The organism is Trichocoleus sp. FACHB-6 (genome assembly GCF_014695815.1).
GTDB lineage: Bacteria > Cyanobacteriota > Cyanobacteriia > Cyanobacteriales > FACHB-T130 > Funiculus > Funiculus sociatus.
In genome coordinates, this window is sequence record NZ_JACJOY010000023.1 from 1 (window position 1) to 43973 (window position 43973).

Genomic DNA, 43973 nt, shown 5'->3' on the forward strand with positions numbered 1-43973 from the left:
AGCTGTATGCCTTTTGCGTCGCCATCAGAAAGTTAATGTATTCAATAGCCGTATATTTGGGTGGATTCATTGCTTCCTTTTACCCCATCTTCAGCCCAACTGCGTAACTCCTGTTCTTATAGAGGCACAGTCCTTAATAGAGTCGGCATCAGGAAATGCCAATTGCTGCTTTTTTCACTAACTATGGAGTGGTTGATGGAGGTGACTTTAAAAGTTCTCGGCTTTCCAGCAGCGCTGTGGTCGTATTTATCACAATCTGGGCGGCTCCTTGGAAAAACGAGCGATCGAGATTTTCTGGGGTATCGCTGGGCTGGTGGTAGTGGGGTGTACGCAGATTTGCCGTATCAGTGACGAGTACCGCGCCTACTCCCTGATACCAGAATGGCGCATGATCGCTGCGTAAAACGTCAGGTGTCAGCATTCCTTTCAGGGGAATTGGCAACGTCACAACGGTTGGCAAACCAGGCTTACCCGGTTTTTGAAAGACATCTAACAATGGCAAGTGTTCTATGTCGCCAACTACCGCCAGAAAGTCCCCTTTGTCGGTCGGAGGGGTGACAGGTAATCCAGGGGGGTATTTTTGACAACCTGCGGTGTAGCAAGCGTAACCTACCATGTCCATGACGATGACACCGTGCAGGTTTTGCAAATTTGCTTTATTTGTGGTAAAGGCAATACTTCCCCGGAGTCCTGCCTCCTCCTGGTCAAAGAAGACTAGCTGCAAGGTGCGGGGCGTGGGACGGGAGGCGAAAAGACGCGCCAGTTCCAGAACTACGGCAACTCCGCTGGCATTGTCATCGGCACCAGGAGAGGCGGGAACGCTGTCGTAGTGGGCGGCTACGATAATTGTTCCGGCTTGTTTATCGGTGCCTTGGCGAGTTGCAAGGATGTTGACGCCGCCCTCGAATTGTTGTAGATTTGGCGACCATCCCAGTTTTTGCAGGGATTGGGTGAGGTAATTTTTGGCGCGATCGCGTTCTTGTTGTGTATACCGCTGATAGTTCAACGCCTGAACGTGCGCCATTAGTCGCTTTGAGTCTACATCAGGAGCGTTGACTGGTTCTTCAGATGCTACCACCACGTTGAAACGAGTCGGCGGTTCGCTAATGTTCTCCACGGAGCTTTTAGTTACTGGCTCCGGACGCGGCTGGAAAAATTTGCTGCTACTTAAGACTGCTGCGATCGCTAACAGCGCCAAAACCACCGAAAATATCCATTTCCTCATTTTTTGTACCTTAAATTCCCATTCCTTTATCACCGTCCCCGTTCCAGTCCTACAATAACGACTGAGGGAGACTGACTGCTGAGAATTGGGAATTCACTGGTGTCCCGCCCGTTCGGACTAAGGACTAATAATTTAAAAATGCTGGATTTGTTGCTAATCATGGCTTTGGGATTCCTTGGGAGTTTTGGTCACTGCGCGGGAATGTGTGGCCCTCTTACCGTGGCGTTTTCCCTTGGACATCAGCAACAGACTCCTGCAAACTGGCGACAACAATTTTATTTTCACATCTTGCTGAACTTGGGACGAATTGCAAGTTATGCCTTGACAGGTGCGTTGCTAGGCGGTATGGGTTCGATGCTAATTGCTGGGGGACAGCTGGCGGGAATTGGGAGTGACTTGCGAAGAGCGATCGCTATTTTCACCGGAATCATGCTGATTTGGTTTGGCTTAGTGCAAATAAAACCAGATTTCCTGCCACGTCTGCCAGTGTTACACCCGCTCAAAGAAGGCGGCTTGCACAATCGACTCAGTGGGGCGATGATGAAGCTGTCGCTGAAATCTAACTCTTTGACACCAGCTTTATTAGGACTGGTCTGGGGTTTAATTCCCTGCGGTTTCCTGTATGCTGCCCAAATCAAGGCAGCTGAAACCGGAAATCTTGTTCAAGGTGCGACAACTATGTTGGCGTTTGGACTGGGAACGCTACCAATAATGCTCGGTGTCGGCGTTTTTGCCAACCGAGTCAGTGCTGATAAACGCAGTCAGTTGTTTCGGTTGGGCGGTTGGGTGACACTTACCATTGGAGCGATCGCGTTGCTGCGGACTGGCGACACAATGGTAGATTACACTGGACACGCGGCATTGCTGTGTTTAATCTTAGCGCTGATTGCCCGTCCCATCAGCCGCTTCTTTAGCGCCCCATTACGTTATCGTCGTGCCTTGGGAGTAGGCGCATACGTGCTGGCTTTGGCTCATACGGCACATATGCTAGAGCATACGCTGAACTGGAATTTTCAGGCAATACCTTTTATGTTGCCGACGCATCAACTGGCAATGAGTGCAGGAGCAGTAGCTTTAGTATTGATGACTCCGGCTGCACTCACCAGTTTTGACCGGATGCAGCAGCTTTTGGGGAAACGCTGGCGACAAATTCATCTGTTAAGCCTTCCAGCTTTTCTTCTGTGTGCAGTTCATGCAGTGCTAATTGGTTCTCATTACCTTGGCGGAATGGAACAAATTTGGAGCAACAAACTACTGACAGTGCTACTGGGAGTTGTGACGCTCTTGGTTTTGCTGGTGCGCTACCGTGGGATTTGGTCAGTTTTATCTCTAGAAAAATTATATGTCCCCCCTAGCCAATCCCGATAAAAGTCTCGCTTCCTCGTTCCCAGTCTCTGACTGGGAACGAGGAAGCAAGGCACCTAAAATAGCTAACACCCAGGAATTGAGGCACCTGACAGTAGGCATTCCCAGCCGGAATCAAAGGTTCTTGCCAACAATTGCGGAAACACTACTAATACTCCTAACCTTGCTGACCGCACCCGCATCTGCCCATAAAGTACAGATAGCAGAGGATGTGGGCGGTACTCTCCACATCGAACCCAACGACAACCCCAAAGCTGGCGAACCATCTCTAGCTTGGGTGGCGCTTACCCGCAAAGGCGGTCAAGTCATCCCTTTGCAAGAATGTAATTGCAAATTGTCCGTATACTCGCAACCCCGCACCCAACAGACAACGCCGTTACTTTCACCACCACTAAAAGCCATTTCAACAGAAGGTTATCAAGGGATTCCTGGTGCTTCTGTTGTCTTCCCATCTCCTGGGGCTTATCAGTTGCAACTGAGTGGAACACCAACATCTGGGGCAGATTTTAAACCGTTTGAGCTAAAATTTACCGTCACCGTGGCAGCTGGGACAGGGGTGCCAAAAGTTAGTCAACAGACAACGCAGCAAGTTGCCCAGAATAGCTTGGCAGATAAAGAAGGCGGGAGTAGTGCTGACCTGCATACACCAATAGCGATCGCTTTGTTGACGCTTGTCGTAGCGATCGCGATTGGTGTGTGGCGGCGGTTAAAGTGAAAGTTATATTTGCATATCGTACTGTTCCAAGAGCGATCGCAGCTTCTGCTTCACTTGTTCGCGCACGGACTCCGGCGACACCACCACACAGTCTGGCGCATACTGCATGACTTCTCGGATAAACCAGAAGCTACTAGATACTTTCCTAACTACTCGCCGCACTCGCTGTCTATCGGCTAACCAGTCATTAGCAATATCTTCAGGTTTAGCTTTATAGGCAAAAGCCAAGCCACCCGATAAGTGCATTTCCACATCTACCCGATCCAAATCAAGCCGCCACTTACCCGCGACAGGCATCACCGCAGCTTCTTGGATGCGGTCTAAACGTAGACTCCAGTTGTGAGCCAGTTTTGGTATATCTAGGTTTCCCTCCGTCTCCTCACACCAGCAATCAAGATATTGTCGTTTTTCGTGAGGGGTAACTTTAGCATAGCGGACAGTAAAGTTCCATAAGCGTCCAGCTGCATCTTCATAGGACATTTGAAACGGCGAGTTCCGGCGGATATAGCGGTCAATCTCCAACCGCCAAGGTGGAGGCAGATTCTCTAAGAAACGTTCTATGTCTCGTCGCAAAGGCAATGATAGTTCGCTACGTTCGAGAAGCAAGTTAGCAATAATTTGGGCTTGTTCAATCTGTCCCATGTCGGTCAAAGCACTGACCGCTTGTTCTAGCGCTCTGATGCGCGTTTCTGACCAATCATTGTTATGACCGATGAGGAGTTGGCGACGGGCGATCGCTTCTACCAGCTTAGAAATGTTTGGGCGATCGCCCCACATCATGCCGAGTTCGAGAGCGATCGCTTCTAACTCGGCTTTGTCGCGATCAGAGATTGACAGGGTTATAGACTGACCTTTTCGACTCATTATATACGGACACTTTTATACGGATATGTCTTGTCAACCTCTATTTTGAATGCCAATATAAGAACTAACAACAAGTTACGGACACAAAATCAGTATATGTCCGATTATAGAATTACTCTCAAGCCTGTTTACTCTTGTCCTGCGTTAGAGATACCAAAAGACGTAAAGCTACCGGAGGGTTGGTCGCTTTCTTGGCATCAAGTCGCAACTTTGGAGGCACTACGCAACCCAAATGTTGACGTTATTTTTAACACGGCAATGACGGGTGATGGCAAAAGTTTGGCAGCTTATTTAGAGACATTACTGACATATTTTTGTGCAATTGGTCTGTATCCAACTAATGAACTTGCTCGTGACCAGGAAACGCAAATTCAGGAGTATGTTGAAAAATTTAAGCCTGATATTAAGCCGCGTGTGGTTCGACTCAGTGGGCAAGAGTTAGAGATTTATGCTGAAAAACAGGGATTAAAGAAAGCCGCAGCGATTGAGTCTCGCGCTGGCAATTCAGAAATTCTCTTAAGCAATCCTGATATTTTCCATTACTTACATCAAGGTAAATATTTAACTCGTGATGATAGTCCTGATAAGCTGTGGAACCGGATAGATAAGGATTTTAATTTATTCATCTTCGATGAATTTCATGTTTTCCAGGCTCCGCAAATTGCTAGTGTGATTAATACCATGCTGTTAATCAAGAATACCAATCGCGACAAGAAATTTCTTTTCCTGTCAGCAACGCCAAATAAACAACTGATAGAGCGATTGCAATTAGCTGGTTTTCGGTGTAATGAGATTAACCCAATTGAGGAGAATAAATATCAGTTTCCAAATACAGAGGCTCAGTGTCACCAGTTACAAGAAGAAGGATGGCGACAAGTATCACGAGAAATTTCTCTTCAGTTTATCTCTTTGGAATCTAGCAATAAGGCTTCTGAAACTTGGTTGAAAGATAACAGTAATCTCATTCTGGCTCACTTTCAGCAGCATCCAGGTAGCAAAGGGGCAAAAGGGGCAATCATTCTCAACTCGATTGCTGCGGTGAAGCGTCTTACATCGTTCTTTCGGGAACTGTTGCAGCCTTATGGTTTGGTGGTTGGAGAGAATACGGGTTTATCTGGGAAGGAGGAAAAAGAGCGATCGCTTTTAGCTGACTTAGTTCTCGGTACTAGCACAATTGATGTTGGGGTTGACTTCAAGATTAACTTTCTAATCTTTGAATCAGCAGATGCAGGTAGCTTTGTTCAACGGTTAGGGCGCTTGGGACGACATGATGGCTATGAACGGAATGGAGAAAATATTAAGTTTGAAACTTTTACAGCTTACGGATTGATACCCAACTTTTTAGTAGAACGTTTGTTTCAAGGCGACTCTCCACCTTTAGAAGAAACTGGTATCTATGATCGTTCTTTCTTCCACAACCAAATTCGGGATAATTATCGCAGACTTAATGATTTTGAAGGTTATTACTCTCGCTGGGGTAATGTACAATCGTTGAGGATTTGCCAACAACTAGGGCATAAGACTATCAAGCAACAGTATGAAGGTAGCCAGAAGGCATTTCAGGCAGCTTGCGAAGAAGTGTTTAATACTAGCCTGAAAAAGGTTTTTGGTCGTAGCGAGGCATGGAAAAGAGAATGGCAGCAACTTTCAGGTAAGGATAAGGGAAATCCGATTGCTGAAGATGCTGCTACTTTTCGAGGCTTTAGTCCTCTTCAGTGTGGCATCTATGATTTAACTGAATCGAATGAAGCAGATAGGTTTAAAACTTACGATTTACCAGGGATTTTGAGCAATCTAGAAATTGAGGTGATGACAGAAGCAGATTTTACGCGACTCTTAAAAGAAACGGCTGAACGCATGGGACAACCTATTGCTAAGGGACGTTTCAAGGACTGTCTCGCATTCCTGAAGTTACGGACATATCGAGAGGAACGGCTGAACTGGCGATTTACCTATTCTGGTGATTTGCAAGAGAAAGCTGATGCTTGGAAAGTTCAGGTGTTGACGGGTATCGAGATTTGGCAACCTGAGAATTATTGGATTGGTGAAATTAATAAGCGGTTGAGGAAGGAAGCGTTAGTTTGTTATGTGCTACGGCGTCCGGTTGCAGAAGTGCGATCGCGTTTGCGCCTTCCCATGCACTTTGCGATTTACCCAATCAGCGATCGGTACAGTTTTCACGATACAACTGCACCCTATTCTATTGCTTTCAGCCAGTCAGCTTTACTGCTGGATACCCTTGCCTATTCGTTCAAAAGTAAAGGAGATGAAATATGGATTGCTTAGGGTTTGAATCCCTGATAGGGATTCAGCTATCTTGCACAAGATGCAAGCAGGAGGGCATCAGATCGCTATTGAGTAGCTCGTGTTTCAATCCCTGATAGGGATTTATACTCAGTTGAATAATGGCAAGGGGTCTTGCCCTCCTGACAAGAGTATAGCAGAGGGGGAGGCGAACAGTTATGATGACACTAATATGGTTACGAGATACTCAATAATAAAAATACATTATATCGAGTATATCGTGACTAGGTGATTATGATTCATAAGGAAAACTGTTAATGTTCAGCCAAAACCCTGACCTGTACCTGATTCGACGTGTGCTAAGCCAGCTGAGCCATTTAGTTGATGCACTTGAAGCAGAGCGACAACAGAATGCGCTCCAAAATGAACGACTATCTAACCACCATAGTCGGCTCAGTGAGTTGGAGAAGAACCAGGAAGAAATTATGCAAATGCTTCACAATCAGCAAATTCAGAGTCAGAGTCAGCAGATTCAACTTGAGGAGTGTCAGGAGTCAGCCGACTTTGCGGTGAGGGAAGTTCGTCACCTTACACACCTGGTTGGTGAAAAAGAGGCTCTAGAGGAGCGAGTAGCTTTTTATTGTCCACCAGATTAAGAATCCATGTGCAATTCATAAACCAATTAAAGGCTTTACGTTCACTACAACCTTAACTAAGATTTAGACTGCAATGAAGATACCCACAATTGAAGAACTCAGGTTACTTTCTCCACAATTCGCTGAGAAAAGACCTTATTTGAAAATGTTAGTTTTATTTGGTTCCAGAGCCACAGGTAAAATTCATGCAGAGAGTGACTGGGATTTTGCTGCTCTCTACGATGAAGAAGTCCGTAAAGCTTACATAAAAGATAATGCTTGGGCTTGGTTTGAAGTGCCTCAACTGCTTAGTGATTTTTTTGAAATTAACAGCGACAAAATTGATGTCGTAGAACTAAATAACTGTTCCTGGTTAATTGCTCACTTCGTTGCTCGTGATGGAGTCCTTCTTTATGAGAAAGACCCTGGAGGGTTTGAGTATTTTCGGCTAACTGCACTAAGGAGTGAATCAGAGCTTAAAAAGTTTCGTCAAGACCAACGCCAGCTAATCGATATGGAATTGAAAGAGTGGGGCGTATGACTGACATAGACTCTGAACTGGTTCTAGTCAGGCTTAGATTGCTAGTCAACTATCGCAACACCTTAGAAGAGTTTAGGTCTGTTAGCCTCGATGAATACTTAAGTGATTTTCGCCAGCAACTTATTGTGGAAAGACTCTTGCAGCTAATGGCTGAAGCAGCGACAGATATTAATAAAAATCTTTTAGTACAGTTACATAACATTAGTCCAGCAACATCGATTAATCCATTTCTTGAAGCTGGACGACAGGGCATTATCACACCAGAATTAGCGGCAGAATTAGCGCAAGCTGCTGGAATGCGAAACATTTTAGTCCATCAGTACAAAGAAATAGACAGCCGAATCGTATTTACAGCTATTCAAAAAGCTTTAGCTCAATATCCACTTTATATACAGCAAATTACAGTCTATCTAGATTTATTAGAGGAAAAAGATGCCTAAGAAACGTAAAGGCTCTGAGCAGGAAGAAAAACAGTTATCGCTATTTGATCATCAAGATGAATCAGACCTAACCCCCCCAGCCCCCCTTCCCTACAAGGGAATGGGGGAGCCGGACTCCCCTCTCCTTGCAGGAGAGGGGTTGGGGGAGAGGTTAACCGAAGAGTATGACGATGATGATTGGTTACACGATGAGGATTCAGAAGTTGACTTTGAACCTAGCGATCGCAATATCGAACCCCAAGCGCGGGAACTACTAACTCTCAAGCTACTGAGAGAGGCAATTCAGTCTCAGAATCCTGGCGATCGCGTAATGAGCGACTTTGCAGAGTATGTATTACCCAATCTGCTGCGAGTTGCGATTGGCGTTACAGCAAAAGGTGGTAAGTTTTTTGATGAACTTGATCGCAAGAATGAAGCGGAAGGAAAAGATAGAGTTCGACGGGATAATGCAGGCGATCAATCACTCAATACCCATTTACTCAATGGACTATTTCCAGCTAATTTAATTGAGCAACGGTTAGAAAAACTTAATACCACTGTGCAGCGAGTCGTGCGAGAACAAGAACGGCGGATGGTAATTGCTGGATTTATTTTGCATGACTTTGAGAAATTCCCGGATGCTCCTGCTGATTGTCGCAAGTTACCGCTAGAACAGCATCGTCAGATTATTGATGATAAAGTTCGTCAGCTAGGTTTAGATCGCTTTATCAATCCTGATGATCCGGAAGCTTATCGAGAGTACCTAGATGATTTGCTCTGTGTTGCTTATAACGCGCAACGGCGTTGGGATACTAACTGGAATTTCTCGGAGTTCGGGCTAAATCCAAAATTACACGATCGCACCCTTCGTGTTCTCTCAGATTTAACCTGTTTAGCTGATTCCCTAGCTTCCATCATTAAACATCCTCAAGATGGGGAAAACACAAGGCTCAATGAGTTAATTCATAGCCTGAGTGATGGACAACTAAAATTTACTTACCACAGCATATCTGAGAACCGAGGTGTACTCACCAATGTAGTGAATAACGCTTTGATGGAAGCTCATGTTAGCCTTAATACTGAGGATTTCACCTATTATGAACCACTGCTATATCTCCCAACAGGTGTCATTTACTTAGCACGACGAGATGCACCTTCTGTGCAAGTTGAAGATTTACCCGAACGGGTTGTTAACAAGATTAAACAACTTTGTGCAAGTCAGTTGCACCTGCGACAAACAGGTTTTAGCAGAGATGGCAAGGGAATGAAATATGCAGACTATTACAACTTGTTTTTTGATGATACAGGTTTAATGCAAGTCGCCCTTAGTGCCACATTGAGGATTCTAAATCCCACTAAAAGCTCTGTTGCTAAAAGCCGCAGTGATAATCTCATCAAATTTCAGCAGCAGAATGTTTTGTCGGCTAATTATAGTTTCAAGTTTGATGACGACATTCGGATTGACCAAATTGCTGAATTTGGAGATTTAATCAGTCGCAAAATTTGGAATGAACGGGTTAATCTAATTGAATTTGAGCGCAAGAAAAACAAAAAACTTGCAGAATTACCTCATCTAGATATCGTCGAGGAAATTGCTAAGTTTTGGAACCTCTCGCAGTACCTACCTCCAATCCGCGAAATTCAGCGAATTAATGAAGGCTTGAAGGAACACAAACTAAAGGGCAACACAGGTGGCGTTCCCTATGAATGGTACTACTTAGCAGCAAAGTATCTAGAGTCTCACCCTGGTTTAAGTCCAGAGGATGTTCGTCAGATTTGTGAAGAAGCGATCGCTCACATTTCTCAACTCATTCAACCCATCGTTGCACAGTACCAGTTACCGGATGGTTGGGATGATTTACGGTTGTGGGTGAAACGAGTTGTCATGCTACCCGGAAAAGCGACATCTGTCACAACATCGGCTGAAGTATTCTTACAGGAGTTATCAGGTTATCAGTTAGCTAAAAAACCGGGAAGAGGACGACAGCTAATCTGCTCTATTTCTCATTCTCCTTATACGGTAACTGAGCAGATGGAGTCAGCAGTTTTATTCACTCCCCAGGTTTACACCAATAAACAAATGTTGGGAGGTTCTAATGCTAAACGTAATATTTCCAGTATTGCTGGCATTGAAATGATGCTAAGGCAAATATTGATGAATCAAACTCAAGCTGTGGGTAAGAAGTTCGAGGATGGCAAGTATCGCTATCTCTATTTTTATCCGACTTATTACTTCACGCCAGAGACAAACAAGTTTTTGCAAAAGGCATACAGTGGCATTGCTCAAACTCGCTTTGATACCAGCATCCGCAATCACTTCATTAGTAAGGATTTTCAAGCGAATTTAGAACGCGATCGCTATCAAAGTGTTGACTCTTTTCTGATTAACGAAAATATCGAACCGGGGAAAGACCGTACCTTCAAACTGTCCTATCCAGAAGACCAGCCTTTGACATTTTACTTCATGGCGCTACCTCCTGGTCGAGATGGCACTGATACGGAATCTTGGGTAATGCCTACCTGGTTAGCTTTTGCTTTCCCGATGATTCTGGATGTCAAGACGGTAGTTTCAGAGTCACCCATTCCCCCATTTAATGATGGTGCAGAGTTTGAAGAAAGCGTCTTTCTTGATAGTGCGCCACAAGCATTCCGGGTACTGATAAAACGCGATCGCTTCCGTCTTGATTACATTCTTGAAGGTTGGACGGAAGACGGTAAGGAATATTCCGCACCCCTTAATGTGCTAACAGCCGCCTATGCTATTCACCTTGATGTTAATGCTAGACAAGGAAAATCTGGTTATGACTCCAACTGGGGACGTTTTACAGAACTGGCAAAAGATTTTGAAACCAGTCCACTCTATGTATTTAGCTACTTAAATCGTTGGGTTCGCAATCAGGGCGTTGAAACAGCACGAATCGAGAAAGTTAAGCTTTATGCCTATCACTTTTATCCCTGCTTTGACCCTTACGCCAAATATAATCCTAATTTGGAGGAATTGACTGTGGGAGAAGAATCAAGTTTAAATCATCCCAAAAAGTTGACGGAATTATATCGCAAATTTTACAGAGCCAATAAGCGATATAATCCCAAGGCAAATGCGGTATTAAAACCTATTGACATTGCTGCAAAAACTATTCTTGAAGCTGATTTAAGTTTTCAAGGTGGAGTGATGGTTGATATGGTGGCGGCTGAAGTTTCTAAATTGATGGATCGTGTTCATGCTTCTACAGCAGAGGGGCGCTGGATATTTAAAAAGCGGGAAGAAGAACGAGAAGCAATTTTGGATTTTGCTCGATACTTTGTTGAGGAGGTCTTTGAGAAATCTTTTGCAGGCGATCGCGCTCGTCTTGCAGGTAGACAAATTAACTTGATTCGAGATACCTGCGAATTTCTCTATCGCCTAGAAGATGATAAAGAAATTCGTGCTAGAGGTGAACAAGTAACAGAGGATGAAAACACAGAAGATATCCGTGAATAGCGTTTACCGCCAGGGAATTAATTCCCTGGCTCATAGAGAAAGTCCATTGAAATGGACTGGATGGACTAAACCCTTAATTTAGTCCTCTTTAGAGGACTTCAGCTATTAGCCAGGAAATTTATTTCCTGGCGGATGAGCAATCAAAGCCAAGATGTAATTGAATTTCTCAACCTATCTGGAGAAAAAATATGCGTTTTCTGAAAACCGTTGACCCAAAATTCTTCCATACTGAAATTCCCTACAAACCGATGGGGAAATACGCCCATTTTCTCACAGTTCGTGTTACGGAATCTTACCCTCTATTTCAAACAGATGGAGAGTTAAACAAGGCACGGGTGAGAGCAGGAATTAAAGCAGAAAACCAAGCACCCATCAGTCGCCTCACAATGTTTAAGCGCAAGCAATCTACCCCAGAACGTTTAGTGGGACGAGAGTTATTGCGAAACTATGGATTGATGACGGCTGAGGATTGCGAATATAACGTTAAGTTTGCGATGGATAATCCTGATTGTATTATTTACGGATTTGCAATCGGTGACTCTGGTTCTGAAAAGTCAAAAGTAGTAGTTGATACAGCATTTTCAATAACCGCTTTTGATGAATCTCACGAAACTTTTACCCTAAATGCTCCTTTTGAGAACGGTACGATGGCTTCTAAGGGCGAAGCTGGTTCTAAACCCGGTGAAGTGACTAGCCGAATTAATCAACAAGACCACATTAAACCTCAGGTTTTCTTTCCTAGCATTGTGACTCTAAAAGATCCAACTGAAGCTGGTTTCTTGTATGTTCTCAACAACATTCTCAGAACCCGACACTATGGCGCTCAAACTACCCGGACAGGTAGAGTTCGCAATCAATTAATCGGTGTGGTATTTGCGGATGGCGAAATAATCAGTAACTTGCTGTGGACTCAAGCAATTTACGATAAACTGCAAGCCGATAATAAAATTAACTCCCGCGATCCATTGAATGAAGATGATGTGATTGCTGCTGCTACAAGTGCAATTGAAACCTTAATGTCTGAGGAATTTATTGTGCATACTGATTTCATTGGGACTGAGTTTACTGCTCTTTTAAATGAGGTGAAAACATTCACTGGGGATGAAGCAGGCATTAAGGAGGTTTTGCAGAAAGCTGATGCGGAGGCTAAGGCCTATGCCAAAAAGCATATTAAACAGAAGCCTGAAGGTGATAAAGCAAAAGTAGGTAAATCTGGTAAAGCGGGGTAATAGTAATGGCGATTATTTACCGCTGTCAATTAGAGTTGCACGATAGTATGTATTATGCGACTCGTGAGATAGGAAGACTCTATGAAACAGAGCCTGTAATTCATAATTATGCGCTTTGTTATGCGCTGGGGTTGGTGGATAGTGAAGCCTACTCCACCACCGTTTCTGAAGAACATTCCTATCGTTACTTTTGTTCGGAACAAGTTCCGAAATATGAGGAGCATTTAACACCGCTGAATCTACAGGGAATTTATGTAACGCCAGCGCGATCGCTATCTCACTCCTCTACTCTCAATACATGGAAGTATGCTAACAACAACTACCATGTAGAGATGGAAAAAACTCAGAAGAATATCCCTAGTTTTGGGAGAGCAAAAGAAATTGCGCCGGAAAGTCAATTTGAGTTTTTCATTATCTCTAGTAGTTCTCTCAAGCGTCAGGACGGAAAATGGAAAATACCTAAGTGGATTCGCTTGGGTAAGTGGATGAGTAAGGCTGAGGTAAGTGTTCAGGAATTTACAGATATTAAATTGAAAACTGGGGAATTCACTGTTGCTTACCCTCTCAATCCTTTGGACGTGATGTTTACCCATCAAGTAATTAGCTATGACGTGGTAAATATGCCTCCAGTTAGCTTAATTCAAAATGTACAAATACAAGGAGAATACTACCAATTTGGTGACATCAAAATTCCAGCGCGGATGGAATATCGATTTAGTAGTTAATTACTTCCCAAAACCTTGAATCCGCTTTTTCTTTCCTGTAAATTTAGCCGCTAATAATTCGGCGGCTATACCTTTCTTTTCCTGAATCATTAGCATTTGGTTGCGCCTGCGCTGATAGGCTTCTACTTCGTCTTTTAGAGGATGATTGGGGTCAATTTTGAGATGAGTAATCGAGACTACATAGCGTTCCTTTTTCTCAGCTTCGTCTGCTAACGCGCACATAATCCCTCCCATATCGCCGGAATAATTAACCAACTCAACCGTAAATTTCTGATCGGGTGTAACCGTTTCTCCTCGTTCTCTGATTGTTTTTAGTAAAGGTTTCCTGGGGCGAACAATAATCGGTAAGCTTTCCTCTAGCTTCTTGGTTAACGCGATCGCTTCTTCATAATTATCAATCTGCATGACTGAAACTCCTAAGCCACACTTTCCTTAGTTTACCTAAAGTATATGCCCCACAGTTTAGTTCTTAATTTAGTTCCTCTGTCACCGATTTCTCCAAATTACTTAACAGGAAGACACTTACACGCTCTATTTCTCACGCTTGTTAGTTCTGTGGATTACGAACTGGGAGATTATCTCCATCAAGCTAGTGCAGACAAAGCTTTCACTCTCAGTCCCCTGCAAACACCCCACAGACGTCAACGACGGGATAACACTTTGCAATGGGAACACAAAACTGCAATACCTGCTGGTACGCCTTGTTGGTGGCGCGTTTCGCTACTTGATGATACTTTATTTGGCAAACTTACTCAACTTTGGCTAAATCTAAATCCTGATCATCCTTGGCATCTTGGCCCTACTGATTTGCAGATTACAAGTATTCAGGGAACTACTCAATCTACTCAAGTTTGGGCGAATGCTAGTAGCTATGCTCAATTATACGAGAAAGCCAGTGAAAGAGATCGCGTTCTTTCTTTCTCTTTCTCTACGCCTGCTGCTTTTCGTCAAGGACAATATGACACCACGCTCCCTACGAGAGAATGTGTATTTAATAGTCTCTTGTCCCGGTGGAATAAATACAGCGGAATCGAAATTTCCAACCTTTTCCTTGAGTCAGTTTTTCCCAGTTTTGTTGATATTCATACGGAAATTTTAGCTGACTCTCGCAGTAAGTTTATCGGACTTGTGGGAGAAGTTAGCTATCGACTGATGGGAGAAGTTACTCCTTTGGCAATTAAACATTTTAATGTTTTGGCTGATTTTGCCCTTTATTGTGGGGTGGGAAGAAAGACCCCGATGGGTATGGGAATGATGCGACGATTACCTAAATAACTAATAACTGAAGATGAAAGATACTGAATATATCCCCATTGCTTCGCTTAACCAGTATAGCTATTGTCCTCATCGTTGTTGGCGAATGTTTTGTGCGGTGGAGTTTGTTGATAACCAATACACAATCGAAGGTACTAGCTTGCACGACCGCGTTCATAGTTTTTCAGTAGGAAATCGCGAAGATACTTGGCAAGTCCGAGCAATTTGGTTGAAGTCTGAGGAATACAAGTTGATTGGTAAATCTGACTTGGTTGAATTAGATTCAGGAGAATTGTATCCGGTTGAATACAAGCGGGGAAAAAAAGGTGAGTGGGACAACGATGAATTGCAAGTTGTAGCCCAAGCTTTGTGTCTGGAAGAGATGACGGGGAAAAAAGTGAGTTGTGGCTATGTTTATTATGCCCAATCTCATCAACGTCAGCTAGTAGAAATTACGCCAGAGTTAAAACAAAGCGCGATCGCTACCATCGAATCTGTACAAACCTTGCTACAAACTGGAATAATGCCAAAACCTTTGTACAGCAAACGTTGCAAAGGATGCAGTCTTTATTCGCAATGTTTACCGAAAGCGGCTGACAAAGTGGGGCGCTATCAAGAAGCTAGTTAATTTTGGAGAAAATAATGGGGACAGTTTACGTTACGCAGGATGATTCTTTTATCGGTAAAATCGATGAACGTCTGAAAGTTAAAGTTGAGAAAAATACTATTTTAGACGTGCCATTGATTAAAGTTGATGGCTTGGTGGTCATGGGACGAGCAACTGTCTCTCCTGATGCGATCGCGCAACTTATCGAACGCAAAATCCCTCTAACTTTTTTAACTATCAATGGTAAATATCTTGCCAGATTGGAGTCAGAAATGAGTAAAAATATCTTCGTTCGTTCTGCACAGTGGAAATCTGATGGAGAATCGCCAAAAGCAATTCACGTAGCTCAAGGTTTTGTCAGAGGTAAACTTAAAAATTACCGCACTGCTTTATTAGAAGCACAGCGGCGATATTCGGAACTAGATTTGGGTGCTAATATCGCTCAATTAAGGAATGCGATCGCATCCGTTGATAAAGCTACTTCAATTGATTCTATCAGAGGTCATGAAGGTGCTGGTAGTGCTGCTTATTTTGGGTGTTTTGATGGATTGATTCGCATTGACGATTTTAGCTTTGAAACCCGTAATCGTCGTCCCCCCACAGATCCGGTAAATTCGCTTTTGAGTTTGGGTTACTCTTTGTTACGTCACGATATCCAAGGCGCTTTAAATATTGTTGGCTTTGACCCTTATTTGGGATACTTGCATACAGAGCGTTATGGACGGCCATCTTTAGCTCTGGATTTAATGGAAGAGTTTCGACCTTTGATTGTAGATTCTGTGGTTTTGGGTGCAATCAATCTCCGGATACTAAAAATTTCAGATTTTGTGACGGAACCTGTTAGTAACGCCGTTTCTTTAACTAAGGAGGGATTACACACTTTTCTGCGTTTGTATCAAGAAAAGAAGCAAAAGAAGTTTACGCATCCGGTAATGCAAAAGCAATGTACCTATCAAGAATCAATGGAAATTCAAGCTCGTCTATTAGCAAAGTATCTCATGGGAGAGGTTGACAAATATACCCCGTTGATTTTGAAGTAAAAACGTCTAACGAGTAAACTCGCGGCTATGCAAACGAAGCCTTCTTTTGCATAGCCACAAGCTTCAGGTTGTGGGCGTATATTGGCAATGTAGAGGATGCTCCTAATGAGTCCGCGAATATAATTCCTGTGGTGTATTTGCGTACAAGATGCGAGAAATCGTGTCTCTACAAAAGTAAATTCAAAGTTGAAAATTACAAAATCAATATGTTTGTTGTAATTTCTTACGATATATCTGAGGACAGTCGGCGCACTAAGATTCATAAGATTCTCAAGTCTTATGGACAGTGGATGCAGTATTCTGTGTTTGAGTGCGACTTGACTACTACGCAGTATGCTAAATTGCGATCGCGTCTGGCGAAGATGATTAAGCCAGAGCAAGACAGCATTCGCTTTTATTTCCTCTGTGGTTGCTGTCAGCCGAAGATTGAGCGCATCGGTGGCGAAATTCCAATGGATACTACTGTGTTTTTTGCTTGATGCTTGCGTCAACCAGTAGGTGTTTTTTTGAGGGGTTCGATTTTTTTGGCTCAAACGTTTATCTCGTCTAGATTTGAATGCGATCGCTCCCTATCAGAGGTTGACGCAAGCAAGCCCTGTAACCGTTACTAGAAGCGGTTTTGAGGAAATTTTGAAAATTCAGCGTTTGACAAGCCGATCTCTGAAATGGTACATTGACTCTAGATTTACGCAAACCAACCTTGAAAACTACATATATCAAGGCTTTCATACCCCGGCGGTCGGAAAACTCTATAATCCCTATCAGGGATTGAAACGATGAAATCCCCTTCTAAAGATGACCGCTTACTCGTCGGAAAACTCTATAATCCCTATCAGGGATTGAAACTACGCCATTTCAAATGAACCAAGTCCACCTACAGGTCGGAAAACTCTATAATCCCTATCAGGGATTGAAACGCAGAGCTTCGCACCCAAGAAGAGATAGATGCAATAGTCGGAAAACTCTATAATCCCTATCAGGGATTGAAACGCCTCCAGTAATTCTGGGTCAATCAAATCAATTGGGTCGGAAAACTCTATAATCCCTATCAGGGATTGAAACGTATGCAAAACGCAAAAATTAATGTTGCCGATAATGTCGGAAAACTCTATAATCCCTATCAGGGATTGAAACTTTGGCCCACTGCCAGGCTTCCGACCCTGTCCACGTCGGAAAACTCTATAATCCCTATCAGGGATTGAAACCAGAAAGTCATATCGATATTTGATGCCAAATTTTGTCGGAAAACTCTATAATCCCTATCAGGGATTGAAACGCCAGTATGGTGTATTGGCAGGCTTAACTCAAGCCGTCGGAAAACTCTATAATCCCTATCAGGGATTGAAACCCAGCAGCAAGCCGCCGATAGCGCCCGCCAGCAGTCGGAAAACTCTATAATCCCTATCAGGGATTGAAACAAAGAACACATCCGCATGGTTGCTATGCTGCAAGTCGGAAAACTCTATAATCCCTATCAGGGATTGAAACACTCCCACCAGCAACGCCGAGGCGATTATTGCCGTCGGAAAACTCTATAATCCCTATCAGGGATTGAAACGCCAGCATATTGCCATCCTTAAACTCTCCAGCGAGTCGGAAAACTCTATAATCCCTATCAGGGATTGAAACGAGTGCGGAAAGTTGAATCGCATTCTGAGTTTCAGTGTCGGAAAACTCTATAATCCCTATCAGGGATTGAAACGATACCTGGCGCATCATTCCAAGATACGGGTCGGAGTCGGAAAACTCTATAATCCCTATCAGGGATTGAAACTATGGAAACTGCTAGAGCAAATAGCTTTGGATGTGTCGGAAAACTCTATAATCCCTATCAGGGATTGAAACAAACTCAATAGATGCTGTCACCTTGCCATCATCGGTCGGAAAACTCTATAATCCCTATCAGGGATTGAAACAAAAAGGTAAGTCCCTCAAGAATAATTCTTCTGTCGGAAAACTCTATAATCCTTATCAGGGATTGAAACATACAAGAAAAAAGATTTAGCTTTTCCCTTGAAAGTCGGAAAACTCTATAATCCCTATCAGGGATTGAAACATTAGCGAAACGCCAGATATTGACAAAGCTCATGACTGTCGGAAAACTCTATAATCCCTATCAGGGATTGAAACACGAGCAACTTAGCGATCGCTAAAATTGTGTAGCCGGAAAACTCTATAATAATTCCGGACTAGCCATTGAAACTTGATTTCAATTCACATCTTGGACTATTCTCAATAAGTTCCAAAGTCCGCCAGAGATTTTAAATAACTATCACCAAGTATTTTAAAAGGTGCGATCGCATTTTCAGCTAATCGCACCTTCCGGATTACTCCACTGTCACCGATTTTGCCAAATTCCTTGGCTGATCCACATCCAAGCCGCGACGCGCTGCAATGTGATAAGCCAATAACTGCAAGGGAATCACCGTCAAAATTGGCGAAAGCAATTCTTCCACAGCCGGAACAGGTAACAAATCGTCAAAAGTTTCCGCCGCCTCCGGGTCATTCATCGGTGTCACACCAATCAAACGGGAATCCCGCGCCTTAGCTTCTTGAGCGTTCGAGAGAACCTTTTCGTACACATTACCCGGCATAGCGATCGCCACCACAGGAACTTTAGCATCCAACAACGCAATCGGCCCGTGCTTCATCTCCCCAGCCGGATAACCTTCCGCGTGGATATAGCTAATTTCCTTCAGTTTCAGCGCCCCCTCCAAAGCAATCGGGAAATTAATCCCCCGTCCCAAAAAGATAAAATCCTTAGTTTCCGCAAAATCATGAGTCAGCTGCTCAATATACCGCTCCTGACTCTCTAAAATCAGCTCAATCTGGGCTGGTAACTGCCGCAAACCAACCAAAATCTCCTCCAACCGAGTTGCCGAAATTGTCTGGCGGCGATAAGCTAAATCCAACGCCAGACAGTAAAACGCCATCAATTGAGACACAAAAGTTTTAGTCGCCGCCACCCCAATTTCCATCCCCGCATGGGTTTCGATAATTTGAGGCACCAAGTGACCTAAAGAACTTTCCGGACGATTGCTAATCCCCAACAATCGCACCTGAAACTGGCTAGGCTTACCCTCGCGACGCTTTTTTTCCATCGCCAAAGCCGCCAACGTATCAGCAGTTTCCCCAGATTGGGTAACACCTATCGTTAGAGTATTGACAGTTAAAGGCGTTGGTGCGTAGCGAAACTCAGAAGCATACTGCACCATAGTTGGAATCCCCGCCAGTTGTTCCAGCAGGTATTTCCCCACCAGCGCCGCGTGCCAACTGGTGCCACAGGCAAGAATTTGAACGTGTTCTAAGTCATCGTACAGCGACGCAGGGATAGCCAAATTAATCGGCGACGTATCCTTATCTGGATGCCAATCAGGGTGCAGATAAGCCTCTAAACAAGCGCGTACCACCCCAGGTTGCTCGTAGATTTCCTTGAGCATGAAGTGCTTGAATCCCTGTTTTTCCACCTGCACGGGATTCCAGTTTAGAGTCCGGGGAGACTTTTTCAAGCGTTCGCCAGCAAAGTTGTAAACCTCAACTCCAAGTGGTGTCAGCCGCGCCAATTCCCCATTTTCTAAAGTTAGCACCGCACGGGTATGGGGAACCAATGCGGGTGTATCCGAAGCACAGAAAAATTCCCCTTGTCCGAAACCAATAGTTAAGGGAGCTTGTTGCCGTGCGACAATCAATTCATCCGGGTAGTCTGCCGATAAAACTGCGATCGCAAACGCTCCCTCCAGTTTATTAACAGCTTCTCTTACCGCCTCTAAGAAAAGAGTAGAGGAGTGGGTAAAGCCTGGTGTAGCGGAATGGGATAAAAACTCAGCGATTAAGTGGGGAATCACCTCAGTATCAGTATCCGAACGAAACTTGTGTCCCCGCGCCTTCAGTTCCTCTCGCAAATCCCGATAATTTTCAATAATCCCGTTCTGCACCACCGCCACGCGCATCGCCGTATCCATATGAGGATGGGCGTTATATTCCTCAGGCTTACCATGAGTAGCCCAGCGAGTGTGTCCAATGCCAATATTCGCCGGGTTTACTTCCCGTTCTAGCTTCTCCCGCAAGTTGTAGAGTTTCCCCTTCGCCCGAACGCAGTGGATCTCACCTTCTGTCACTGTAGCGATTCCGGCAGAATCGTAGCCTCGATACTCCAATTTCTCCAACCCAGAGAGCAAAATTTCGGTAGCTGCTTGAGTGCCAATATAGCCGACGATTCCGCACATATATTACACCACTCCTGTTCTCACCTAATTTACAACGCTACTTGGCTATTCACCCAGCGTCAAGCCGCTTCAGGAGAGTCCTGGAAATGCCTACTGTAAGGCTTCGCCTCACTTAAGCACCCCTACGCCAACATTCAATTATGGCTTCTTTTGCGTTTTCACGCGAAGTAGAGCCTCGCTTATACTCATTCCCCACCAGAGACTGAGAATGGCTATGAATAAAAAAAAGAGAGAGCATAATTGCCCCCTCTGTACCTTGGAATTGGATGATAAAAAGTGTTTTCAAGCCAGCTTTTTAGTACGCTAAGCCCATGCTGCGGGTGGTTTCAGCATTACTCAGGTAAACTCGGATGCTCAGAAAATCTGTAGGACAAGCAGTTTCGCACCGCTTGCAACCTACACAGTCTTCTGTCCGAGGGGAGGAAGCAATCTGTTGAGCTTTGCAGCCATCCCAGGGAACCATTTCTAGGACATCCGTTGGGCAAGCGCGGACGCACTGGGTGCATCCAATGCAGGTGTCGTAGATTTTGACGCTATGAGACATTGAATAACGGCTCCTTTCCTAGTGTTCTCTAATGTCGAGCAGAAATCTTGGCTTAGTTTACCGCAGGCGCAGAGTCCCCTTCTGCAAAAGGCTACAGAACTTCAAACTCTGTAATAGATTGCCCCATGCGGCAACAATGCCCAGAAGCCTGGAAAATCCCCCTACATAAAGGCGGTTCCCCTCCCAGGCAAAGTATTATTGTCTGGAAAATTATAAAGAAGTGTAACTAAAGGCGCGCCTTGAGTCGCGATTTAAAGGTTGAGCTGCAAGACAAATTACATCTTGACGCTGACGCTGTACAAGGTGACAGAAGTTCGCGAAGCACCGCCTTAGTTGTTTTTAGTTGACGCTTAGCGGTTATGTATTGGAGAATGCGATCGCGATCGCCAATACGGAAAAATTCCCAAATTTATTTCGGTTTCCCTCACCGATGCAACCGCCCTGTTTTGGCATCATAAATTTGTGGGAACTAAAAGCTAACCCCATTGAAAAAGTTCTTTCTTATTAGTCACTACAAATTGGAGGAACTATCCTATGGCTGTGATTCGTTGGCAACCATTTTCAGAAATTGAAACCCTGCGTCGTCAAATGGATCAAATGTTTGATGAAATTGCTGGAAGCGATCGCCAGTCTGGTAAAACCTGGCAACCTGCGATTGAACTGCAAGACACGGAAGACAATCTGATTTTGCGGGCAGAAATTCCAGGCGTAGAAGGCAAGGATTTGGATGTTCGCGTCACGCGGGAAGCGATCGCTATTCAAGGCGAACATCGCTTCGAGAAAAAGACCGACGAAAAAGGCTTTTTCCGCTCCGAATTCCGCTATGGTAGTTTCCAGCGCGTGATTCCTCTGCCAGTGCCAATTCAGAACGATCAAGTCAAAGCCGACTTCAACAATGGCATCTTGACACTGACACTGCCCAAGGTGGCGGAAGCAAAGCGTACAGTCGTTAAACTCAACCTGGGTAATAACACCACCACTGCAACTCCAGAATTAACCAGTCAGCCGGAGGCTGAAGGTGCGGCGGCGACCAACTAAGCTGTCCTAGCCCTAAATAACTAATAGCTTAATAAGCGTGAGTTAACCGCTGAGTTGTCTTAACCTAATTCCTAGACCGCTCAGCGGTTATTTTTTTGCTCCTTGACTCTGAAACCGCTATCAAAACCGCCAGTTTATGGCGATACACTTGAACAAGATGTCTCAAGTATAAAAAAACGCAAAATGCCTGACTCCATAATGTATCAAGAAGATGCTTTCGTCGTTCTAGAACCCAACCAACCAGAACAATTTCTCAGCGCCGCCGAACTATTAGAAAAACTCAAGGCAATTTTGGCAACTCGTCAGGATAACCTGCCGCGAGACTTGCAAAAATTTCCCTTAGTACAGGCTCAAGCTCAGTACCTAATGGACACATCTTGCGAATTGGATATGGAGCCAGGACAATTTTTACAGTGGTATGTAGTCCGCCTGGAAAAGTAAGCGACAAGTCTTAAACCTTCCCCTACACCTGCGGCGTAGAAATAAGCGCCACATCAACGCAGTTCTCAGCAGGTTGACTCAACTCAACCTGGATACCAGGGCCAAAAAAGCCCTTTATTTTCTCCCGCTTCTGTTGCCAAACCTCAAAAGGAATTAGCGGCGACTCAAATTCCAGCACCAAAGCATAAGCGCCATCAACCTCCTTTTCCTCTAATCCCTTCAGCACTGGTCTTTCCTCGTCTGTCGGACTCAACCCCAAGCTACTCAAAGAGCTATCCAAATGAGCATCTTGACCGTAGCGATAGCGAGTGACATCTTTGCGAATCTGGTTTTGAGTAACAGTTGCTTGCTGCTGGCGTAGTGCCATTACCTCTTTCGAGGTGGGTTTACTAAACGGCACAGGCTTAAGTTCTGCGGCTTTGAGCGCAAGACCTCCCAGCAGCACCGGAATACCATAGAAGAATCCCGCTAGATTCAATGTGGCGTTGCCCGTGGAATAGGCATAAAATCCCACAATTGTCAAAACAAAACCAACACCTAAACCTAACGTTCCCAAAGAAGTTTGACGTAACATTTTAATTAGGATACCCAATTCACAATCTCTTCAGCTTTATTATCCTTGTCCAGGCGTAATATCTCGCTTGTGTGCGTAAGACTTTTATCAAATAATGGCGGTTTCAAAGAAAACCCGTATTATCAAATCAGGTTGTTGTCTGCTGCCGTCAATTCATAGTTGAGAGCATAGATTGACGCTCCCCTGGATTTACCCTGTGGGGATTCTTAAGAGCTAGGAAATCCTAACTCCTAACAGGTTAGGACAAAACTTGACACACCCCCTGAAAATCCAGCCTGTGCTTACTTTTAACTAAAATGTTAGCTGCACCGTTAAGGCCACCATTAACCAAGTGTCGTGTTTCCTCCCATGCTTAACAGACCTATGAACCAGTTTAAGCCTGTCTCATACTCATAGGTATCTACCCTTCCCGCGAGGTTTTATGATTCAAGAAGATAATGAGCAAGCTACAAAAAAAAGTAGAGCCATCCTCGATCAGCTTAAAACCCTTAAGCAGGAGGACGAAACGCTTTATAACATACTGGCGGTAGATGTTTGGGCTTTAGCCAAAACGATGGATGAGTTTCAGCCTGGATTTTGGTCTGCTTTTATGAAAAATAGGGAAAAGGCGCTGAAGCGGTTTATTGCTGAGGTGATTAAAAATAAACCTGCCGATCCAAAGCGACCTCCCTTCCTTCGCTAGGATTGGGTAATGTTAAGTTAATGTTGAATTGTAATGCAGATAATGGACTCAGAAACTTTAAAGCAATGGATTAGCCTGATTGAACTCAAGCGTGAGTCTCTAGTACGGCTTTTGGAAGAACCAAACCTGGGTACTCTCAGAATAGATGTTAATCAGGCGCTGGAAGAAATTGACGATTTAATTGACGAGTTTAACCGTACCTTTCCTGAAGCAGGATAGGCCAATTAAAATTTGACGCCTTGCGGGGCTAATTCCAGCTGCAAGGTCGCCTACCTTCGCACCCCCTAGTGACTAACTGCCCGCTGCCCTAGCTGCTCGACTAAAGCAATCAGCTCTTGGGTAGCGGTATCCTTTTTGCAGAAAGCATCTATTCTGGCAGTTTGGCTCATTACTTCAATCTGCGGGTCTTCCACTGATGAATAAGCAATGATCTGTGCGTGCGGATCGATGTGTTTTATCTGTGTCGATGCGGATAGACCGTCTAACACGGGCATCTGTAAGTCGAGAATAATCACATCAGGATGGTAACGCTCGACCATTTCCACGGCTTCTTTACCGTTGCTTGCGAGTCCAACTAGCTCAATGTTCGCCTGACTTTGCAATGCTAGCTTGAGGCTAAAACGAGTAAGTTCATGGTCATCAACAACCAGGACACGCAGAAGGGGGTGCTGACAGGACAACATAAGGAACAACAATTGTATCTGACCGTTCTAGTTTAGGGGCAAAAGGTCTAAAAGTCCCTCTACCGTCCGAGCTAACTACTCAAAGAAACGCCCATTTTGTGTAGAAATCAAGAAGCTGAAAAGTCCAAATATGAAATTTTTATAAAGAAAGCAAAGTTTGGTTGTTTTAGGTATATGCAAATTAAGTAGCAAGTCGGTTCAGGTTTGGCAAGTGGAACGCGATCGCTCTTGAACTTCAACCATTAGCTTTAAAGGATACCAAGACCTTTTCGGGCTGTCCTCTCCATCCAGAGGGATAGACTAAAAGAGCGATCGCGCTCTTGATTGAGTAGAGAGTGCGATCGCTTCTTTGAAGTTTCCGAATCTAAGAATTAAGAACTGGCAGAAACTGCAAAACAGTTTAAATGCCCAGAATTCCTGTAAGAGTCGGCAGATAAGTTTTTAGGACTTCAGCTAGTTTACTGGCATCCGTAACAGCACTAGCAACACCCTTAAGGGCATTCACAGCCATCGAACAAAGTTTAATCACACGGTCTTCCGGTGGCTTCTTCGCCTCTTCTGCTATGGTTTCCACAGCTTCCAAAGCATCTTTCTTTTGATTGTCAGAAAGTGCAGAATCACCTTGAATCGATTCTTGCAAAGCTGTCAAAATCTTTACCAAATCGTTCCCACCAGCAGCGTTTACGCCCTGAAGCTGCTGAATAGTATTAGTGACCTGACCACTGAGTTCACCTAAAGAGAGATTTGCACCCGTAAGACTCATGTTATCTCCGCCAATGCTGATGTTTCCGCCTACACTAAAGCCTTCATTCTTCGTTTCCATAATTTCTCCTGCTTGATTAAGCATATATACCCGATGTCCTTCACCCTGAATTAATACTTTTCTACCTGTACCTACAGCTATAGACATTAATTCTCTAATAATTTGATGTTTAGATTCAATAAATTCTCTTAAGCGTTCAAGTTCCCCCTCTTTAGCTTGTAAAACTAATTGATACTTCTCCTCTATTGCTTTCACTGCACTTTCATAGCAACTTGTAAATGCTTCGTGAATAGCCTTCTTGTCAGCACCCGGAAAAGTACCGATTTCTGCAAAAACTATGCCTTCGTCTTTTCTAGAAATAGTATAACGGGATAAATCCAATCCTTCATGGTCAATTGCTGTTTGAGCTAGGGAAAAGATAAAAGCTCTCCAGTTTAAGCCTTCTCTAAAGATTAGATCAATCGTTTCATGGATTTCGCTAATCCATTTTTCAAACTCGCCGGGTTTAAATATACCGCTATCTGGCTTAGGTTCTGATAAGGTAATGATATTACCTTTTCTTGCACACTTCAAGTAAATACGTTCGCAGACAACATTTGTGAAACGAGTATTTTTGTTGATGTTCCATCCCTGGATACAAGCATCTGTTAAAATCGCTCCCGAAAAATCTGCGTCTAACGCATTAACTTCTTTTAAATTTGCTCCTGTCAAGTCTGCACGTCTTAAATTAGCACCGTTAAAGTTAGAGGCTGTATAATCCTCGTTGCAACCTCTTTTATTTATCAGTAGTTTTCTAACTTTAGGCTGTTCTAATATAGTTCCTTGAAGCCTAGCCAGATCCAATCCAGTTGCTTCTTCAAAGCTAGCCCGGGTTAAATTAGCCTTCCTGAAATCTGTATGCGGTAAGTCTGCACCATCGAAGCAAGCATCTGTTAGGTCTACTCCATAAAAAGATGTACCACCTGTTGCTGCCCAAAAGATTGCTTTTTCTGTAATCCAGGCAAATTTCGGGGAGCCTCTTACTGCCTGTCGTGCGATGATAGCGCCTGTAAGGATGACTGAAAGTGCTGCAATTATAGATATGATGCCTTCGCCAGGTTTTGGCTCTTGTGTAGTTATTATGAGTGCAATTGAAACTACAGTTATCAGCCCAGAACCTAAAATAGCTAAGAACTCACCTAAAATTTTACTGCACACATAAGTAAAATTCAGACATAAGGCTGTAAGAGTTGCCCCAAGCCAAGCTAATACTATACTTAGAATTAGAAAAAGAATTACTCCTCCTGGTTTAGCATCTGTTTGAGTAAGGGTTGAAATGACGCTAGTCAAAATTAGCATTATAATTAAACTAACTGCTCTAACTTCAAATCCAAGGGAAATGAGTAACACTAAAGCTAAGAAATAGACAAGTATGCTTACTACTATAAAAATGAATGAATAATTCTTTTCAAGGCCAAACCATACAATTAAATAGGCAAATAACTGTCCTGAAACTACCGGTATTACGCTAGATAAAGAAGTTACAATAATCCCAAAACTTGTTGCAATTAGTTTTTGTGTAGCCTTATGCCCTGCCCAAGCTTTTTGAAAGTTATTTGTCTCTAAAGAAGTAAGGTGTGTATAATTTTTATTACGTATGTTTTTCACCTTTTTACAATTGATAATCATTAAATAGTTGATTATGGCTCTTCTCTTATGCAGCATTTACAAATTGAACACAAGAATCGTCCAAGGGTGTCTCCAAAAAGCTCTTCTTCCCCGATAATTATATTTTCATTGATTCTCATAAGACTTATTCTCGACATCATTCTTTTTGTCATATTGATTCCCGCGACATCTTCTCTCGCTCTCATGTCACCTTCAGTGACAAGGCTAGAAAGGATTATAGGCTGTGTTGCAATAAAATTTATAAATTCTTTAGGTAAATTTGTTATCAAACATAATTCTTCTAAAGTTAAACCTTTTTCTAATGCAAATTCTTCAATATGAAGCCTTGTTTTAGGGAGTTCTGCTACAGCCTTTAATTCATCAATTTCACAACGCAACTCCTCGCAAATTTTAGATAAGTTTTGCGAGTGAGGGTCAGTCTCTAAAATTTGCTTAGATATTGGCTGTGTGCTATACAATGCTAGGAGAGAAAGGTGTACACCGGAGAGATCGCTTAATTTTTCTAGCGTTAAACCCTTCTGTTGAGCCATTTCAAGAATTTTGAGTTTGAAAGCTTCTCTCTTAACTACAGGCTGAACTAACTCCAATACGACTACATCTAGTTTTGCTGCAAGTTTTCTGAGATTGGAAGCAACTTCCTCTGTAAGTGTTTCGATAGGTGTAGTTGCGTAAGCTTGAAGAACCTCTAAAGCAACGCCTGAAACTTGGCTAAGTTCCTCTAAAGTTAAACCTTTTGCGTCTGCAATTTCTTGAATACGAAGAATAATCATTGATGTCATATTTGATACTGAGCTATTATTAGCAATAAAAAGCTAAAATCGGCTAAAAAATTCAGAAAAGTTTATATTTTAGCAATCCAGATTAACCTCTAAGCTGAGAAAATTTGATGCTTGGGTAGCACAAAAAAAGAAAGTAGATTCTCGCTATCAAGCATTATGTTGCAAAATTTAACTTCTATCAGAGGTGAGAAGCGAAAAGCTGGCAAGGGCTGTACCTTAGCGTTGAAGGGCTAGGAAGGAGTTTATGCAGATACAGACGCCAGATTGGGTTAAGCACGCGGTTTTTTACCAGATTTTTCCGGATCGCTTTGCTAAAACTAAGCATCCTCACAAGCGGCTTTTGAAGGATACCCGGTGGGAAGATTGGCACGAAATGCCGACGCTTCAAGGGTATAAGGGCGGCGATTTGTGGGGAGTGATGGAGCAGTTGGATTACTTGCAGGATTTGGGGATTAATGCGGTTTATTTTACGCCCATTTTTCAATCGGCAAGCAATCACCGCTATCACACTCATGACTATTATCAGGTCGATCCGATGTTGGGGGGGAATGGCGCTTTTCGGGAATTGCTGGAAGCTGCCCACGAACGGGATATTAAGGTGGTGCTGGATGGGGTGTTTAACCACTCTAGCCGGGGATTTTTCTTTTTCCACGATGTTCTGGAAAACGGCCCCCATTCGCCTTGGGTGGATTGGTTCAAGATTGAAGGCTGGCCTTTATCGGCATATGACGGCAATTTTCCGGCGAATTATGAGGGTTGGGATGGAAATCGGGCGCTGCCAGTATTCAACCATGAAAATCCTGAAGTGCGGGAATATATTATGGAAATTGCCGAATATTGGATTAAATTCGGCGTTGATGGTTGGCGCTTGGATGTGCCGTTTGAGATTAAGGCTCAAGGATTTTGGCAGGAATTTCGCGATCGCGTAAAAGCCATTAACCCGGAAGCCTACATCGTGGGGGAAGTCTGGGGAGATTCCCGCGAGTGGCTGGATGGGACTCAGTTTGACGGGGTGATGAACTATCTCTTTGCTGCGCCGACTATTGCTTTTGCCGCAGGCGATCGCGTAGACATTGACCAAGTGAAAGATCGTTCTTACCATCCCTACCCGCCCCTCTTTGCCCCAGAGTATGCCGAAAAAATCCAGCAATTGTTGGAATTTTATCCGTGGGATATTCAACTGACTCAGTTGAATTTGTTAGCTAGCCACGATACTGCGCGACTGATTTCTATTGCAGGCGGCGACAAGAAAAGTGTTCAACTAGCAACATTGCTGCTATTGACTTATCCCGGTGCGCCAAGCATCTACTATGGTGATGAAGTGGGATTACCGGGAAAACTCGATCCCGACTCGCGCCGAGGCTTTCCGATGGAAGCTCACTGGGAACGTGATGTTCTAGATTATCACAAGCAACTCATCGCCCTGCGTCACCAATACCCTGCCTTGCGTACAGGTGATTACAAAGTTCTGTTTGCAGAAGGGACAGTTTATGTATTTGCTCGGACTTTGGGAGATCAGGAGATAATTGTTGCTGTTAACGTTGGTACTGCACCCGCAGAAGACGTAAGGGTTGAGGCGGCATTAAAATCCAAACCTAGTAAGTTATTGTATGGCACAGCTGAGGTGTCTTGGAGCGTTGAGGGAGAATCCAAACTACAGTTGAATTTGCCGTCGCGTAGTGGCTGCATACTTGGTTGAGGGGGAAGCGATCGCTTTCTAACCTAACCCCTAACCCCCTCTTTGTGAACGAAGATCAGGGTGGTTTCATACAACCCTTAGAAAATATCGAAAATTGCGATATTTGGTAGGAGCATGGCATTGCCATGCCCCTACAGCCAACCAAAATCAACATTACACTGTCAAGTTTTCGCCTTCGGTTCTGCCTCACCTTCGGTACGACAAGCAACTAGACACAAGTTCGGCAATCCTACTATTTTGGTTATTGCTCGTATTTTGCGCTTCAGCTCAGATATCATCCCTATATGCAGATGTTTAAAAGTCTCAAAACTTCTGACATCTGAAAACAGATTTCTATAAAAGGCGCAATATTGGGAGCAGTTAATTATAAGTATATTTGAGCCAAGCAAAGCTATCGATCAGTTGCTTTGATCGATGGATTGAAAGTTGAATTAGATGAGCTTTAAATAATAAAAGAAAGACAAGCGATCGCGTTCAACTAAATAACTTGGCGCTCAACTCATGCTTAATCCGATTCAAAATTGAAGTTTCATCCAGGGAAGTGAGAATGCGAGTCACAACTGCTTTCGGGCCATCTGGCCCCCAGGAAGCGCCATTGAGGAGGTAAGTTTTAGTAACTTGTCCGATGCCATAACAAGAGACACCAGCGACACCAGCTTGAGTTAACGCCACCGAGAGATAGGGAGCTAAAGATGCGCCTCCGGTCATGGGTGCAGAGATACCCAACAAACTTTTGAGTGAACTGAGTCCGAGGTTGGCCAGCAATTCGCTGGCACTAATCCCGCCCATAGTCAGGGCAATTTTTTGCAGCAATCCCACAGCACCAGTTTGAGTCATGGGAATACCGTAGAGTTTGGATAGAGTGAGAATCATTGCCACATCAATGATGGCACCAGAGAGGAGGTCAACTACCGTTAGTGGGTTGAGAGCGATCGCTACCGCCTTCGCCATCACCGACTTCCAGATAATCTGATTGGCACAATCATCCCGAATTTGCATTTTACGCTGCACCAGCTGCTCATTCACATCATCGGCATACAGCATAGTATTAAGAGCCACCAGCGACTTACCTTCCCGGTGCAAAATTTCGAGGATTTTCAACTTCAAATCCATAACTTGTGGCGTTCCCGGCTGTCGCTGCACGGTTCTAGTTCCGTCAGGACGGCGCACAGCTTGCGCCACCAGAGGCGACGCCGCCACCATGACAATTTCATCCGGTGATAGCAATTCTCGCACTCGCTCATCCCGAATTTTATGGTAAATTGCTATCCGGTCGGCATCCGGATATTGGTCAATTTTGTTAAAAACCAGCAACATCGGTTTACCAACTTCCCGCAGTTGCGACAGCGCCTCAAATTCTACCTTAGTCATGTCGCCGGAAATGATAAATAGCAGCAAATCTGCCTGTCGGGCAACTTGTCGCGCTAAGGTTTCGCGGGTTTCTCCGTCTACTTCGTCAATCCCCGGAGTGTCAATCAGCTGAATCTGGGAATTGCCCAGACTTGGCAGCGTGACTCGCAAAACTTCGGAATTACTTTGTGCTTCAGGCTCATTTTCCAGTTGCCAGCTGGCATCTTGATGAGTGCGGGTGACACCATGAAGAGGCCCGGTTTCAAACACGTTCTTACCCAATAAAGCATTGAGTACGGAAGATTTGCCCCTTCCCACCATGCCAAAGGCGGCAATTTGGACGAGTGACTGATCTAACTTGTCCAGCATCGTTGCCAAGTCCTCAATTTCGGACTCCAGTCCTGCCCGTTCTTGGGAAGTAAGATCCAAATTGCCTACCAGGTCTCGCAGGGCGTTTTGCGCCTTTTTGTAGTTCAGTTCTGCCTGGATATCATCAAAGCTGAAAATGGCGCTGTCTAATTCTTGATCCAAAGCGCTGTAGTTCAATTGTGGTGAAGGTGACTGGTTGGAATTTGGGGTTGCGTCAGATGTTGAACGAGTCAAAATTGCACCTACTGTCTTGCCTGGAGTTACTCTTCTTTCATCCTAGTCACTGCCCGTCGAGTCTGGCACTTTCCATGTCTAGGGGCGTATTTGCTTTTGAGTTTTGGCAAATGCAAGTCAGCTGTGAGAATGATGTTATCTACACGTGCGTAGCCATAAGTTTAGTATTGTTGCTGAAATTTTGGCATTTGAATCAGCTGAGTGATTGTGAGTTCTAAACGTTTACCTCAAACCACTGCCTACGTCCGAATTACCCAATTGTCCTGGCAACAGGGTTTTCTGAAAGGGGAAGTTACAGCGGCGCAGTATGAGTGGCAGTTCCATTGGTGTTTCCGACAGGGGGAGTTGTCGGTCTCACCTTCTTTGGGACGCGCCCTAATTCTGGAACCATTAGGGCGGTTTTTAGAGCAGAAGGATTATCAGTTGGAGCCTGGGGGAGACTATGCCTTTACTATCAGGGCAGAACTTTAGCCAGTGGTCCGTTGATGATTACCAATTCCTGATTCCCAGCCGTAGTGCTTAGTTATTAGTTGTTTGTATTTTTAGGTACCTTTCGATGAGGAGGATGGCGACAATATCATCAATTGGTCGGGGTGGTTCGCGCAATCCTTTGGGGATGAGGCTAGAAAGGCCTTTTGGGGGATACATTTGCCAGTAGCGATCGCGTGCTTCTAGAGTGCTGTAGCGCTCATCTACCATGACTATCGGCAACGATGCAGGTAATTCTGTCTGAAGTTTCTTTTTCCAGGTTTTGGCTGTAGTTTGATCGCCCATTACCAGAGTAGCGATCGCGAATTGTTCGCACAAGTTTTTGATGATTGCGATCGCTTCTGGTGCTGGCACCACCTGATGATAATCCAGTATCAGGTCAAGTCCCATCACGGCTATACCACACTTATCGCGCCCTGGATCGAAACCTAAAATCATTTTAATTGGGAATTAGGAATTGGCAATTGGGAATTGGGAATTGGGAATTGGGGATTACATACTAAAAATTACCTCTCCATTCTGCACGACTACCAAATTCAGTTTCAGCGGCCCTATGAGATATGTATCTTCTGCCACTACCGCCTTGAGATCGATAGGCTGCTTGAACTTTTTTAGCTTCTCAATAAAGCGAATCAGGCTGGTAATTCGACCGTCGCCTACCTGAATTGTATCGTTCAAAATTCCAGCTCGATTGGCTCGGAACTGAGATGCTCCCAAGAGCAGATCGATCTGCTGCCGGATTTGTTGGTCGTTCATAGTTGAAGGGTCGGCAGATGTTGCGGCGATGATATCACCACCACTGAACACAATTTTATTCACTGTCGCGTCTGCAAAGACTTGTACGTCTTTTTCGCCTTGGACGTAGTTGCCAGCCGAGAAAATTCGCACCAGGTAGGGGCGACCATCTTTAATTTGGTTAAGCAGTTGGTCTACCTGGGCTTGGGTAATTTGCACTACGCGCTCATTCACCATCTTGTTGTTATTGTTGTTACCAGGTCGCGTAGCTTTCATTGCTGTGCGATTTGCTTCTCGTAAAAGCTGATCTATAACCTGACGGGCGGCGGCGGGATCGACAATGCGGAAGACACCAAAAGCCAGAACTTGACCGCGCTGGAGCGCGACGTTACCTTGACGCAAGGCTTGATAGGATTGGTAATACTGTTCCAGGTCTGCTACTTCCTGCTCTAGGGCAGCTTGTTGTTTTTCTATTTCCTTGAGGCGAGTTTCGCGCTGGGCAATTACTTGATCTCGTGCGGAAATTTCCTCATCAAGTTGGGCGAGGGCTGTGTCTCGCTTGGCGATTTCTCGATCGCGTTGGTCAATGCTGTTTCTCAGGTTGGAAATTTTTTGATCAAGTTCCGCCAAGGCTTGGTCACGAATGGCAATTTCCCGATCGCGTTCTGTGATGGCTTGGTCAAGCTTGGCAATTTCGCGATCGCGTTGAGTAACTTGGCCCTTGAGTTGGGTAATTTGAGCCTTTACGCGATCGCGCTGCTTGATTAGTTCCTGACGTTCCCCTTGGAGTTGTTGAATTTCCGAACGTAGATTTACCGCTTGTCCAGAAACATTTTCCAGCTGTTGCTGGGTTTTCTCAAAGCTAGCCGCAACGCTTTTAAGTTCGCGCTCTGTCTTACTCAGTTGTGCCTCTGTCTGGGCTTGTCTGCCTAGTGCTGCCGCCAGAGACTTATTAATGGCATCCAGACGCTTCTGGGCGGCTTGCTGCTCGGTGCGGGCTAGTGAGAGTTCGTTTTCAGTTTGTTGTTTCTGGGCTGCAACTTTGGAGAGTTCGCTTTCAGTTTGTTGTTTCTGGGCTACAGTTTCGTCAAGCTCCCGACGAGCGGTTCTGAGTTTTCGCTGAATTTCATCAACTTGAAACACGCCTGTGCGTAACGGCTTGCTGGTGGCAAATAGGATCGTCAGGGTTGAGGCGGAAATCATCAAACCTGTAAGAATTGTAACTAAGACCGCAGTTTTCTTGGGACGCAGATTGAACAGACTCAGCCGCGCTTTTCCCACGCGAGTGCCAATGCGATCGCCCAAGGTGGCGATCGCACCACCCAATACCAAAATCGATAAAATTAAGACCAGCGCACTGGTGGCCATTTTCCAGCTTCAGCTATCACCTCTCAAGCTTAAGCATAAAGGCTTTTTTATGATAGACGCTGGTACTTCAACTATTGATTAACAAAAGCTGACAGTGCAAAAGATGTTTTAGGTGAACTGCTGGCTCAAAGCTACCGGGTTATGAACGGTAATTTTTTTCTTATTGATAGAAATCATTTTCTCGGAGCGTAAATCTCCCAGTAACCGGGTGACTGTAACTCTTGTGGAACCAATTGCTTCTGCGATCGCTTGGTGAGAAAGCTTCAGATCAACTGTAATTCCATTGGGGCCTGGAACGCCAAAATCTCGACAGAGAATCAACAAAAAACTCACCAATCGCGATCCCATATCCCGGTGCGCCAAAGTCTCAATCATCATCTCTGTTTGCAAGATCCGCGATGAAAGCCCCCGCAGCATCAACATCGACAATTCTGGATTATCCTTGAGCGCTTGCTCCACCTGTTCAATTGGTGCTGAAAGCAACTCCACAGGCGTAAATGCTACTGCGTGATAAAATCTGTCTGACCGATTCCCGGTAATCAACGACAGTACGCCAAAGACGCTGTTTTCTCGCAGCAGCGCCACTGTAATTTCTTCCCCAGCTTCGTACACGCGAGACAGCTTCACAGCTCCTTTGAGCAAAAAATATACCCGTTCAGCCGGGTCTCCGGGGAAAAAGATAGTTTTGCCCCGATCAAAGGTTTCCACCACTGGCGGAAACGCCCCACCTCCGATTTGACGGAACACAGCTGCTAACGGTCTATCTTGCGTCACTACCACTTCCTTTATCCTTATTGCTGCCCTAGAAACTCTTCTGGGAATTACAACCGACTGTGAGAAATTTCTGACTTTAGACACTGATAAACTGACTCTTAGGCAGTTTTTTGTGCTGCTTGATACATAATTTTAAAGTTCTTTTATCCTCCAAGTTTTTCCAAGTGCCTCAACCCCACGGCGCAAATCAGACTGTTAAGGAAAATGTCTATATCTTGACAATACCTGTTTGATAAGCTGGGATGCAGTTTGAGTCATGTTGAGTAAGCTTCGATCCGGACGCAAGCTATCTTAATTACCGCCCTAAATCGGATATTCTCTAATATTGCCTTCAAAATTGACATCATGCTAGATTTATCAGGAAAAAATGCCCTAGTTACTGGCATTGCCAACAACCGCTCAATCGCTTGGGGTATTGCCCAGCAGTTACACAAAGCTGGTGCAAATTTGGGAGTTACTTATCTACCAGACGACCGAGGACGCTTTGAGAAGAAAGTCGCCGAATTGGTAGAACCTCTCAACCCCAGTTTGTTTTTACCTTGCGATGTTCAGAATGATGACCAAATTCGTTCTACATTTGATGCCATCCGCGATAAGTGGGGCAGGCTAGATATTTTAATCCATTGTCTTGCTTTTGCCAACAAGGACGATTTATCAGGTGATTTTAGCAACACCACTCGCGCTGGCTTCACCCAAGCTTTGGAAATTAGCACCTACTCGTTAGTTCAACTGGCTGGGGCGGCGAAACCACTGATGACAGAAGGCGGCAGTATTGTCACGCTTACTTATTTGGGCGGCGTTAAGGTGATCCCCAATTACAATGTCATGGGCATTGCTAAGTCTGGCTTGGAAATGAGCGTGCGTTATCTAGCCTCGGAGATGGGGCCTGCTAATATTCGCGTGAATGCAATCTCAGCTGGGCCGATCCGCACTCTAGCATCATCGGCGGTGGGTGGCATTCTGGATATGATCCATCATGTTGAGGAAGTAGCACCACTGCGGCGAACTGTGACTCAGACAGAAGTAGGAAATGCTGCTAGTTTCTTGTGCAGCGACTTGGCAAGTGGGATTACGGGTCAGGTGCTGTATGTAGATGCTGGGTACGAGATTATGGGAATGTGATGTAGGGGCTGGGGATTGGGGACTGGGGAAAGAATCTAACTTACCCCATTCCCTAGCTCGATAGCATAGAATAATAAACTTACTTGTTTCTTGTTAGTGAGCATCTGCTATGCAGACAAGCGATCGCGTTTCCACCACTCCGCACCTTGAACAATTTTTATCACCTCGCACGGCTACGGTTGCACGTAAGACGGGCGAAACTGATGTCTTGGTGACAGTAAACTTAGACGGGAATGGGACTTGCAACGCCAATACGGGCATTCCCTTTTTGGATCATATGCTGCATCAAATTGCCTCTCACGGGCTGATTGATTTGGATGTAGCCGCGAAAGGGGATTTAGAAATTGATGACCACCACACCAACGAAGATGTGGGGATTACGTTGGGAATGGCGTTCGGGAAAGCACTAAGCGATCGCAAGGGAATTGTTCGCTTTGGTAATTTCCTCGCCCCCTTAGATGAGGCTTTGGTGCAGGTGGCGTTAGACTTTTCTGGTCGTCCTCACCTCAGCTATGGCTTACAAATTCCCACCCAGCGAGTCGGGACTTATGACACTCAGCTGGTGCGAGAATTTTTTGTAGCGGTGGTGAATCATAGCCAGATGACGCTGCACATCCGACAGTTGGATGGGATTAATTCGCACCACATTATCGAAGCGACCTTTAAGGCGTTTGCGCGTAGTCTTCGTATGGCTATGGAAATCGATCACCGTCGTGCTGGTACGATTCCCAGTTCCAAAGGGGTTTTGTAGGTTTTCAGGGGATAGTTCAGTTCGGGAGAATTAGCTTAGGTTGCGATCGCGCTTCGCAAGAGTGAACTTTCTCCTGCATCTACTGGGTATTACTTGAGGGGATTGGCAATATAGCCATACTTGTTGCCAATTTTTACTTTCGCCAACCCTTCAGAAAAAGGCAAAGCGCTATCAAATTGCGGCTGGATTACAAACTTTCCAGTTTTATCAACATAGCCCCACTTGCTGCCCCTTTTTACAGATACCAGCCCTTCAGAAAAGTCATAAGTGTTATTAAATTGCGGTGCAATCACAATGTTTCCCGCCTTGTCGATATAACCAATCTGATCTGCGATCGCTATCCCCGCTAGTCCTGTGTAAATGCTACCAGCCCAATGAAATTGGGGCGCAATCACGAAGTCTCCCGTCTTATCGATATAGCCCCATTTGTTGTCAATTGATATCGCCGCTAACCCTTCGGAAAAAGGTTTAGCTTCATCAAATTCTGGTGGAATTACGACCTTCCCTTGCGGATCAATATAGCCCCACTTTGCGCCAATTTTAAAAAGTGCTATTTCTTCGGAAAAAGATTCAGCCGAATCAAATTTCAGGGGGATTACGAACTTGCCACTCTTGTTGATATAGCCGTACTTACTGCCCATTTCTACCGCCGCCAGTCCTTGGGAAAACGGCTTAGCTTCATCAAATTGCAGTGGAATAACGATTTTCCCTGTCTTGTCGATATAGCCATACTTGCCGCCTATCTTTACTGCTGCCAGTCCTTGGGAAAACGACTCTGCTAAATCAAATTTCGGCTGGATTGTGAAGTTACCACTTTTATCAATATATCCCCATTTTCTGCCCATTCTTGCTGCTGCCAGCCCTTGCGAAAATGACTCTGATAGGGAAAATTGCGGTTGAATTACGAAGTTGCCACTTTTATCAATATATGCCCATTTCCCGTTTATTTTGACCGCTGCCAGCCCTTGCGAAAATTCATTAGCTGAATTAAATTTTAGCGGGATGGCTATTGGCGAATTAGTTATCCGTTCTATAGTTGCTCCAGACTTGTTTTGACCGATACGATAACCTAAAATAGATTCACAGCCAGAAATTTGAGTTACCGCTAATCCCAACAGAAAGAGGAGAGTAGGCTGAAGCAATTTGTTTTTATAATTGCGAATTGGCTGGTAGCGAAAAGCAAAAGTGATAACGACCATCGGGCTTTAAAGGTATGCCGAATCATTCACCTCAATTTTCACATACTCAGTAGATGAGATCGCACGTTAGTTGTAAATTTTAGCTCAAAAGAATATAGTCGGTAAGAAAAACCCGCACATCAAAAACCAGTTTTCTCTCTAGAAAACTGGTTTTTCACCATAAAAAAAAGGGCGCACGTAATGCGCCCAGATTTTTTATAATTTGTCAGAAGGTGTGCGAGGAGCAGTCAGCACATCCCAAGCTGCTTTGGCGGCTCCGGCTAAGCGATCGCCCAACGTTGACACTTCCTTAACAATAGATTCCCAGTTCTTTTCTGCATCCATCTGGATGAGTTTAAACGAGTAAGCAATTCTGTCGGGATCAAACAGCTTATCGTGTTCAATCTTTTCCCGTGCTTGACGCACCGCAGTTAGATAAGTATCGCGGGTGAACTCCGTAGCATTTTTTGTTTCTACCTGCGCCCGTTTTTTAATCGCCTCAATTAGTGCCTTTGTTTCATTCTTGACCTCATCGGACTCATGGGGCATATTTTCATTTACGAGGTCTTCCGTATCTTGACTAATTGATACGATGGCGGTTTCTGTAGTGTTTGGTGTTTCGGTATTCATGGATATTTCTCCTTTGATACTTTTAATTTTTGGTTGAGAATAAGAACGAATATCGTGCTTCATTCTTTATCCTCCCTTTAGCATCTAACACCTAACAAAGGACATTTCTTGCTCCAGCTTAAGCAACACTTGAATTCTTGCATCTGTCGAAGGGTGGGTGGAATGCAAATTACCCAAGAACTCGCCAGAAAAGGCATTGACAATTAAGAGGGGTTTAAACGGCGCTTACCATTCTGTATAGACTAGGCGCTTGACTAGCAGTAATCGGTTGGGCATTATAAGCTCCTAAGGGAATTTGGACTGAGTAATACCAACCTCCCAGAGTGGTCACACCAACTAAACCAACCCCCATCAATGCACCAGTCCAGCCACCAATTAGCCAGTAGCTGACCGTAATTAAGAGGGTGCTTAAGAGAGTCAATAAGGCAACGGTCTGGATTTGATTCATCCGCTTGCCTCCTTTGAAGGCAGTTGCTCAGATCAATCTCTATCTAAGCAATAACATTGTTGTAGTATGTTTGGCTTCAGTCTAGCGGTGTAATCGCAGAGGCTTTGTTACGAAAAGGCGACAACAAAGGTACGGGTTAACCAAGCTGAACGGAAAGGATGCTATCTTTAGACTTAACATTTTTTTTCTAAGGCGATGGGGTTCGCCAAAACTGCCTTCTGGTCATTGAGTCTTTTGACTAGAAAGCTGATGACTCCTACTTTCCTGGTTTGCTGCGGGAAAGTAGGGCTATGTAGCTAAACATTAGGAACTCCTGACTCCTACCCAACCAATATCTACAACAAATTGGTTTAGGAGTTGCGTAGCCTTAGAAAGTGCAATTTGGATTTTCTGGATGGGCTTTTTTGTCGGTCAAATTGCCCGTCGCTTAGGTGCAGTGCTGTTGAAAGTAGTTTTAGTAGTCATCATTGGCTACTCTGCCGCTCGTTTAATTTTATTATCAATTTATTACCGCTAGTGGCTTAGTTTTAGAAGAAATTGTTCGAGTCGCACCAGAGTATGAGGTTACAGAAATTGTTATGGAAAACGAGGGGATCAGCCTTGGGAACAGGTATTATATTGGTTGATTTTAGGGTAATACCACCAAAATCAACCATTAAAACACTTCTAAATTCTCTTAAAAATAGGCAATTTATAGATGGGTTGGGAAAATTTAATTAATCAAAGTCTGCAACTTTTGACTGTAGCACCTAACTTGGTGCTAGAGGTACTGCAACAGCCAACTATTCGCAATCCAATTGCAGTTAGTTTGGGAGCGATCGCAGGTGCTTTGAGCCGTTATTACTTGAGTCTTTGGTTGGCTGGGACTATGGGAGGAGGTTTTCCCTATGCCACTATGTTTATCAACCTCACGGGCTGTTTGGCAATGGGTTTCTTCTTCACTGTGGCTCTAGAGATACCCAGCATTCCGCCAGAAGTCCGCTTATTGGTAGCAGTGGGATTTTTAGGTTCGTACACTACCTTCTCAACTTATGAGTTAGACACTTTATTGCTGCTACGGAATGCCCACAGTAACAACTTCGCCCTTGGCAATCTTTCAGTTGCTGCTTTTTACTGGGCAGGTAGTGCTATCCTGGGCATAATCAGCATTCAGCTAGGCACCATTCTTGCCCGGTGGGGCAAATAAAGCAGCTACTTGCTTACCGCACAAAAATTTTTGTGCGATCGCTCAGTAGGCTTACTGGTAAAATTTTCCTTGGTCATGCAACGTCTGCTTTATTCCCATGTTGTTATGGGAGACACAGAAACTCACATAACCTCTTGTTGCCTAACGTCATAGACTAAATGCAGCAACCAACTTAGGACTGTAGAAAGAGGGTCTATCTTGACTGACAGCAATATTCCCCTCCAGACGATCTCACGTAGTGAACTCCGACAGCTCGTCCGAATGCAGCTTCAAGCGCTACTTGAAGCTGGCGACCTTCAGGCCGCAAAAGCAATACTCGTCCCGGTGCAGCCTGCGGACATTGCTGAAGCCATTGAAGGGTTGCCGGAAGCGATGCAAGCTATAGCTTTCCGGCTACTTTCCAAAGATGAGGCTATCGAAGTTTATGAATATCTCGACTCCAGCATCCAGCAGACGCTAATCGATGAATTAAAGCGGCAGGATGTTCTCGATATTGTCGATAGGATGTCGCCGGATGACCGGGCGCGGCTATTTGACGAATTGCCAGCTACAGTTGTGCGTCGTCTGTTGGAACAACTTAGCCCCACCGAACGCCAAGCCACGGCCCAGCTTTTGGGATATACGGCTGGAACTGCTGGGCGGTTGATGACACCAGAATATATTTCTTTGAAAGAAAGTTTTACCGTCGCGCAAACGCTGGATAGGATTCGCAATTTAGCGAATGTCACTGAAACGATTTATTACCTTTATGTCACTGATGCGGCGCGACGGCTGACAGGAATTTTATCATTGCGCGATTTGGTGACTACCCAGCCAAATCAAACGGTTGGGGAAATTATGACCCGCGATGTGATTTTCGTTCATACAGATACTGACCAGGAAGAAGTGGCGCGGTTGATTGGGCGCTATGACTTTCTGGCGGTGCCTGTGGTAGACAAGGAACAGCGTTTGGTGGGTATTGTCACTGTTGATGACGTAATTGATATTTTGGAGCAGGAAACGACGGAGGATATCTACAAGCTGGGTGGTGTACAGTCGGGGGGCGACAATTATTTCCAGACCGATTTATTGACAGTGGCTCGCAAGCGCGTTGTCTGGCTGTTTGTGTTACTGGTTACGAATACTGTCACGGGTACAATTATCAAGTCAGAAGAAGACCTTCTGCAAAAAGTGGTGGCGCTGGCGGCGTTTATTCCCTTGCTGACTGGTACTGGAGGCAATGTGGGGGCGCAGTCTTCAACTGTGGTGATTAGGGGAATGAATACAGACGAGATTCGTGCTATGGGGCCCCTACAGGTGATTGGGCGAGAAGCGATCGCAGGCGCAATGCTGGGAGTAATGTTAGGGTCTTTAGCAACGGTATGGGCTTACTGGCTGCTGCAAGGGGATTTGGCAGTGGCGATCGCTGTGGGGATCAGCTTAGTAGCTATCTCTATTTTAGCGTCTGTTGCTGGTTCCGGTCTGCCGTTCGTCTTTCGTCGCATTGGTTTAGACCCGGCTTTGATGTCAGCGCCGTTTATCACTACTGCTGTTGATGTCTTAGGCGTACTAATTTACTTTAATTTGGCACGGCTAATTTTGCGATTTTAAGTATACGAGTCAGAATGTAGCTTACCAAAAAGTTAATTTTAAGTCGGAGGGGGAAAGCGATCGCGCACCAAGGATCATATAGCAGTCCTTGCAGGAGTTATGAAATATTTTTTCGTTCGGATCTCGCCTACGACAGGTTAGGAGATCCTGTCCTACATACAAATGAAAAAAGGCAAAACGTGAACAATGATTTTTGCCTTTTTACTTTTTGCTTTTTAAAGTTCTGTTGGAGTATCAGGAGCAACTATTTCCCCTTCCATATTCATTAACGCATCTTGATCGGTAATCAAGTCGCTTAACTCATTAAAAGTGACACCCATATCCTCACAAGCTTGCTTTAGTTCTTGCTTGAAGGTGCGTAGATTGCCGCCATATCCACATAGTTCGGCAGCAGTTTCAGCTCCCTGCTTTGCATTTGCTCTAGCACAATCAACTAGCTCTAAACCTTTAAGTGGTGTGGGTGATGCCATGATAGTTTTTATTTTTAAATTAATTACACAATAGTTAAATATTTCCAGATGCTAATCCTTCTGGAGTTAGAAAATTAAGATGTTTTGGTAGCAATAACAAATGAAAATATTTTTTCTACTCATGAGAACGCCCAGCCCCGTACCACCTGTGCTATGCACTCAAGAGTATAACAATTCAAGGGTTGAGTGCGATACATCTGTAGGGACATGGCAATGGGATGTCCCTATCAACGTAGACCGGATCTTAGAACCGCCATATATTCCATCCAACTGAGAAAAGATATATTTTCTAGTTCTGCCAGTATTGGCAAATAGCATAAGCTAGGGTGACAACACCAGTCACGATTGCAGATTCATTTACCTCAAACTGGGGATGGTGCAGTGGGTAGTTTTTCTTGTCTACGTATCCAACTCCGAGACGGAACATGGTACCAGGAACGTGTTGTAGATACATAGAAAAGTCTTCAGCGCCGAGGGAGGGTTCGAGTAAAATTTGGACGCGATCGCATCCCCAAGCTTCTTTCGCCGCTGACTCCACCAACTGCGTTAGCGTTGAGTCGTTTTGCACCGAAGGTACTCCCCGATGATAATTAACTTGATAACCAGCACCGTAGGTTTTGCAGATATTAGCGACAATTTCCTCTATCCATTGAGGTAAATTGGCGTGAGTTTCGGGATGAAGCGATCGCACTGTTCCCACCAATCGCACAGAATCTGCAATCACATTCGGCGCACGTCCGCCCTCAATTTTACCGACCGTCAGCACCACCGGGCGCAACGGGTTTTGCGTGCGACTAATTGCTTGTTGCAAAGTTGTAATTACCTGCGCCGCGATCCAAATTGCGTCAATTGCCTCATGGGGACGCGCCCCGTGTCCCGACTCTCCGGTAATAATAATTTCCAGGTCGTCTGCTGCTGCCGTCAAAGCACCGTAGCGAATCCCGATTGATCCGGCTGGAATAGATGGAAAGACGTGTAGGCTCATAATAGCGCTCACTTTATCCATCGCGCCATCTGCAACCATCCATGCCGCACCTTGGGCAATTTCCTCGGCTGGCTGAAACAGAAAACGCAGATTCCCAGGAAAAACTTCTCCCAGTTGGGATAACACCATCGCCGTACCTAAGCCTACCGTAGTATGGACATCGTGACCGCAGGCGTGCATAATTCCCGGCAGGCGCGAGGCATAATCTAAACCAGTGCGTTCTACAATTGGCAAGGCATCCATATCGGTGCGAACTGCCAGCAGGCGATCATCGATATTTTGTCCTTTTAATTCGCCAATTACGCCAGTTCTACCGATTGATTCTTGCACGTGCAGCCCGCAGGATGACAACACCCCAGCAACGTAGGCAGCAGTTTGGTATTCCTGTCCGCTTAGTTCCGGGTGCGAGTGAATGTGTCGCCGGATTTCGATGAGGCGAGGTGCTAGTTTTTCGGTTATCTCTTTGATACGGTTTAGCATAAAGTTATGTTAACTCGCACTACAGGCATAGTTCATCCCTTTTCCAATTTTTTCGGGATGTTGCATACAACATCCCATAAAATTAGCTGTAACCATTAGGGTTTTTTACACAAACCCGGTTTTTAGGGAAACTTGGTTTCTTTCTAGATATTCAGTTTATTTACGCCAGGAGTTACGCAGTTGGTACAAGAGTCAGCCAAGGAGCCGCTAAGTAGGAACGCACCGCCTCCCGAACAATACTGGCTTTGGACTCATACCAACTAATGCCAGTATTAAACCAATGCATCTCCAGGCGTAGAAACGCTCGAATCGCCAAACCAATGTGATTGCGTTGAGCACGAGAAGAACGCACTTGGGCTTTTTCAACCCCACA

At 44.6% G+C, this 43973-nt stretch carries 44 protein-coding genes, 1 pseudogene, 1 CRISPR repeat array and 1 riboswitch; of the genes and pseudogenes, 25 read left to right on the forward strand and 20 right to left on the reverse strand.

What is annotated here, in order from left to right:
* Window positions 1–181: 181 nt before the first annotated feature.
* Both H6F66_RS04160 and H6F66_RS28735 read right to left on the reverse strand, forming a co-directional pair.
* Window positions 182–1225 carry a M28 family peptidase gene (locus H6F66_RS04160; protein WP_190418512.1) on the reverse strand — a complete coding sequence of 348 codons (1044 nt, stop codon included), beginning with the start codon at window positions 1223–1225 and terminating at the stop codon, window positions 182–184.
* 29 nt (window positions 1226–1254) lie between these two features.
* The gene (locus H6F66_RS28735) at window positions 1255–1386 is read right to left on the reverse strand and encodes a hypothetical protein (protein ID WP_277873895.1); all 132 of its coding nucleotides are present in this window, start codon (window positions 1384–1386) and stop codon (window positions 1255–1257) included.
* Here H6F66_RS28735 and H6F66_RS04165 point away from each other — a divergent pair.
* Window positions 1364–2593, forward strand: a complete 1230-nt coding sequence (locus H6F66_RS04165) for a sulfite exporter TauE/SafE family protein (protein WP_190418514.1) — start codon at window positions 1364–1366, stop codon at window positions 2591–2593. The two genes, H6F66_RS28735 and H6F66_RS04165, sit on opposite strands and share 23 nt — an antisense overlap.
* On the forward strand, window positions 2568–3305 hold the full coding sequence (locus tag H6F66_RS04170; RefSeq protein ID WP_190418516.1) for a hypothetical protein: 738 nt from the start codon (window positions 2568–2570) through the stop codon (window positions 3303–3305). Before H6F66_RS04165 ends, H6F66_RS04170 begins: the two co-directional genes overlap by 26 nt.
* 3 nt (window positions 3306–3308) lie before the next feature.
* On the opposite strand, the gene H6F66_RS04175 is transcribed toward H6F66_RS04170, so the two are convergent.
* A complete protein-coding gene (locus H6F66_RS04175) occupies window positions 3309–4169 on the reverse strand; it encodes a WYL domain-containing protein (protein ID WP_190418518.1) in 861 nt (286 codons plus the stop codon).
* A gap of 96 nt (window positions 4170–4265) precedes the next feature.
* On the opposite strand from H6F66_RS04175, the gene cas3 reads away from it, so the two are divergent.
* The 7 genes from cas3 (at window position 4266) to cas5d (ending at window position 13443) form a co-directional block, all read left to right on the forward strand.
* On the forward strand, window positions 4266–6455 hold the full coding sequence (gene cas3 / locus H6F66_RS04180; RefSeq protein ID WP_190418521.1) for a type I-D CRISPR-associated helicase Cas3': 2190 nt from the start codon (window positions 4266–4268) through the stop codon (window positions 6453–6455).
* 275 nt (window positions 6456–6730) lie between these two features.
* Window positions 6731–7069, forward strand: coding sequence for a hypothetical protein (locus tag H6F66_RS04185; RefSeq protein ID WP_190418523.1), 339 nt, complete (start codon window positions 6731–6733; stop codon window positions 7067–7069).
* A gap of 73 nt (window positions 7070–7142) precedes the next feature.
* Entirely contained in the window at window positions 7143–7589 is a 447-nt protein-coding gene (locus H6F66_RS04190) for a nucleotidyltransferase domain-containing protein (protein ID WP_190418525.1), read from the forward strand.
* On the forward strand, window positions 7586–8029 hold the full coding sequence (locus tag H6F66_RS04195; RefSeq protein WP_190418527.1) for a DUF86 domain-containing protein: 444 nt from the start codon (window positions 7586–7588) through the stop codon (window positions 8027–8029). Before H6F66_RS04190 ends, H6F66_RS04195 begins: the two co-directional genes overlap by 4 nt.
* A gap of 100 nt (window positions 8030–8129) precedes the next feature.
* Window positions 8130–11489: a type I-D CRISPR-associated protein Cas10d/Csc3 gene (cas10d, locus tag H6F66_RS04200; protein ID WP_190418598.1), complete on the forward strand. Its 3360-nt coding sequence runs from the start codon at window positions 8130–8132 to the stop codon at window positions 11487–11489.
* Between the two features lie 188 nt (window positions 11490–11677).
* Window positions 11678–12718 carry a type I-D CRISPR-associated protein Cas7/Csc2 gene (cas7d, locus tag H6F66_RS04205; RefSeq protein ID WP_190418529.1) on the forward strand — a complete coding sequence of 347 codons (1041 nt, stop codon included), beginning with the start codon at window positions 11678–11680 and terminating at the stop codon, window positions 12716–12718.
* Window positions 12719–12723: 5 nt separating this feature from the next.
* On the forward strand, window positions 12724–13443 hold the full coding sequence (gene cas5d, locus H6F66_RS04210) for a type I-D CRISPR-associated protein Cas5/Csc1 (RefSeq protein WP_190418530.1): 720 nt from the start codon (window positions 12724–12726) through the stop codon (window positions 13441–13443).
* Here cas5d and H6F66_RS04215 read toward each other — a convergent pair whose 3' ends face one another.
* A complete protein-coding gene (locus tag H6F66_RS04215) occupies window positions 13444–13848 on the reverse strand; it encodes a hypothetical protein (protein ID WP_190418531.1) in 405 nt (134 codons plus the stop codon).
* Window positions 13849–13893: 45 nt separating this feature from the next.
* Between H6F66_RS04215 and cas6 the strand changes: the two genes are divergently transcribed.
* The 4 genes from cas6 to cas2 all read left to right on the forward strand — a co-directional run bounded on the left by cas6 (window position 13894) and on the right by cas2 (window position 16823).
* A complete protein-coding gene (gene cas6, locus H6F66_RS04220) occupies window positions 13894–14718 on the forward strand; it encodes a CRISPR-associated endoribonuclease Cas6 (RefSeq protein WP_190418532.1) in 825 nt (274 codons plus the stop codon).
* A gap of 13 nt (window positions 14719–14731) precedes the next feature.
* On the forward strand, window positions 14732–15325 hold the full coding sequence (gene cas4 / locus H6F66_RS04225) for a CRISPR-associated protein Cas4 (protein WP_190418533.1): 594 nt from the start codon (window positions 14732–14734) through the stop codon (window positions 15323–15325).
* A gap of 14 nt (window positions 15326–15339) precedes the next feature.
* Complete coding sequence (gene cas1d / locus H6F66_RS04230) at window positions 15340–16344, forward strand: type I-D CRISPR-associated endonuclease Cas1d (protein WP_190418534.1); 1005 nt, start codon at window positions 15340–15342, stop codon at window positions 16342–16344.
* Between the two features lie 206 nt (window positions 16345–16550).
* Window positions 16551–16823: a CRISPR-associated endonuclease Cas2 gene (cas2, locus tag H6F66_RS04235; protein ID WP_190418536.1), complete on the forward strand. Its 273-nt coding sequence runs from the start codon at window positions 16551–16553 to the stop codon at window positions 16821–16823.
* Between the two features lie 259 nt (window positions 16824–17082).
* A CRISPR array of direct repeats spans window positions 17083–18543; the repeat unit is 37 nt; unit sequence GTCGGAAAACTCTATAATCCCTATCAGGGATTGAAAC.
* Window positions 18544–18671: 128 nt separating this feature from the next.
* Here the strand turns inward: cas2 and glmS are convergent.
* Entirely contained in the window at window positions 18672–20570 is a 1899-nt protein-coding gene (glmS, locus tag H6F66_RS04240) for a glutamine--fructose-6-phosphate transaminase (isomerizing) (protein WP_190418538.1), read from the reverse strand.
* Window positions 20571–20865: 295 nt separating this feature from the next.
* A complete protein-coding gene (gene psaC, locus H6F66_RS04245) occupies window positions 20866–21114 on the reverse strand; it encodes a photosystem I iron-sulfur center protein PsaC (RefSeq protein WP_190418540.1) in 249 nt (82 codons plus the stop codon).
* A 534-nt stretch (window positions 21115–21648) separates the two neighbouring features.
* Between psaC and H6F66_RS04250 the strand changes: the two genes are divergently transcribed.
* Window positions 21649–22152 (forward strand): Hsp20/alpha crystallin family protein, encoded by a 504-nt coding sequence (locus tag H6F66_RS04250; RefSeq protein WP_190418542.1) that lies wholly within the window; start codon window positions 21649–21651, stop codon window positions 22150–22152.
* A gap of 183 nt (window positions 22153–22335) precedes the next feature.
* A complete protein-coding gene (locus tag H6F66_RS04255; protein ID WP_190418545.1) occupies window positions 22336–22593 on the forward strand; it encodes a chlororespiratory reduction protein 7 in 258 nt (85 codons plus the stop codon).
* 22 nt (window positions 22594–22615) lie between these two features.
* On the opposite strand, the gene H6F66_RS04260 is transcribed toward H6F66_RS04255, so the two are convergent.
* On the reverse strand, window positions 22616–23167 hold the full coding sequence (locus H6F66_RS04260) for a DUF2854 domain-containing protein (protein ID WP_190418547.1): 552 nt from the start codon (window positions 23165–23167) through the stop codon (window positions 22616–22618).
* A 421-nt stretch (window positions 23168–23588) separates the two neighbouring features.
* Here H6F66_RS04260 and H6F66_RS04265 point away from each other — a divergent pair, with 421 nt between their 5' ends.
* Window positions 23589–23849 carry a hypothetical protein gene (locus tag H6F66_RS04265; RefSeq protein WP_190418550.1) on the forward strand — a complete coding sequence of 87 codons (261 nt, stop codon included), beginning with the start codon at window positions 23589–23591 and terminating at the stop codon, window positions 23847–23849.
* Between the two features lie 33 nt (window positions 23850–23882).
* Window positions 23883–24068 carry a hypothetical protein gene (locus H6F66_RS04270; RefSeq protein WP_190444124.1) on the forward strand — a complete coding sequence of 62 codons (186 nt, stop codon included), beginning with the start codon at window positions 23883–23885 and terminating at the stop codon, window positions 24066–24068.
* 65 nt (window positions 24069–24133) lie between these two features.
* Here the strand turns inward: H6F66_RS04270 and H6F66_RS04275 are convergent, their stop codons facing one another.
* From H6F66_RS04275 to H6F66_RS04285, 3 genes are all read right to left on the reverse strand, one after another.
* Window positions 24134–24532 (reverse strand): response regulator transcription factor, encoded by a 399-nt coding sequence (locus tag H6F66_RS04275; protein WP_190418554.1) that lies wholly within the window; start codon window positions 24530–24532, stop codon window positions 24134–24136.
* A gap of 400 nt (window positions 24533–24932) precedes the next feature.
* The gene (locus H6F66_RS04280; protein ID WP_190418557.1) at window positions 24933–26963 is read right to left on the reverse strand and encodes a pentapeptide repeat-containing protein; all 2031 of its coding nucleotides are present in this window, start codon (window positions 26961–26963) and stop codon (window positions 24933–24935) included.
* A gap of 11 nt (window positions 26964–26974) precedes the next feature.
* Window positions 26975–27742, reverse strand: coding sequence for a hypothetical protein (locus H6F66_RS04285; protein ID WP_190418560.1), 768 nt, complete (start codon window positions 27740–27742; stop codon window positions 26975–26977).
* 244 nt (window positions 27743–27986) lie between these two features.
* Between H6F66_RS04285 and H6F66_RS04290 the strand changes: the two genes are divergently transcribed.
* On the forward strand, window positions 27987–29441 hold the full coding sequence (locus H6F66_RS04290; RefSeq protein ID WP_190418563.1) for a glycoside hydrolase family 13 protein: 1455 nt from the start codon (window positions 27987–27989) through the stop codon (window positions 29439–29441).
* A gap of 474 nt (window positions 29442–29915) precedes the next feature.
* On the opposite strand, the gene H6F66_RS04295 is transcribed toward H6F66_RS04290, so the two are convergent.
* On the reverse strand, window positions 29916–31337 hold the full coding sequence (locus tag H6F66_RS04295) for a GTP-binding protein (protein ID WP_199313294.1): 1422 nt from the start codon (window positions 31335–31337) through the stop codon (window positions 29916–29918).
* A gap of 264 nt (window positions 31338–31601) precedes the next feature.
* On the opposite strand from H6F66_RS04295, the gene H6F66_RS04300 reads away from it, so the two are divergent.
* Entirely contained in the window at window positions 31602–31865 is a 264-nt protein-coding gene (locus H6F66_RS04300) for a DUF3146 family protein (RefSeq protein ID WP_190418568.1), read from the forward strand.
* Window positions 31866–31913: 48 nt separating this feature from the next.
* On the opposite strand, the gene H6F66_RS04305 is transcribed toward H6F66_RS04300, so the two are convergent.
* From H6F66_RS04305 to ntcA, 3 genes are all read right to left on the reverse strand, one after another.
* The gene (locus H6F66_RS04305; protein WP_190418570.1) at window positions 31914–32321 is read right to left on the reverse strand and encodes a pre-16S rRNA-processing nuclease YqgF; all 408 of its coding nucleotides are present in this window, start codon (window positions 32319–32321) and stop codon (window positions 31914–31916) included.
* 54 nt (window positions 32322–32375) lie between these two features.
* Window positions 32376–33986, reverse strand: a complete 1611-nt coding sequence (locus tag H6F66_RS04310; RefSeq protein ID WP_190418573.1) for a DUF3084 domain-containing protein — start codon at window positions 33984–33986, stop codon at window positions 32376–32378.
* Between the two features lie 108 nt (window positions 33987–34094).
* Window positions 34095–34766 (reverse strand): global nitrogen regulator NtcA, encoded by a 672-nt coding sequence (gene ntcA / locus H6F66_RS04315; protein ID WP_190418575.1) that lies wholly within the window; start codon window positions 34764–34766, stop codon window positions 34095–34097.
* A gap of 339 nt (window positions 34767–35105) precedes the next feature.
* Between ntcA and fabI the strand changes: the two genes are divergently transcribed.
* Together fabI and hisB are read left to right on the forward strand one after the other, a co-directional pair.
* A complete protein-coding gene (gene fabI / locus H6F66_RS04320) occupies window positions 35106–35882 on the forward strand; it encodes an enoyl-ACP reductase FabI (RefSeq protein WP_190418578.1) in 777 nt (258 codons plus the stop codon).
* Window positions 35883–35991: 109 nt separating this feature from the next.
* Window positions 35992–36633 carry an imidazoleglycerol-phosphate dehydratase HisB gene (gene hisB, locus H6F66_RS04325; RefSeq protein ID WP_190418581.1) on the forward strand — a complete coding sequence of 214 codons (642 nt, stop codon included), beginning with the start codon at window positions 35992–35994 and terminating at the stop codon, window positions 36631–36633.
* A gap of 89 nt (window positions 36634–36722) precedes the next feature.
* Here the strand turns inward: hisB and H6F66_RS04330 are convergent, their stop codons facing one another.
* The 3 genes from H6F66_RS04330 to H6F66_RS04340 form a co-directional block, all read right to left on the reverse strand.
* Window positions 36723–37832 (reverse strand): WG repeat-containing protein, encoded by a 1110-nt coding sequence (locus tag H6F66_RS04330; protein WP_190418583.1) that lies wholly within the window; start codon window positions 37830–37832, stop codon window positions 36723–36725.
* A gap of 195 nt (window positions 37833–38027) precedes the next feature.
* Complete coding sequence (locus H6F66_RS04335; RefSeq protein WP_190418601.1) at window positions 38028–38441, reverse strand: hypothetical protein; 414 nt, start codon at window positions 38439–38441, stop codon at window positions 38028–38030.
* A 214-nt stretch (window positions 38442–38655) separates the two neighbouring features.
* A complete protein-coding gene (locus H6F66_RS04340; RefSeq protein WP_190418585.1) occupies window positions 38656–38889 on the reverse strand; it encodes a hypothetical protein in 234 nt (77 codons plus the stop codon).
* 182 nt (window positions 38890–39071) lie between these two features.
* Window positions 39072–39155: riboswitch (Fluoride riboswitch) on the forward strand.
* Window positions 39156–39283: 128 nt separating this feature from the next.
* Between H6F66_RS04340 and H6F66_RS28740 the strand changes: the two genes are divergently transcribed.
* From H6F66_RS28740 to mgtE, 3 genes are all read left to right on the forward strand, one after another.
* A complete protein-coding gene (locus tag H6F66_RS28740) occupies window positions 39284–39406 on the forward strand; it encodes a hypothetical protein (RefSeq protein WP_277873896.1) in 123 nt (40 codons plus the stop codon).
* Window positions 39407–39586: 180 nt separating this feature from the next.
* The gene (gene crcB, locus H6F66_RS04345) at window positions 39587–40075 is read left to right on the forward strand and encodes a fluoride efflux transporter CrcB (protein WP_190418588.1); all 489 of its coding nucleotides are present in this window, start codon (window positions 39587–39589) and stop codon (window positions 40073–40075) included.
* Between the two features lie 198 nt (window positions 40076–40273).
* Entirely contained in the window at window positions 40274–41665 is a 1392-nt protein-coding gene (gene mgtE, locus H6F66_RS04350; RefSeq protein ID WP_190418590.1) for a magnesium transporter, read from the forward strand.
* 215 nt (window positions 41666–41880) lie between these two features.
* Here the strand turns inward: mgtE and H6F66_RS04355 are convergent, their stop codons facing one another.
* The gene (locus H6F66_RS04355) at window positions 41881–42135 is read right to left on the reverse strand and encodes a hypothetical protein (protein WP_190418592.1); all 255 of its coding nucleotides are present in this window, start codon (window positions 42133–42135) and stop codon (window positions 41881–41883) included.
* Between the two features lie 100 nt (window positions 42136–42235).
* Here H6F66_RS04355 and H6F66_RS04360 point away from each other — a divergent pair, with 100 nt between their 5' ends.
* Window positions 42236–42409, forward strand: coding sequence for a hypothetical protein (locus tag H6F66_RS04360; RefSeq protein WP_206755770.1), 174 nt, complete (start codon window positions 42236–42238; stop codon window positions 42407–42409).
* Between the two features lie 15 nt (window positions 42410–42424).
* On the opposite strand, the gene H6F66_RS04365 is transcribed toward H6F66_RS04360, so the two are convergent.
* Window positions 42425–43600: a M20 family metallopeptidase gene (locus H6F66_RS04365; protein WP_190418596.1), complete on the reverse strand. Its 1176-nt coding sequence runs from the start codon at window positions 43598–43600 to the stop codon at window positions 42425–42427.
* A gap of 172 nt (window positions 43601–43772) precedes the next feature.
* Window positions 43773–43973: pseudogene (locus H6F66_RS04370) on the reverse strand (IS701 family transposase); the annotation flags it as partial.

Excerpts from the sequence above, each read along its gene's own strand:
- H6F66_RS28735 (WP_277873895.1), bottom strand. The coding sequence starts at position 1,386 with ATGATTAGCAACAAATCCAGCATTTTTAAATTATTAGTCCTTAGTCCG.
- H6F66_RS04365 (WP_190418596.1), bottom strand. The coding sequence starts at position 43,600 with ATGCTAAACCGTATCAAAGAGATAACCGAAAAACTAGCACCTCGCCTC.
- H6F66_RS04185 (WP_190418523.1), top strand. The coding sequence starts at position 6,731 with ATGTTCAGCCAAAACCCTGACCTGTACCTGATTCGACGTGTGCTAAGC.
- hisB (WP_190418581.1), top strand. The coding sequence starts at position 35,992 with ATGCAGACAAGCGATCGCGTTTCCACCACTCCGCACCTTGAACAATTT.
- H6F66_RS04290 (WP_190418563.1), top strand. The coding sequence starts at position 27,987 with ATGCAGATACAGACGCCAGATTGGGTTAAGCACGCGGTTTTTTACCAG.
- H6F66_RS04165 (WP_190418514.1), top strand. The coding sequence starts at position 1,364 with ATGCTGGATTTGTTGCTAATCATGGCTTTGGGATTCCTTGGGAGTTTT.
- crcB (WP_190418588.1), top strand. The coding sequence starts at position 39,587 with ATGGGTTGGGAAAATTTAATTAATCAAAGTCTGCAACTTTTGACTGTA.
- H6F66_RS04190 (WP_190418525.1), top strand. The coding sequence starts at position 7,143 with ATGAAGATACCCACAATTGAAGAACTCAGGTTACTTTCTCCACAATTC.
- cas2 (WP_190418536.1), top strand. The coding sequence starts at position 16,551 with ATGTTTGTTGTAATTTCTTACGATATATCTGAGGACAGTCGGCGCACT.
- H6F66_RS04160 (WP_190418512.1), bottom strand. The coding sequence starts at position 1,225 with ATGAGGAAATGGATATTTTCGGTGGTTTTGGCGCTGTTAGCGATCGCA.
- H6F66_RS04335 (WP_190418601.1), bottom strand. The coding sequence starts at position 38,441 with ATGAATACCGAAACACCAAACACTACAGAAACCGCCATCGTATCAATT.
- cas6 (WP_190418532.1), top strand. The coding sequence starts at position 13,894 with ATGCCCCACAGTTTAGTTCTTAATTTAGTTCCTCTGTCACCGATTTCT.
- H6F66_RS04270 (WP_190444124.1), top strand. The coding sequence starts at position 23,883 with ATGCAGATAATGGACTCAGAAACTTTAAAGCAATGGATTAGCCTGATT.
- psaC (WP_190418540.1), bottom strand. The coding sequence starts at position 21,114 with ATGTCTCATAGCGTCAAAATCTACGACACCTGCATTGGATGCACCCAG.
- H6F66_RS04310 (WP_190418573.1), bottom strand. The coding sequence starts at position 33,986 with ATGGCCACCAGTGCGCTGGTCTTAATTTTATCGATTTTGGTATTGGGT.
- H6F66_RS04255 (WP_190418545.1), top strand. The coding sequence starts at position 22,336 with ATGCCTGACTCCATAATGTATCAAGAAGATGCTTTCGTCGTTCTAGAA.
- H6F66_RS28740 (WP_277873896.1), top strand. The coding sequence starts at position 39,284 with ATGGGCTTTTTTGTCGGTCAAATTGCCCGTCGCTTAGGTGCAGTGCTG.
- cas4 (WP_190418533.1), top strand. The coding sequence starts at position 14,732 with ATGAAAGATACTGAATATATCCCCATTGCTTCGCTTAACCAGTATAGC.
- cas3 (WP_190418521.1), top strand. The coding sequence starts at position 4,266 with ATGTCCGATTATAGAATTACTCTCAAGCCTGTTTACTCTTGTCCTGCG.
- H6F66_RS04340 (WP_190418585.1), bottom strand. The coding sequence starts at position 38,889 with ATGAATCAAATCCAGACCGTTGCCTTATTGACTCTCTTAAGCACCCTC.
- fabI (WP_190418578.1), top strand. The coding sequence starts at position 35,106 with ATGCTAGATTTATCAGGAAAAAATGCCCTAGTTACTGGCATTGCCAAC.
- H6F66_RS04305 (WP_190418570.1), bottom strand. The coding sequence starts at position 32,321 with ATGATTTTAGGTTTCGATCCAGGGCGCGATAAGTGTGGTATAGCCGTG.
- cas10d (WP_190418598.1), top strand. The coding sequence starts at position 8,130 with ATGGGGGAGCCGGACTCCCCTCTCCTTGCAGGAGAGGGGTTGGGGGAG.
- H6F66_RS04285 (WP_190418560.1), bottom strand. The coding sequence starts at position 27,742 with ATGACATCAATGATTATTCTTCGTATTCAAGAAATTGCAGACGCAAAA.
- cas7d (WP_190418529.1), top strand. The coding sequence starts at position 11,678 with ATGCGTTTTCTGAAAACCGTTGACCCAAAATTCTTCCATACTGAAATT.
- H6F66_RS04280 (WP_190418557.1), bottom strand. The coding sequence starts at position 26,963 with ATGATTATCAATTGTAAAAAGGTGAAAAACATACGTAATAAAAATTAT.
- H6F66_RS04265 (WP_190418550.1), top strand. The coding sequence starts at position 23,589 with ATGATTCAAGAAGATAATGAGCAAGCTACAAAAAAAAGTAGAGCCATC.
- H6F66_RS04260 (WP_190418547.1), bottom strand. The coding sequence starts at position 23,167 with ATGTTACGTCAAACTTCTTTGGGAACGTTAGGTTTAGGTGTTGGTTTT.
- H6F66_RS04330 (WP_190418583.1), bottom strand. The coding sequence starts at position 37,832 with ATGGTCGTTATCACTTTTGCTTTTCGCTACCAGCCAATTCGCAATTAT.
- H6F66_RS04195 (WP_190418527.1), top strand. The coding sequence starts at position 7,586 with ATGACTGACATAGACTCTGAACTGGTTCTAGTCAGGCTTAGATTGCTA.
- H6F66_RS04355 (WP_190418592.1), bottom strand. The coding sequence starts at position 42,135 with ATGGCATCACCCACACCACTTAAAGGTTTAGAGCTAGTTGATTGTGCT.
- H6F66_RS04250 (WP_190418542.1), top strand. The coding sequence starts at position 21,649 with ATGGCTGTGATTCGTTGGCAACCATTTTCAGAAATTGAAACCCTGCGT.
- H6F66_RS04170 (WP_190418516.1), top strand. The coding sequence starts at position 2,568 with ATGTCCCCCCTAGCCAATCCCGATAAAAGTCTCGCTTCCTCGTTCCCA.
- H6F66_RS04360 (WP_206755770.1), top strand. The coding sequence starts at position 42,236 with ATGAAAATATTTTTTCTACTCATGAGAACGCCCAGCCCCGTACCACCT.
- H6F66_RS04275 (WP_190418554.1), bottom strand. The coding sequence starts at position 24,532 with ATGTTGTCCTGTCAGCACCCCCTTCTGCGTGTCCTGGTTGTTGATGAC.
- cas1d (WP_190418534.1), top strand. The coding sequence starts at position 15,340 with ATGGGGACAGTTTACGTTACGCAGGATGATTCTTTTATCGGTAAAATC.
- H6F66_RS04215 (WP_190418531.1), bottom strand. The coding sequence starts at position 13,848 with ATGCAGATTGATAATTATGAAGAAGCGATCGCGTTAACCAAGAAGCTA.
- cas5d (WP_190418530.1), top strand. The coding sequence starts at position 12,724 with ATGGCGATTATTTACCGCTGTCAATTAGAGTTGCACGATAGTATGTAT.
- glmS (WP_190418538.1), bottom strand. The coding sequence starts at position 20,570 with ATGTGCGGAATCGTCGGCTATATTGGCACTCAAGCAGCTACCGAAATT.
- H6F66_RS04175 (WP_190418518.1), bottom strand. The coding sequence starts at position 4,169 with ATGAGTCGAAAAGGTCAGTCTATAACCCTGTCAATCTCTGATCGCGAC.